A 56436-nucleotide genomic window follows, 5' to 3' on the forward strand; every position below is an offset into this window, starting at 1 on the left:
CGCGTCGCACTCCGGGCACCGGACGAGCAGATCGGCGGGTGCGGCGGCGATCCGGGCGATCTCACCGCGGTCCAGTTCGAGACGGCACGCGCCGCAGCGGCGGGCCTGCAGCAGTGCGGCGCCGATGCCGGACTTCTCGCGCTGCTTCTCGTAGAGCGTCACCAGTTCCGTAGGGAAGACGGCGAGCAGTGCCTCGCGGTCGCTGCGGCACCGCTGCTCGGCCACCTCGATGTCGGCGAGCGCCTCGTCGCGGGCCCGGACGGCGTCGCCGAGCTGGTCGTCGACCTGCGAGACCCGCGCACCGGCGTGGTCGTGGTCGGCCTTCGACGCCTCACGACGCTCCATGACCTCGAGCAGGTCGTCCTCGAGTGCCGCCTGGCGACGCTCGAGGCTGGTGAGCTCGTGCTGCAGTTCGGTGAGCTGCTTCGATCCCACCGAGCCGCTCTGGAGCATCGACCGGTCGCGGTCGGCGCGCATGCGCACGGCCTCGATCTCGCCCTCGAGCTTCCGGATGTCCCGGTCGAGGTCGTCGAGGATGATCTCGACGGCCACCGCGGCGTCCTTGCGCGCGTTGCGCTCGGTCTGCAGGCGGTCCACCTCCTGCTGTTCGGGCAGTGTCCGACGGCGATGCGCGAGGCGGTTCAGCTCTGCGTCCACGGCGGCGAGGGACAGCAGCTTGGCCTGCACGGTGGGTTCGACGTTCACTCGGGTGGTTCCTGCTTTCGATGGTGTGTCGGTGGACCGGGAGTCGGCGGCCACGCGGGACGTGTCGTAGCTGATTACCGTACCGCGCCCGCCGCGGTCGTCCAGGGATCGGTGCGCAACTCGCTGACCCGCGCCTGCCAGCCGTCCCGATCGGCGAACGCCCTATCGAGGACGTCGCGGGCCTGCGCGCACCACGGGTACTCGCTCGCCCAGTGCGCGACGTCCACCAGCGCGGGACCCCCGGCGCGCAGATGCTCGTCGGCGGGATGGTGCCGCAGGTCGGCGGTGACGTAGACGTCGACGCCCTGCGCGGTGGCGAGCCCGAGGAAAGAATCACCGGATCCGCCGCACACCGCCACGGTCCGCACCGACCGGTCGGGGTCGCCCGCACCGCGCACACCCCATTCGGTGGCCGGCAGCGCGGCGGCGACGTCAGCGGTGAACTGGCGCAACGTGCGGGTCTGCGGCAGCTCCCCCACCCGGCCGAGCCCGCGATCGCTCGGCAGGTCGGCGAGTTCGATGATGTCGAAGGCCGGTTCCTCGTACGGGTGCGCGTCGCGCAGGGCCGCGAGTACCGCCGCGCGCGACCGGCGCGGCGCGATGACCTCGATCCGGTCCTCGGGGACGCGTTCGAGGTCGCCGACCGAGCCGACGGCCGGGTCCGCGCCGTCGACCGGGCGGAACTGGCCGGTGCCCGTGGTCGACCAGCAGCATTCGCGGTAGTTGCCGAGGGCACCCGCGCCCGCTGCGAACAGTCCCGCGCGCACCGTGTCGGCGGCGTCGGACGGCACCATCACGACCCACTTGTCGGTCGCGGGTTCGGGCTTGGCCTCGAGCGGTCGCAGGATGGTCATGCCCAGCGCCCCGGCGAGGGCGTCCGAGACACCGGGGTTCGCACGGTCGGCGTTGGTGTGCGCGGTGAACAGAGCGCAGCCGCCGCGGATGAGGCGGTGGATCAGCGCGCCCTTGGGGGTGTGCGCGCCCACCGTGTCGACTCCGCGCAGCAGCAGCGGGTGGTGCACCAGCAGCAGTTGCGCGCCCCATTCGATCGCCTCGTCGACGACAGCCGCGGTCGCGTCGACGGCGAGCAGCACCTTGCGCACCGGCTCGTCGGGGTCGCCGGCGACGAGTCCCACCGAGTCCCAGCTCTCCGCCAGCGACGGCGGGTAGGCCGTCTCCAGAACGTCGATCACCTCACGCAGCGTCGCCGCCGTCACGTCCACCTCCAGCCGATCCGCTCTCTCCTACGCGCACGACCCTACGCGGCGGAAGACCGAACGAACGGGGAGAATGGCCCGGTGACCGTTCTTGCTGCCACCCAGCCGCTCGTGCTCCCTGCTCCCGTCGTCCTCTTCGATCTGGACGGCACGCTCACCGATTCCGCGACCGGGGTGATCAACGGGTTCCTCCACGCCGCCGAGACGACCGGTTTCGAGGCACCGGACGGCGAGCTGCAGTGGCTGCTCGGACCGCCCATGCGCGACACCCTGCAGAATCTCGGGCTCGACGAGGAGCAGGTCGCTGCGGGACTCGCGGCCTACCGGGACTACTACTCCGACACCGGCTGGGCGGAGAACGCCGTCTTCGACGGCATCGAAGCGGTGCTCGAGGCCGTCCGTGAGGCAGGTAGCCGCCTGGCGGTGGCGACGTCGAAGTCCCAGACGTTCGCCGAACGGATCCTCGACCACTTCGGTCTGACCGGATACTTCGAGTTCATCGGGGGTGCGAGCGACGACGGCGCCCGGCGGCACAAGTGGGAGGTCGTCGCGCACAGCCTCGCCGCTCTCGGGATCGATCCGCAGGATGCCGAGGCGGGCGGCACGACCGGTGTGGTGATGGTGGGCGACCGCGAGCACGACATCCACGGTGCGGGCCGGTTCGGCATCCCCACGGTCTTCGTCGAGTGGGGTTACGGGACCGAGACCGAGGGTCGTGCGGCGGCGCGGACGACCGCCTCGGTCGAGGAACTTCGGGAGGTACTCACGGGTGGACGCTGACGACCGCTTCCACGTGACCTTCGTGTGCACCGGCAACATCTGCCGGTCGCCGATGGCCGAGAAGATCTTCGCCGAGCACCTGGCGGCCGACCTCGTCGTCGCCATGACCACCACTCACGAGCGGGCGCTGGCGCAGCTCGGTGTCCCGTCCGATCGCCGTGTGCTGCTGCGTTCGTTCGATCCCGACGCCGACGACGATTCCGTGCCCGATCCGTACTACGGCTCTCTCGACGAGTTCGAGCAGGTCCGCGAGCAGATCGAAGCCGCCGTTCCGGGCCTGCTCGAGCGGGTGCGGCAGCAGTGAGACGCACCTCACCGGCTACCGTGGATCTGTGCGCCGATTGACATTTCTCCTACGCCCCGGCTGGTTGGTCCTGGCACTGGTGGTCGTCGGCTTCGCCTACGCGTGCTTCACGGTCCTCGCGCCGTGGCAGCTGGGTAAGAACACGAGCACCGAGGACCGCAACGGTCGCATCGCTGCGTCGATGGCACAGGATCCGGTTCCCGTCGGTGAACTACTGGGCGGCGACGGTCCGACCATCGAGGACGAGTGGCGCCGTGCGCTCGCGCAGGGCTCCTATCTGCCCGAGTCTGATGTGCTCGTGCGGTTGCGCAGCGTCGAGTCGCAGCCGGCCTACGAGGTGCTGACTCCGTTCGCACTCGATTCCGGCGGAACGATCCTCGTCAACCGCGGGTACGTGCGGCCGGTCCGCGGCAGCGAGATCCCCGAGATCCCGCCCGCGCCGTCCGGCCCCGTCACGCTCGACGCCCGCATCCGGATGTCCGAGGGAACGGTCGAGGACAAAGCCCCCTTCGTCGACGACGGCTACCAGCAGGTCTACTTCATCGACGCCCCGCAGGTCGCATCCGTCACTGGTCTTGATCTCGAGGACGTCTACCTGCAGCTCGACGCCGACCAGCCCGGCGGTCTCGGCGTGATCCCGCTCCCCCAGCTCGATTCGGGCCCGTACCTGTCGTACGGCCTGCAGTGGCTGGCGTTCGGGATCATGGCTCCGCTGGGTCTGGGCTATTTTGTGTGGGCCGAGCTGCGGGAGCGTAGGAAGTCCAAGGGTTCGCAAGACGGTGGTGACGCAGCCGAGGCCCCGGCGGAAGCGGCACCGCGCACCGCGAGCGAGAAGCTCGCCGATCGATACGGCCGGCCGCGGTGACCGAGCCGACCACCCTGCCCCGATTCGAGGAGCTCCCGATGTACGCGACCGTCGACGACTACCTGGCCGACAAGGATCCGGCCGCCGTCGATGTGTTCCGGCACGTGCGCGCCATGATCCTCGACCTCGGCGGCGACGTCACCGAGCACGTTCACGCGTCGGAGATCTCCTGGTCGCGGGGCCGTCCGTTCGCGGCGGCGTTCGTCTACGCCTCGCGTCTCGAGGTGGCTCTGGATCTGCCGCGGCGCATCCACCACGCGACGCTGCGTGAGGCGTTCCCGAAGAAGGGGACGGTGACGACGCACCGGCTGAGCGTCTCGTCGGTCGACGACCTCGACGACCACTTCGTGGAGTTGCTGAACGTCGCCTACCGCACCGCGGCGGAACCACGCGACTGACGTCTAGGGGATTTGTGTGGATCGGACCCCGCTAGACGGTGGCCGGATCCACCGGAATCGCTACATGTGATTGTGGGCGCGGAGGGTTTCGAACCCCCGACCGCTGGTGTGTAAAACCAGAGCTCTACCACTGAGCTACACGCCCGAAAGACGGCGGCAGGTGCCGCCGACTTCGCATCAGGACTTTAGCGCGGCGAGCGCTCTGGCCCAAGCTCCCTGGTCACGGGCCTCTCCGGGCTGGTTCTCCTCCGCGAACTGCACGATGCCGTCCTTGTCGATGACGAACGTGCCGCGGTTGGCGAAACCGAACTTCTCGTTGAACACACCGTAGGCCTGCGCGACCTCGCCGTGCGGCCAGAAGTCGGACAGCAGCGGGAAGGTGTATCCCTGCTCGGCTGCCCAGATCTTGTGGCTCGGCGACGGGCCGACCGACACCGCGAGGATGGCGGTGTCGTCGTTCTCGAAGGTGGGCAGGTCGTCGCGGACGGCGCACAGTTCGCCCTGGCAGACGCCGGTGAAGGCGAGGGGGTAGAAGACCAGGAGCACGTTCTTGCTGCCCCGAAAGCTCGACAGCGTCACCTCCTGGTTGTTCTGGTCCTTGAGAGTGAAATCGGGGGCTTCGGCGCCCACGGCGATCGGCATGCGTATGGATCCTTACGTTCCGGGAGCCGGTTCAGCGGCGGGGACGGCCGGCCTTGGGCTGGACGAGGCGGCTGCCGATCCAGTCACCGAGGTTGGTGGCCGTGGTCTGGGTGAGGCCGGCTGTGGCGGCCGACTCCGCGATCTCGCTGGGCTCGACGTGATCGGGGCGCCCGGTCTTGGGGGTGAGCACCCACACGACGCCCTCGTCGGCGAGGGGGCCGATCGCGTCCATGAGGGCGTCGACCAGGTCGCCGTCGCTGTCGCGCCACCACAGCAGCACGACGTCGACGACCTCGTCGGAATCCTCGTCGAGCAGCTCGGTACCGGTGACCTCTTCGATCGCAGCTCTCAACTCGTCGTCGGTGTCCTCGTCCCAACCGAGTTCCTGCACCACGTGGTCGTGAGTGATACCGAGCTTGGAGACATAGTTCTTGGCATCCGCCGCGGCGACCACGGTGGCTCCTCCTAAGGGTTGTGGTGCGCGAATCGGATCCGCGTACCGGCGTGACGATCAATTGGTCAAAGCGAACATCGTTGCGGGCCTCAACGCAACCCGAATCGCTGGGAAAAGCGGGAGAATCTTTCCAGAGGGACCCATTGCACCGCCTCGCACGGTGTCCGTTCCGTCCTGTTGGCCGGGCCACGGCGTGATCCTTCGTCGCGGATGGGGGAAGATGAGGGGTGCATCATGTTCAGATGTCGATTGCGTCGGCTCCCACAAGAGCCGGCCGACGGAGAGGGCGCTCCACCTACGCGCCCACCACGATGAGGAGCAGACGTTGACAGACCTGATCCACGGATCCGACTCCCGAGAAGGCGCCGCACCGGGCGCGTCGGGACCGGATTCCTCGGCCAAGCCGGCATCGACCAAGGACAACCGTGTCCGGGTGATCCGCGAGGGTGTGGCCTCCTATCTGCCGGACATCGATCCGGCGGAGACCGAAGAGTGGCTCGAGTCGTTCGACGGGATGCTCGAGGCCGCGGGCCCCACCCGCGCGCGCTACCTGCTGCTGCGCATGCTCGAGCGTGCCAACGAGCGCAAGGTCTCCCTTCCCGCCCTGACCTCCACCGACTACGTCAACACCATCCCCACCGAGAGCGAGCCGTGGTTCCCCGGTGACGAGGAGGTCGAGCGTCGCTTCCGGGCGTACATCCGGTGGAACGCGGCGATCATGGTCACCCGCGCGCAGCGCCCGGGTGTCGGCGTCGGTGGTCACATCTCCACCTACGCGTCGTCCGCCGCCCTGTACGAGGTCGGCTTCAACCACTTCTTCCGCGGCAAGGACCATCCCGGCGGCGGCGACCAGGTCTTCATCCAGGGCCACGCCTCCCCCGGTATCTACGCCCGAGCCTTCCTCGAGGGCCGCATCGGCACGGAGCAGCTCGACGGCTTCCGTCAGGAGCACAGCCACGCCTCGCTCGGCGGCGGCCTGCCCTCGTACCCGCACCCGCGCCTGCTCCCGACCTTCTGGGAGTTCCCGACCGTGTCCATGGGCCTGGGCCCGATGAACGCGATCTACCAGGCACGGTTCAATCACTACCTGCACGACCGGGGCATCAAGGACACCTCCGATCAGCACGTCTGGGCGTTCCTCGGCGACGGCGAGATGGACGAGCCGGAGTCGCGCGGTCTGGCGCACGTCGCGGCCACCGAGGGTCTCGACAACCTGACCTTCGTCGTCAACTGCAACCTGCAGCGTCTCGACGGCCCGGTGCGCGGCAACGGCAAGATCATCCAGGAGCTGGAGTCGTTCTTCCGCGGCTCCGGCTGGAACGTCATCAAGGTCGTGTGGGGCCGCGAGTGGGACGCCCTGCTGCACGCCGACAAGGACGGCGCACTGGTCAATCTCATGAACGCCACCCCCGACGGCGACTACCAGACCTACAAGGCCAACGACGGCGCGTTCGTGCGCGAGCACTTCTTCGGCCGCGACCCGCGGACGAAGGAACTGGTCAAGGACCTGTCCGACCAGCAGATCTGGAACCTCAAGCGCGGTGGCCACGACTACCGCAAGATCTACGCGGCCTACAAGGCGGCGATGGAGCACAAGGGTCAGCCGACGGTCATCCTCGCGCACACCATCAAGGGCTACACGCTCGGTAAGCACTTCGAGGGCCGCAACGCGACCCACCAGATGAAGAAGCTCACCCTCGAGGACCTCAAGTACTTCCGCGACATCCAGCGGATCCCGATCTCGGACGAAGAGCTCGAGAAGGATCCGAAGATGCCGCCGTACTACCACCCCGGCTTCGAGTCGCCCGAGATCCAGTACATGCTCGAGCGTCGCCGGGCCCTCGGCGGTTTCCTTCCGGAGCGCCGCACCACCGCGAAGCCGTTGGCGCTGCCCGCGGAGAAGACCTACGACGTCGTCCGCAAGGGTTCGGGCAAGCAGGAGGTCGCCACCACCATGGCGACGGTCCGTGTGCTCAAGGAACTGTTGCGCGACAAGGAGATCGGCAAGCGCATCGTGCCGATCATCCCGGACGAGGCCCGCACCTTCGGTATGGACTCGTGGTTCCCGTCGCTGAAGATCTACAACCGCAACGGTCAGCTGTACACCTCGGTCGACGCCGATCTGATGCTTGCCTACAAGGAGAGCGAAGTCGGGCAGATCCTGCACGAGGGCATCAACGAGGCCGGTTCGACGGCGTCGTTCACGGCGGTCGGGACGTCCTACGCAACGCAGGGCGAGCCGATGATCCCCGTGTACATCTTCTACTCGATGTTCGGTTTCCAGCGCACGGGCGACGGCCTGTGGGCGGCGGCCGACCAGATGGCACGCGGGTTCGCCCTCGGCGCGACGGCCGGTCGCACCACGCTGACCGGTGAGGGCCTGCAGCACGCCGACGGGCACTCGCTGCTGCTCGCGTCGACCAACCCGGCCGCGGTCACCTACGACCCGGCGTTCTCCTACGAGATCGCCCACATCTTCCGCGACGGTCTGCGGCGGATGTACGGCGGCACGGAGGGTGTCGACGGCTTCGGCGGTGAGGACGTCTTCTACTACATCACCATCTACAACGAGCCGTACTCGCAGCCGGCCGAGCCGGAGGATCTCGACGTCGAGGGCCTTCTCAAGGGCATCTACCTGTACAAGCGGGGACCGGAGTCGGGTCCGAAGGCGCAGATCCTGGTCTCGGGCGTGATGATGCCCGAGGCGCTGCGTGCGCAGAAGATGCTCGCCGACGAATGGGGAGTGTCCGCGGACGTCTGGTCCGTCACTTCGTGGGGCGAGCTGCGCCGCGACGGCGTCGAGTGCGACCGCCAGGCGCTGCTGAACCCCGGTGAGGAAGCCTCGGTGCCGTACGTCGCGTCGGTGCTCAACGACGCGGCGGGTCCGTTCGTCGCGGTGTCCGACTGGATGCGCGCGGTGCCCGATCAGATCCGCAAGTGGGTTCCGGGCGACTACACGGTGCTCGGCGCCGACGGCTTCGGCTTCTCCGACACCCGTGGCGCCGCCCGCCGCGTGTTCAACATCGACGCCGAGTCCACGGTGGTCGCGGTGCTCTCGGCACTCGGCCGCGAAGGCGCGATCGATCGTGAGAAGGCCGTCGAGGCGGCCCGCACCTACAAGATCGACGACGTGACGGCCGCCCCGGTCTCGATGGCGGATCCGGGCGTCGCCTGATCCGTCCGCCGGTCACGTCCGAGTGGCGTGACCGGCCGGCTCGCGGGCGCCGGGTACTTTCGTCCCATGGTCGACGAGCCGCAACCCCGCCGGACCGGGCAGGTACCGGGCGTTCACAGGGAACGCCCGGTACCGCCGTCCCGTCCCGAGCGGGCACCGCTGTCCGACGCGCTGCTCCGTCGGGTCAAGCAGTTCTCGGGGCGACTGTCCACCGAAGCGGTACACGTCATGCAGGAGCAGTTGCCCTTCTTCGCCGATCTCGACGCGTCGCAGCGGTCGACCGTGCAGCTGGTGATCCAGACGTCGGTGGTCGACTTCCTCGAGTGGGTGCGCAATCCCGACAGCGACCTGCGCTTCAGCCTCGACGCCTTCCAGATGATCCCGCAGGATCTCGCCCGGCGACTGACGCTGCGCCAGACGGTGGACATGGTCCGCGCGGCGATGGAGTTCTTCGAGCAGTGGCTGCCGGCCCTCGCCCGCAACGAGGAACAGCTCGTGGCGCTCACCGAGGCGATCCTGCGGTACGGGCGCGAGCTCGGTTTCGCTGCCGCGGCGGTGTACGCGGGGGCGGCCGAGTCGCGGGGCGCCTGGGACACGCGGCTCGAGGCCCTCGTCGTCGACGCCGTGGTGCGTGGGGACACCGGGCCCGACATGCAGTCGCGGGCCGCGACCCTCAACTGGGACGCGACCGCCCCGGCGACGGTGATAGTCGGTACTCCCCCGCCCGACCAGGGCGTCTCGGTGATCACCACCGTGCACACCGTCGCCCAGGAGCACGGTCGCGCGGCTCTCGCGGTGGTGCAGGGCGAACGCCTGGTGATGGTGGTCAGCGGTGAACTGCACGGGACGGTCGACGCGGCGGACTTCCGCTCCGAGTTGATGCGCGCGTTCTCCGACGATCCGGTGGTGATCGGTCCGACGACACCGACGCTGGCGACCGCACACGTCTCCGCCGTCGAAGCGCTCGCCGGCATGGAGGCGGTCGTGGGGTGGCCGGGGGCTCCCCGGCCGGTGCACGCCGCCGAGCTGTTGCCCGAACGTGCGCTGCTCGGTGATCCCGGCGCGATCGCCGCGCTCGAGGACTTCGTCGTCGCCCCGCTCGCAGCCGCCGGGCCGTCCCTCGCGGACACGCTGGACGCATACCTCGACAGTGGGGGCGCTGTCGAGACTTGCGCCCGGAAGCTGTTTGTTCATCCAAATACCGTGCGGTATCGATTGAAGCGGATCACAGAAGTAACGGGTCGGGATCCCACAAATCCTCGCGATGCGTACGTGCTTCGAATCGCTGCCACGGTAGGCCGCCTGGCACGAAGCCATAACGAATTGAGATCGCCTGCACCACCTGTCACACGATTCACAATTCGCGAATCGGACACGTAACGTCCCCGGCCTTTCCACCGATAGCGAGCACCGACGTGCAGATTTGTGGGAACCCTACAAATCGAGGGGCAACCTTTCATCGCTACCGACATCTCGCAGGCACCCGTTCGCGGTGTTCCCTGGTGATCGTGATTTCGCTGCTTGCCCCCGGCCAGGGGTCTCAGACACCCGGAATGCTCGCCCCGTGGCTCGAGCAGTCCGGAGCGCGCGACCGGATCGACCGGTGGTCGCAGACGGCGGGACTGGATCTCGCGCGTCTCGGCACCACTGCCACCGCCGAGGAGATCACCGACACCGCGGTGACCCAGCCGCTCGTGGTGGCCTCCGCCCTGCTCGCCTTCGAGGATCTCGACCGTCGCGGCCTCGTGCCCGCCGACACGATCGTCGCCGGCCACTCCGTCGGCGAACTCGCAGCGGCCGCCATCGCGGGTGTCATCAGCGCCGACGACGCCGTCGCCCTCGCCGCCGTCCGCGGAGCCGAGATGGCCCGCGCCTGCGCCCTCGAACCCACCGGAATGTCCGCCGTCCTCGGCGGCGCCGAGGACGAGGTGCTCGCGCGCCTCGCCGAGTTGGATCTGGCCCCCGCAAACATGAATGCGGCCGGTCAGATCGTCGCAGCCGGGCGCCTGAGTGCGCTCGAGGAACTCGCTGCGAACCCGCCCGAGAAGGCCCGCGTCCGCGCCCTGCCGGTCGCCGGTGCCTTCCACACCCGATTCATGGCACCCGCCCAGGACGCCGTGGCTGCCGCCGCGGCGAAGATCACACCATCGGATCCGACGCACACGCTGCTGTCGAACTACGACGGCAAGCCCGTCACCTCCGGAGCCGACGCCCTCGAACGTCTCGCAGCTCAGGTCACCCGGCCCGTCCGGTGGGACCTGTGCACCGCCTACCTGCGCGCGGCGCAGGTGAGCCGGATCGTCGAGCTTCCCCCCGCCGGCACGCTGGTGGGCATCGCCAAGCGCGAGATGCGCGGCACGCCCACCGTCGCCCTCAAGACCCCCGCGGAGATCTCCGCTCTGGCCGAAAGTCTTCAACTCGGTTAGGTTGCTGCGCGCGCCGTCGCACAGCACGGGCACCTCACCGGGACCTCCCCGGACCCCCGACCGGAAACATCCGGCCGGTTTCGAACGACATAGTCGACAGATCGAGAAGGGAGCCACATCGTGGCCGCCACCCAGGAAGAAATCATCGCCGGTCTCGCGGAGATCATCGAAGAGGTCACCGGCATCGAGCCCTCCGAGGTGACCGTCGACAAGTCCTTCGTCGACGACCTCGACATCGACTCGCTGTCCATGGTCGAGATCGCCGTCCAGACCGAGGACAAGTACGGCGTGAAGATCCCTGACGAGGATCTCGCCGGTCTGCGCACCGTCGGTGACGCCGTGAACTACATCCAGAAGCTCGAGGCCGCAGGCGTTCAGGCCACGAACGACAACGAATGAGTTCTGCTGTGACCTCCCCTTCTCCTCGGGCACTCCGCAACGTCGTCGTCACCAGCCTCGCGGCTACGACGTCGATCGCCGGCGACGTGGACGCCACCTGGAAAGCACTGCTGGCCGGTGAGAGCGGGATCGGCACCATCGACGGCGGATTCGTCGACGAGTTCGACCTCCCGGTGCGCATCGGCGGAACCCTGAAGGTCAGCCCCGACGAGGGACTGTCCCGGGTGGAACTCCGTCGCATGAGCTTCGTCGAGCGCCTCGCGCTCACCCTCGGGCGCACCGTCTGGCAGAACGCCGGCAGCCCCGAGGTCGACCAGGACCGTCTCGGTGTGGTCATCGGTACGGGCCTCGGTGGCGGCGAGTCGCTCATCGACGCCGTCGACAAGCTCCGTGCCGGCGGCTACCGCAAGGTCTCGCCCTTCGCGGTGCAGATGATCATGCCGAACGGACCGTCGGCCACCGTCGGGCTCGAACTCGGTGCTCGCGCAGGGGTCATCACCCCGGTCTCGGCGTGCTCGTCCGGATCCGAGGCGATCGCCAACGCGTTCCGCATGATCGCCTTCGGCGACGCCGACATCGTCGTCACCGGTGGTGTCGAGGGTCAGCTGGACGCGGTCGCCACCGCGGGCTTCGCGATGATGCGGGCGCTGAGCACCCGCAACGAGGACCCGAAGGGCGCCTCGCGTCCGTTCGACAAGGACCGCGACGGTTTCGTCTTCGGCGAGGCCGGCGCGCTGATGGTCCTCGAGAGCGAGGAGCACGCCAAGGCACGCGGAGCGACCATCCACGCTCGTATCCTCGGCGCCGGCATCACCTCCGACGGTTACCACATCGTCGCCCCCGATCCGGAAGGTACGGGAGCGGCTCGGGCCATGCGGCGAGCGATCGAGACCGCCGGGCTCACCAAGGCCGACATCGGGCACGTCAACGCGCACGCGACGGCCACCCCGATCGGCGACGTGGCCGAAGCCAAGGCCATCAACGCGGCCGTGGGCAACCACGCCGCGATCTACGCCCCCAAGTCCGCGCTCGGTCATTCGATCGGTGCGGTGGGTGCACTCGAAGCAGTACTCACGGTCCTGGCTCTGCGTGACGGGGTCATCCCGCCCACGCTGAATCTCGAGAACCAGGATCCAGAGATCGATCTCGACGTGGTCAAGGGCGAACCACGTTCCGGCCGGATCGATTTCGCGCTGAACAACTCGTTCGGTTTCGGTGGGCACAACGTGGCGCTCGCATTCGGTCGCGCCTGACCGTCGACGCCGCTGCGCCCCATGCGGTGGGGGCTCCACCCGGAGCCCCCACCGCAGCCCACCACCACCGCGTCTGCCCGAGGAGCACCCGATGACCATCCTGGATCCAGCCACCCCGCGTGAGACGACGGTGGACCCGAGAGATCCGTTGGCCCGTCTCGAGAAACTGTTCGACCCGGGCAGCCTGGAACTGCTGCACACCCGCGACAAGTCGGGCGTCCTCGCCGCCGTCGGCGAGGTCGACGGCATCCGCACCGTCGCATACTGCTCCGATGCCACCGTCATGGGCGGAGCCATGGGCGTCGAGGGATGCAAGCACATCGTCTCCGCCATCGACCACGCCATCGACCACGAGATCCCCGTGGTCGGCATCTTCCACTCCGGTGGCGCGCGTCTGGCCGAGGGCGTCGAAGCCCTCCACGCCGTCGGCCTGGTCTTCGAGGCCATGGTCCGCGCGTCCGGTCTGATCCCCCAGATCTCCGTCGTTCTCGGCTTCGCGGCCGGCGGTGCCGCCTACGGCCCGGCCCTGACCGACATCGTCATCATGGCCCCCGAGGGCCGTGTCTTCGTCACCGGACCGGACGTGGTCCGCAGCGTCACCGGTGAGCAGGTCGACATGGAGTCGCTCGGCGGCCCCGACACGCACACCAAGAAGTCCGGTGTCGCGCACATCGCCGCGCACGACGAGGCCGACGCCCTGCACCGGGCCCGCCGCCTGGTGTCGATGCTGGCCGATCAGGGCGAATTCGACGTCGTCGCAGCGACACTCGGCGACACCGACCTGCGGGCGCTGATGCCCGCGTCGCCGCGACGCGCATACGACGTGCGGCCGATCGTCCACCAGTTGCTCGACAACGTCGACGGCGAGCCCTCCTTCGAGGAACTGCAGGCCGGCTGGGCCCGCAGCATCGTCACCGGCTTCGGCCGTCTCGGCGGCCGCACGGTCGGGGTCATCGCCAACAACCCGCTGCGCCTCGGCGGCTGCCTCAACTCCGAGAGCGCCGAGAAGTCAGCGCGTTTCGTGCGGATGTGCAACGCCTTCGGTGTTCCGCTCGTCGTCATCGTCGACGTTCCCGGTTACCTTCCCGGTGTGAGCCAGGAGTGGGAGGGTGTCGTGCGACGCGGCGCCAAGTTGCTCCACGCGTTCGCCGAGGCGAAGGTTCCCCGTGTCACGCTGGTGACGCGCAAGATCTACGGCGGCGCGTACATCGCGATGAACTCCCGGGCGCTCGGGGCCACCGCCGTCTACGCGTGGCCGGAGTCCGAGGTGGCCGTGATGGGCGCGAAGGCCGCTGTGGGCATCCTCCACAAGAAGGCCCTCGCCGCGGCTCCCGAGGAAGAGCGTGAGGCGCTGCACGACCGTCTCGCCGCCGAACACGAGGCGATCGCCGGTGGCGTCGGTCGTGCGATGGCCATCGGTGTGGTCGACGAGATGATCGATCCCGCCACCACGCGCAGCACCCTGGCCGCCGCGCTCGCCGCCGCACCCGCGGTTCGCGGACGGCACAAGAATATTCCGCTCTGATCCGGACACAGCACGAGAACACCGGCACCGCTCCTCGGAGCGGTGCCGGTGTTCTCGTATCAGGAAGATGTGGGGTGCGTTCCGGTCGCGTCGCCGGGGCGGCGGACCGCGGTCAGCCGACGTCCCGGCGGAGCCACGTCACCTGCGCGCCTTCGTCGCCGCTGCGGTACGGCTCGAGCTCTTCGTCCCATGCCGTTCCGAGGGCGCGGTGCAGTTCGCTCGTGACATCGGCGGAGGACAGCATGGCGCGCAGACGCATCTCTCCGACGACGATGTCGCCGTTGGCGCTGGTGCACCCGCGCCACAGACCCAGTCGGGGGGCGTAGCTGAAACGTTCGCCGTCGACGCCCTCGCTGGGATTCTCGGTGATCTCGAAGCGGAGCATCGGCCACGACCGCAGCACGTCGGCCAGTCGCGCGGCCGTGCCCACGGGCCCGACCCAGTCGACGCAGGTGCGCAGCAGCCCCGGTGCGGCGGGCTGGCCCGTCCACGAGAGATCGGGCCGGCAGTCGAGGATGTCGGCCAGTGCCCATTCGATGTGCGGGCACACGGCCGCCGGTGAGGAGTGGACATAGATCACCCCCGCCGTGGCATCCGCGAATTGGTTGGATGCGCGCATACATTCACCTCCGGTTCGACCAGGACGTCTTCCCCAACGACCTTCGTCGATCAAGGCTTCTCCATGCAGGCTGCGTACAAGTGTGCCCGTGTGGCGTGTGTTTCGCCAGCGAACCAGAGAGGTTCATGTGAATTCGGTGATGATCGCGTCTCCGAGGGCAGGCCAGAGCGGTTTCGCCCAGTCTCCGAACGCACGATCAGTAAGTACCACAGCGGCGACGGAAATTTCGGGATCTACCCAAATGAAGGTGCCCGATTGACCGAAATGACCGAAAGTGCGCGGTGAATTACCGGTGGCGGTCCAATGCGGGTTCTTTTCGCCCCGGATCTCGAATCCGAGACCCCAGTCGTTGGGCTTGAACATCCCGTAGCCGGGCACGAGTCCGTTCAGACCCGGAAACTGCACGCTGGTCGCCTCGGTGAGGGTTTCGTGCGAGACCAGCACGGGGTCGAGCAGCTCGCGCGCGAACAGTGCGAGATCGGCGACCGACGACTGCGCCCCGTGACCCGCCGGCCCCGGCAGGGACGAGGACGGCATGCCGAGCGGCTCGAAGACCGCTTGCCGGAGGTATTCCGGGAACTCGATACCGGTTTCCGTCTCGACGAGTTCGGCGAGCACCTCGAAGCCCGCACTCGAGTAGATCCGCTTGCGTTCGGGTTCGGTCTGCACGGTGCGCTCACCGAACGCCAGACCGGAGGCGTGGGCGAGCAGGTGGCGCACCGTCGACCCCGCGGGGCCCGCGGGCTGGTCGAGCTCGATCGCGCCCTCCTCGACGGCCACCAGCGCGGCGTACGCCACGAGCGGCTTCGTCACGGATGCGAGTGGGAAGACCTCGTCGAGGTCTCCCCTGGACGCGACCGTTCCGCCGTCGCGGGTCACCACCGCGGCGGCGGAACGGTCGACAGGCCAGTCGCTGAGCAGATCGAGGCTGTGCACGCGATCAGCCTACGAGACGGCCCGGCGGGGTCACCGGTCGGTACCGGTCACCAGTCGGCTTCGGTGTAGCGGATGACGCCGCGGATGTTCCTGCCCTCGAGCATGTCCCGGTATCCGTCGTTGATCTGCTCGAGGGTGTAAGTGCGCGTGACCATGTCGGCCAGGTTCAGTTGACCGGACTTGTACAGGTCGAGCAGGTTGGGGATGTCCACCCGCGCGTTGCAGCCACCGAAGATGTTGCCCTTGAGGTCCTTCTGCAGCATCGAGAGCAGGAACGAGTTGAGCTTGACGTCCATGTCGGACATGTAGCCCATCGCCGTGACGACGCACCGGCCGCCCTTGGCCGTGAGTGTCAGTGCCGGATCGACCAGCTCGCCCTTCATCTCGCCCACGGTGATGATCGTCGAGTGGCACATGCGGCCCCACGTGATCTCCATGATGGGCACGATGGCCTCCTCGATGGAGGCGTAGGTGTGGGTGGCACCGAACTTGAGCGCCTGCTCCCGCTTCCACGGCTCCGGGTCGATCGCGAACACGTGGCGCGCACCCGAGGCGACGGCGCCCTGCAGAGCGCTCATGCCGACACCGCCGACGCCGATGATGGCGACCGAGTCGCCGGCCTTGACCTCGGCGATGTTCGTCGCCGAACCCCAGCCGGTGGGCACGCCGCAGCCGACCAGCGCCGCGAGCTCGAAGGGTACGTCCTTGTCGATCTTGACGACCTGGCTCTGGTTGACCGTCATGTACGGCGAGAAGGTGCCGAGGAGGCACATCGCGATCACGTTCTCGCCGCGGGCCTGAATGCGGTAGGTGCCGTCGGAGATCGCCTGGCCGCCGAGCAGTCCCGCCCCGAGGTCGCACAGATTCGAGTGCCCCGAGGAACAGGACGGACACCGTCCGCACGCAGGGATGAAGGACAGCACGACGTGGTCGCCCACCTCGAGACCCACCACACCCTCACCGACCTTGGTGATCACGCCCGAGCCCTCGTGACCACCCATGGCGGGGAAGGACGGCATCGGGGTTGCGCCCGTGACGATGTGATGGTCGGAATGGCACATGCCGGCGGCTTCCATGCGGATCTGCACTTCGCCCGCGACGGGATCGCCGAGGTCGATCTCCTCGACGGACCACGGTTCGTCGATGCCCCACAGCACTGCACCCTTGGTCTTCATCTGACTCGCCTTCCATCGCATTGCCGGTTGTGCACGTGACGATAGCCACAATCGCACAGAATTGGAACAGGTTCTACATACTTTCCCGGTCCGGTGGGACACCCGCGCTCGATACGGTGAGAGGCAGTCCCGCGGGTCACCACCGCCCGAGCGTCCGAGGAGATGCCGTGTCCGACAATCCGGAACTCACTTTCCACGGGGCGGCGAGAACCGTCACCGGTTCGTGCGCGACGGTCGAACTCGGCGACGCACGGATCCTGATCGACTGCGGACTGTTCCAGGGCTCCCGCAGCCTCGAGAACCTGAACGTCGCAGAGTTCGCGTTCCCCCCGGAGTCGGTCGACGCCGTGATCCTCACCCACGCCCACATCGACCATTGCGGCCTGCTCCCCAAGCTCGTCACCCGCGGCTTCGACGGCCCGATCTTCTGCACGGCCCCCACAGCGGAATTGCTCTCGTTCATGCTTGCCGACTCGGCTCGCATCCAGGAGTTCGAGGCCCAGCGCCGCAATCGGCGACGCGACCGCGCGAACCGCGCCGAATTCCACCCGATCTACATCGAGGAGGACGCCCGGCTCGCCGCCTCGCGCGCCCGGCCGATACCGCTCGAGGAGTGGTTCGAACCGGCGCCCGGTTTCCGGGTCCGCCTGTGGAATGCCGGACACATCCTGGGATCGGCCTCGGCGGAGATCGAGGCCGGCGGTGTGCGGATGTTGTTCTCGGGGGATCTGGGGCCGGAACAGAAGGCCTTCCACGCCGATCCGGAAGGTCCGACCGGACTCGACTACGTCGTCTGCGAATCCACCTACGGGGACCGCTCACGCCCTCGACTCACGATCGCCGAGCGCCGCGACCTCCTCGCCCGGGAGGTGAACGAGGCACTCGGGCGGGGCGGCAACCTGATCGTGCCGTCGTTCGCGCTCGAACGCACCCAGGAGTTGTTGCTCGACATCGGATATCTGCTCGATGACGAGCGTATTCCGGGGGTGCCGGTCTTCGTCGACTCCCCGCTGGCGATCCGCGCGACCGACGTCTTCGCCGCACATGCCGGAGAACTCGAGGATCTCGACGGCCGGAACGTCTTCCGCCATCCGGGCATCCGGTACACCACCGAGGCCGAGGAATCGATGCGGATCGACAGCTACGATCGCGCGATCATCATCGCGGCCTCCGGGATGTGCGAGGCGGGACGGGTTCGGCACCACCTGCGGAACAACCTCGCCCGCCCCGACTCGACGGTGCTCTTCGTCGGCTATCAGGCGCAAGGCACGCTCGGCAGGGTGATCCTCGAGGGTGCCTCGAAGGTCCGGATCTCGGGTGAGGACATCGATGTCGGGGCACGGATCCGGCGGATCGACAGCTACTCCGCGCACGCCGATCGCGGCGAGTTGGTGCAATGGGTCGGGCAACGCGCGCCGATCTCCGGTGCAGTCTTCCTCGACCACGGAGAACCCGATGCGCTCGCCGCCTTCACGGCGGCGCTGCACGACCTCGATGCCGGACTGAACGTGGTCGTCCCGGAGATCGGCGCCCGATACCGGCTCGTGGCGGGCGGTCCGCCCGAGCACATCGCCACGGTCGCACCCCCGGCGCCGGTGCACGTCGGCCGCGACTGGCAGAACGAGTACGCCGAGTTCGCTACCGGTCTGCGCGACCAGCTGCTCGAGATCGACGACCCGCGCACCCGGGAGCGCGCGATCGCTGCGATGCGGAAGGTGCTCGACGAATACCGCACGGGTGCCCAGACCCCGGAGGAGCACCGGCGCCACTCGAGGCCGGGCCGGCGCAAGCCTCCGCCCCGCCGGAGGCGCCGTTTCTGAGCGTGATCCTCATGTTCGACCGCGGCGAGGGCCGCCGCATCGGCATCGGACAACGGAGGACGAACCATGACGACGAAGGCGCTCGCGCCCGACGTATCCACGTGGCCGGCAGAGAACCCGCAGCTCATCGGCAGCCGCTGCGACGACTGCTCCGCGACCACATGGCCCACCCAGCCGCGTTGCCCCCCGGTGCAGCGGGGCGAACTTCTCGGAGCTGCTGCTGCCGCGTCGCGGCACGCTCGTGGCATGGACCACGCAGGGCTTCGTGCCGATCTGATCCGCACACATCCCATCGAGGAGTTCCCGACATCGTGAACGACGTTGCCATCATCGGGGTGGGCCTTCACCCGTTCGGTAGATTCGGCGCCAACCGGCATTCCCTTCACCAACGTGTTCAACACGTGCGCGACGTCCGCTTCACCGCCGATCCCGCCATGCTCGGTCTGCCCGCCTGGTACGCCGAGAACGGACAGTTCGTCACCACCAAGTTCTTCGGCATGAAGGCGAACCGCTACGCCATCGACCACAACATCTCGCACAAGACGCTCGCACGGGTCGCGGCGAAGAACTACCGCAACGGCGGCCTCAACCCGAATACCTTCCGCCGCATGGAGTTCAACATCGACGACATTCTGTCGTCGCCGATGCTCAACTACCCGCTCACGGCGAAGATGTTCTGCGCGCCGGACGAGGCTGCCGCAGCGGTGATCATGTGCCGCGGCGATCTGGTGTCGAAGCACACTACCGAAACGCCGGTCTACCTGCGCTCCAACGCGATTCGCACGCGCACCTACGGCGCGTACGAGGTCCGTGTGACGTGGGCGTCGGTCGAGGAGGACGTCTCCCCCACCGTCTACGCAGCCAAGGCCGCCTTCGAGGGCGTCGGCATCGGCCCCGAGGGCGTCGAGGGAGCCACCGAGATCGGCGGATCCCTCCCTGCGAACACCGACGGGTGGTCTCATCGTCAACGGTGAACCCGTCGACGTCTCCGGCATCCGCCAGGTCCACGAACTGGTGTTGCAGCTGCGCGGTCCGGCCGGAGAGCGGCAGATTCCGGGCGAGCCGAAGGTGGGCCTCGCCCAAGTCCACGGTGCCCCGGCACCGCAGCCGCATCGATCCTGTCACTCCGAGCACCACGTAACCGCACGAAAGTTCGGTCGCCGCACGAGATCCCGAGTGCGGTGGCCGAACTCGCCCCAGGGACACCGCGAGGCCGGAATCACAGCACCCCGAGGCACTTTTCGCAACCGGAGGAAGGTACTGTCCAGCTCAGCGGGTCGAACGCGGGGGACGACTCTCGGCATCACTTCGAGTCGAGGCGTTCATCCGTGCGTCGATCCGTCGTGTCCCGTCGTGGCTTCCGCAGCCTTGCGGTCGGTCTCGCAGGCCTCTCGTCGCTCGTGTTCGGCACCGCCACCGCGCACGCCGATCCCGAGCAACCCGACGCCGAGCCCGCCACCGCCTCCGTCGAGGGCGTCGACGAGGTGACCGACCAGCACTGGACGGTCCGCGTCTATTCCCCGGCCGTGGATACCGTGATCCCCCTGGACGTCCTGCGTCCGGCCGATCCGAGCGAGCCGCGGCCGGTCGTCTACGCCCTCGGCGGCGCGGGTGTCGGTGTGATCGACGGCACCGGGTGGATGGAGAGCAGCGACATCGCCGAGTTCTTCTCGGACAAGAATGTCAACGTGGTCATCTCCGCCACCGGCAACTTCAGCTACTTCACCGACTGGGATCTCGACGATCCGGTTCTCGGTCGCAACCAGTGGCAGACCTTCCTCCTCGAGGAACTGCCGCCCGTCGTCGACGAACTGCTCGACACCGACGGCAAGCAGTCGATCATCGGGATGTCCATGAGTGCCGGCTCCGCGCTGGACCTCGCGATCCGGAGGGGCGACCTGTACTCCGGCGTCGCATCCCTCAGCGGATGCGTGCGCACCAGTGATCCGGTCGGTCAGCTGTACGTGAGGCTCGTCGTCGAGCGCCGCGGCAAGGGCGACGTCGAGAGCATGTGGGGTCCGGCCGACGGGTCCGCGCTGGGCCGAGCACGACGTCTACCTCAATGCGGAAGGCTTGCGCGGCAAGGCCTTGTACCTGTCGAGCCGCAACGGTCTGCCCGGCACGTACGACGTCCCCGGTCAGGAACGCGCGGCGGGTGAATCGTTCGCCACGCAGATCGTCGCAGGCGGAGCGATCGAGGCCGCCACGAATGCCTGCACGCACCAGCTGGTGGACCGGCTCGAAGCGCTCGACATCCCGGTCACGGCCGAACTCGATGCCGACGGAACGCATTCGTGGGGTTACTGGGAGGACGACCCGCGCAAGGCGTGGCCGATCCTCGCCGAGTCGATGGGCGCTGAGGCCTGATCGCGAGGCTTCGCTCGCGGGGGGCCTGATCGCGAGGCTTCGCTCGCGGGGGGCCTGATCCCGAGGCGTCACTCGCCGGGGTCCAACCGGATCCGGGCGACCACCGAACGGTGATCCGCCCTGGGAAGGTCGTCGGAATCGAACGCGACGGCCGTCCCGTTCCCGACGAGGATGTGATCGATCGCCACCAGCGGCGGGCCGGGTTTGTCGGTCGGATAGGTACGCACCGCCCCCGCTCCCGCCTGCTCCGCGGCATCGGCGAAACGCCCCGAGAGCAACGCGCGGAACTGCGCATGGTCGTAGGTGGCGTTGAAATCGCCGCCCACGACTGCGGGGACGTCGGCCGGAGATCGATCGAGGATGTCCTGCAACCGCGACAGTTCGGCAGCCCAGTCCTGCGCATCGAACACCGGTGGGACCGGGTGGAACGCGTGGACCGCGACCGGTCCCGCCCCCGGTACGTCCGCTAGCGCAGAGAGTTGACGGAAGACGAATCCGTCGTGTTCGACGGTGTCCGACAGCGGAAATCGGCTCCAGATCCCCGTTCCCGACGCCAACTCTCCGGGGACGAGATACCGATGGGGCAGCAGCTCGTCGAGACCGGCACGGGTGAGTCCATCGACCCCCGCAGAGGTGAGTTCGTTCACCGTGAGCAGGTCGACGTCGCGGTCCCGGACCCGGGACACGACGACCTCGGGATCGGCACCCCTGTCGAACAGAATGTTCGCGTGCATCACGGTGATATCGGGACCCGCACCGGCCGCAGCCGTCGCGACGTGGAGAGGCGCCTGGGTCCAGACCGCAGTCGCAGCAATCGCACCCGCAACGAGGGCCCCGAATAGGCGTCGACGGACAGCCAAGGCGATCAGCCCGATCACCGCACCGGCCATCAGATACGACGCGCCGGACGCTGCGAGCACCAAGGGTTGGGCCGACCACCTACCGAAGTGGAGCGCGAGACCGACCGCGCCTGTCGCGGTTGCCGTCCACCCGAGAACGTCCGATCCGAGCCGGAGCCACTTCGCCGTCACCACGCCACACAACCATGCCGCAGGTCGCGTGCGCGAGGACCCGTCACCGATCGGAGCGGGAGGCGATCGCGGCGAGGTGCGTCGCGAGCCGGTCCGCGGCCGCCCGAAGTTCCGGTGGCTCGAGGACGACCGCCTCGAAACCCATTCGCGCGACGTGCATCACGACCCAGTCCGGGTCGTCCGCGCCGACGACGAGCACGCACCACCCGTCCTCGTCGTCCTCGACCCGCCCGACCTGCGGCGGCACCATGTCGCGCACCTGGTCGGCGTCCGCCCGCAGGCGGATCCGCGCGATGTACCGGTAGGGCGACTCCGTCACGGACCGCTGGACGTACGACACCGGATCGGGATGCTGCCGCGGCCGGAACCGCCAGGTCGTGAGGGACACGTCGCGCATCCGGTCGAGCCGGAAGGTGCGCCAGTCGTCGCGATCGACGTCCCATGCCATGAGGTACCAGCGCTGTCCGGCAGCGACCATCCGCACCGGTTCGACGGTGCGCTCGTCGTCCGCCTCCTGCCGGGTGGTGTACCGGAACCGCACACGGGTCGCGTCGCGGCACGCGCGGGCCAACGCCAGCAGCGTGTCGGCGTCGATCTCGGTGCCCGCGCCGACGACGGTCTCGGTGGCCCCGTAGATCGCCCGCACCTCCGCGCGCAGACGCGGCGGCATCACCTGATCGAGCTTTGCCAGTGCGCGGAGGGCCGCCTCGGCGGCACCGGCGATGGTGCTGCCCGACGCCAGTCGCAGCGACACCGCCGTGGCGATCGCTTCGTCGTCGTGCAGGAGCAGCGGCGGCAGTCTCGTGCCGGCACCGAGCTGATAACCACCGCCGACACCGGGGGTCGCGCGGACGGGATAGCCGAGGGCGCGCAGCCGATCGACGTCGCGGCGCACCGAGCGATCGGTCACGCCGAGTTCCGCAGCCAGTTCGTCAGCGGTCCACGAGGGGCGACTCTGCAACAGCGCAAGCACCCTCAGAACCCGTTCGGTGGTCGACTCGACGGTCACACGACGATAGTCGCACGGATCACGGACCGAAGCTGTCCGGAATATGCGCCAACCTGGAGCCATGACAGAACTCGACTGGAACCACCTACTGCGACAGCAACTCGACTATCCGGTTCGCCGTCGCCTCGACGGCCTCACCGACGACGAATACTTCTTCGAGCCCGCACTCGACTGCTGGAGTGTTCGGCCGCGCGGGACGGGCACCGCTCCCCTACTGGGAGGCGCCGGGGCGATGACCATCGATTTCGCGGTCCCCGAACCGGATCCGCCGCCCTTCACGACCATTGCGTGGCGGCTCGGGCATGTGATCGTCGGCGTGCTGGCGATGCGCAACGCGAGCCATTTCGGACGCACAGCCACCGACTACATGTCGTTCGAGTACGCAGCGACCGCGGACGAGGCCCTCGCCCAGCTCGATGCCGAACTCGCCACGTGGATTGCGGGCGTCGAGTCCCTCGGGGAAGACGGACTCGCCCGACCGTGCGGTGAAGCCGAAGGACCGTACGCCGAGTACCCGATGGGCGCGCTGGTCCTGCACATCCACCGCGAACTCATCCATCATCTGTCCGAGGTCTGTCTTCTGAGGGACCTCTACCTGCACACCCGTACCCGCGCCCGACAGGAGGCGAGCTGACATGGCCCGCGACATCCAGATCACGTTCGACTGCGCCGATCCCGCGGCTCTCGCGGACTTCTGGGCGGACGCCCTCGGCTACGAACTCCAGAAGCCGCCCGGCAATTTCGTGTCGTGGGACGACGCGCTCGACGCGATGGGGGTGCCACTCGAACGACGCAACGACGCGTCGGGCATCGTCGACCCGGACGAGGCAGGGCCCCGGCTGTTCTTCCAGAAGGTGCCCGAGGGCAAGCAGGCCAAGAACCGGATGCATCTGGACGTGCGTGCCGCGCCCGGACTCGACGGCGCCGAGCGCATGGCCGCCCTGGAAGCCGATGCCGAACGGCTCGTCGCACGCGGGGCCACGCGCCTGGAGCGTCACGACCCGGCGCCGCCGTTCGGGGCCGGCCACATCGTCATGGCCGACCCCGAGGGCAACGAATTCTGCCTCGACTGAGACTTCGCATGGTCAGGCCGGTTCCGAGACCCAGTGGACGAGTTGCCAGATGATCCCGTTCGGATCGGCGAACTGGCAGTACCGTTCACCCCACGGCTCGGTCTCCGGCTTGGTCACGACCGTCGCACCGGCTTCCGCGATGCGCGCGAACTCGGTGTCGACGTCGTCGACGACGAAGGCGATGAGCATGCCCTGACCGGCCGGGCCGGCGACGGATTCCGGCTTGAAGGTCGACAGCCCGGTACGCAGGAACACGATGTTGAATCCTGCGTCCGGGTGAGTCAACGAGACGAATCCGTCCGCCGACATCTCCTCGGTGAAACCGAAGTGCCGGATCGCGAAATCTGCCGATGCGGCAGTGTCGGCGACGTTGAGCGACAGTGCTGTGGACTTGATTTTCATAGGACCTCCCTCAGAGCAGAAACCTTGTACGGCGTATAGAGTACTCCCGAGAGCGAGTTCTCGGGAGGCATTTATGGCGCGCGATCTGATCGACCTGCTGTGGCGCGAGCATCCCGACGCGCCGACCGGTGGTTCCCGCGGGCCGAAAGCCAAGATCACCACCACATCCGCGGTGGACGCTGCGGTAACCGTCGCCGACGCGGTGGGCCTCGACGCGGTGACGATCCGTCGCCTCGCGACCGATCTGGGCGTCTCCGCCATGGCCCTCTACACCCATGTCGGTTCGCGCGACGACCTCCTCGTCCTCATGGTCGATCGGGTCCACGCCCGGCAACCCCGGCCGCCCTACGAGTCCCCGTCGTGGCGGGATCGGGTACGGCAGGTCGCCGAATCCGAACTCGAGCACTACGCCGCACACTGGTGGCTGCTGGACGTCGACGATCAGCGCACGGCCCTCGGCCCCGGCACGATCGCGAAGTACGACCACGAACTCCACGCCTTCGACGGCACGCCCCTCGGCGACATCGATCGCGACGCCGCGCTCACGTTCGTCGCGGACTTCGTGCGGGGTGCGGCCCGAGCCCGACGACCTGATCCGCACGCCGCCGACATGGGCGAGGCCTGGGCGCGATGGAACGAGCGACTCGCGCACTATCTCGGTGACGACCATCCCCTCGCACAGCGGGTGGGAGCGGCGGCCGGAGCAGAGATGAACGCCGCCTACAGCCCGCACCACGCATGGGAGTTCGGGCTGCAGCGCGTCCTCGACGGGCTCGAACCGCTCGTCTCGAATGGCGGGGTGCGACCCACCGGGGAATGATTTCCCCGAAGGTTCGTACGAGAGATTCGAGGATTTCATGAAGCGATTCGCCGCGGGCGTGCTCGGTTGTGCCGCAATCGCCTTCGCAGTGCCGGCCACGGCGTACGCAGATCCCGGCACACCTACGCTCCCCACGGAGGACTACTCCGGGTGCCGCTTCGCGTCGATCTCCGCGGAATGCCGCTGGGAAACGCTCCTCGCCAGCTTGGCCGGCCTGTTACCGACCGGATCCGCGGAGGCCGGACCCACCATCCGGTAGAAGCCGTCACGACTTGGGTGGATCCGCCCCCGCTTTCCGGGGTCGGATCCACCCGAATCGCATCACCTCTCGCGCACCTCTTCGAGCCTGCGGATCAACGTCGCCGCGTCGAACGGGCCGGTGTGCCGGGCGAGGTCCGATCCGGTGGCGCCGAGGTAGAAGGTGGGCGTTCCGAAGACGTCGCTGGTCTCGGCGTCGAGATCGTCGTCCTCGACACGGTGACGGTACCGCCCCAGACGAAGGTCCTCGTCGAACCTGTCCATATCGAGACCCAACTGCTGGGCGTGTTCGTAGATCTCGTCGCGGGACAGAGCGTCGCTGTGGGCGAACAGGTGGTCGTGCATGTCCCAGAATCGTCCCTGCGCCGCCGCAGCCTCGGCCGCTTCGGCGGCGAACCGGGCGTGCGGGTGGTGTTCATCGAGGGGAAGGTGCCGGAAGACGTACCGCAGGTCGTCGCCGAAGTGCTCGCGCACGTCGCGGATGCTGCCGGTGGCCTTGCTGCAGAACGGGCACTCGAAGTCTCCGTACTCGACGAGTGTGAGCGGAGCGTCGACCGGTCCCCGTATGTGGTCACGGTTCGGATCCACCGGACGCAGCAGCACGAGCCCGGCAGATCCCTGCGGCGGATTCAGGCGGTCGGACAGCCGGAACAAAGCCCAGCCCAGCGCCGTGGCGAGAACAGCCGCGAGAAGGACGCCGATTCGGGCGTCGTTGGCCGCTTCGGGAGATTCGATCGCCAGATCCACGATGAACAGTGAGATCGTGAACCCGATGCCGGCGAGCGCGGCACCCCCACCGACGTGCGAGAGGGTGAGTCCCGGCGGCAGGCTGCCCGGACGCAGGCTCGAGAAGACGGCAGTGGCCGCGGTGATGCCCACGAGTTTGCCCACCACGAGACCGAGGACGACGCCCCACGTGATCGGCGACCGGATCGCAGTGCCGACGGTCTCGGCGGAGATCACCACACCCACGTTGGCGAGGGCGAAGATCGGCACGACGAGGAACGCCGTGTACGGCTGGTAGAACCGTAGCAGCCGCTCGTTCACGGACACCGCGCGGAGCACCCCGAGTTGCGCGGCGCGCGCGTAGTCGGAGTTGGGCGACTGGCGGAACGCCCGCGTGAGTTCGCCGGCGCGCTCCACCTCGCTGCGGCGCGGCGGATAGACGGGAAGGATCAACGCGATCAGTACACCGGCGAGGGTCGGGTGCACACCGGATTCGTAGAACGCCACCCACGTCCCTGCCGCGACGACGAAGTAGACGACGCCCCGCCACACCTCGAGCCGGCGGAACTGCAGGATCAGCAACAGTCCGATCGCGGCAGGTATCAGGTAGACCGGCTGCAGATCGTCGGTGTAGACGAAGGCGATGATGGCGAGGGCGCCGATGTCGTCGGCCACGGCCAGCGTGAGGATGAACACGCGCAGGCGGGCCGGGCAGCGGGGTCCGACCAGCGCGAGCGCACCGAGCACGAAGGCGGTGTCGGTGGACACGACCACACCCCACGCTCCTGCGGCCTCCCCGCTGGGGTTGATCAGCAGAAACAGTCCCGCAGGTAGCGCGAGCCCCGCGATTGCCGCCACGAGCGGGACCGCGGCGCGCGTCCGGTCGGTGAGCTCTCCCATGGTGAGCTCGCGTTTGACCTCGAGGCCGACGACGAAGAAGAACAGCGTCATGACTGCGTCGTTGACCCAGTGCTCGAGGTCGAGATCGATGCCGTAGTCGCCGATGCTGATGCTGAGAGGTGTGTGCCAGAACGCCTCGTACGAGTCGCCGAGGTTGGCCCAGACCAGAGCGATCAGGGTCGCCGCGAGTACGACGCCTGCCGCGAGCGTGTCGTCGTCCGTGCCGTCGCGGACCCCTGCCAGGAGATCGGACGCCCGGCGGAGCGTCGTCGGTTTCTCGTCGACCGTCATGTGCTCCCTCGTTCCACGGTCCGCTTCGAGCAACGTCGGTGCCGGTGAGTACGCCGACGAAACCGCACAACGCCGGACCCCGGGACGATTATTTCCGGAACCGACCATTCGGAACTGCATTGTCCGAACACAACAATGCAACCGGTTCCGCCGTCCAGGAGGCGGAATGCACCCCTCCGACTACCGACCTCGTCCGAAACTAGACCGAATCGTTGTGCCAACAACCGATTTCGGCGGTTCGACAGCCCGACCGTTACATTCCGCCGCTTCGTGTCACCTCCACGGACGATAGCCCTGCGCGTCCGCGCCGGGTATCGTCACGATCCACCGAAGCGTCGGTTCCGAATAACCCTCGGCGAGAACAACTTTCCTAAGTTCTCTTACGGAGAGGAGGTGGATCCGTTGCTGCACAGGGGAACGATCCGAAGAACCCGATGGATGTTGATCACCGCACTGGGAGCAGGGGTGCTCGTCGCGGCGACGACACATCAGCCCGTCTCTGGGGACGGGACCGACCCGACGGTCGCGCATGTCCGGTCGTCACACTCCTCGGTCCCGGCGTGTGCGCCGCCGGACGGCGCGCCCGCCTGGCGTCCGGACGAGCTCGGCGACCACGCGGATCCACCGGCTGCGATCGGAGCGGTGGCGAACGGACGGATCGGAGGCGTCTTCCATCCGTCCACCACGGTTCGACTGGTCGGCCTGGACGTGTGCGAGCAGTACATCGACCGCAGCATCGTCACGACGAGCGAGGGTTGGTTCCTGTTCACCGGTCTCATGCCGGGTCGCTACACGCTGTTGGGAGACGACGGAACGGTGCTCACCGAGGTCGAGGTCTCCGCCGAGTCATCGGATCACTCCGGACTGGTGCCGGCCCCTGGTTAGGCCGTCAGCACGAGGAGGTAGCCGCCGCCGGCCGACTCGATCCTGGTGTCGAACCGCACTCCTGGCTCGAGGCGCGACAAGCGGTCGAGGAGCCATTCGGAGGCGTCCTCCGCGTCCGACTTCTCGGGACACCGGGCAACGGCGACGCGACCACCCTTGCGGGTGAGCTGCTCGACGACGCCGATGATGGGCGCCGGGTCGACGACGAAGAGCCGGTCGGACCACGGCACGACGGGTTTGACGGCACCCTTCTTGGTGTTGCAGGCGCGGTGCGCGAGTCGCTCGACTCCGCCCTTTCCCTTGCCACCCTTCTTGGCGGTGTTGATGCTGTCGATGCTGGGACCGCGCGGGTCGTTGACCGACATGTCGGGGTCCACGGGCTCGTCGCACAACCAGCAACGCCACGCCTCGTGCTCACCGACTTCTCGAAGGGTGCTCATGGGGTCGAACGCTACCGTTCCGACAAGCAGGAACATCTCGCGGCCATGAGCGAAGGATGTGGGGCGGGCGGGGCTCGAACCCGCGACCAGCGGATTATGAGTCCGCGGCTCTAACCGACTGAGCTACCGCCCCGTCGCGACGACATGCGTCGCACAGTGCCGCACTGCTCGCACGGCGCGATCGAATGCTACCCGGACACAGCGGGCAACACTCTACCGGGTACGAAGTAACAGAGATCACATCGGTGAATGTTCTGCCGCATAGGCACCCCCGGATACACAGAATCCTCCCACCCGTGACGGGTGGGAGGATTCTGTAGGCGCTCCCCCGGCTGGACTCGAACCAGCAACCGTTCGATTAACAGTCGAATGCTCTGCCAATTGAGCTACAGGGGATTGTCCTGCGGTGCTCCGCGGTTTCCCCCGGTGCGTGAAAAACCATAGCGTCCCACCCGCCGCAGCACCAAATCGCCTGCTTGTGGGCATGCTGCGGGGTCATCGGGCAGGATGGGGACGACGCAGTCACAGGTGGAAGGACAACACATTGATGGGTTTGCTGGTCGGGGTCGCTGCGGGATACGTACTCGGCACCCGAGCGGGTCGCGCGAGGTACGAACAGATCAGCAAGACGGCCAAGGCGGTGGCCGCGAGCCCCGTCACGAAGAAGGCGATCGAGGTGGGCCGGCAGAAGCTCGCCGACTCGCTCAGTCCTCAGCCCAAGCTCGAGCCGATGAAGCCCATCGACGAGACGACCACGATCATGATCCCGCGGGACCAGTTGAAGAAGTAGACGGTCAGCCGGCCAGGCCGTCACCGATGGCCTGGTCGAGCAGGCTCCGCCGGTACTGTTCGAGCGCCATGAGGTCGCCGAGCAGGGCGTGGAACTCCTCGGACTCGGTGGCCGGGGAAATCCGCTGCAGTTTGGACTTCAGTTCGGCCACCTGCTCGCCGACCCAGACCTCCTGCAGCCGGGCCAGCACGCCACCGATGTAGCGCGGCAGCCGGTCCTCTTCGGCGGGGACGGGTTCGACGGCGAGTTCCATCACGAGCGAGTGCGCGACGGGATCGGTCGCTGCCCTGCCGACGGCGTCGACCCACTCGGCTCCCCCGAGGCCCGCTGCGGTTCCGCCGGCGTCGGCGACGGCCTGCCGCACGGCCGCGTAAGCAGGGTCGGTGAAGGTCTCCGGCGGCAGGGAGTCGAAGACGGTCCCGGCGATACCCGGATACTGCAGCGCGGCCTTCAGCGCGTCGCGCTGCGGCCACAGCGTCGGATCATTCGGCCGAGGGCGGCGCAGGGCCGACACGGACTGCGCCGTGGCCGTCGCGGGCCGCGCCTTGGCTTCCGGTGCACGAACTCCTCGCCGTGCCTCCTCCTGCACACGCCGACGCACGGTGGGGATGTCGTCCCATCCCGTCCAGTGCGCGAGTTGCACCGCGTAGTTGTCGCGGATCGTGCGGTCCTTGATGCGGCCCACAACGGGGACACATCGGCGCAGGGCCTCGACGCGACCTTCGACGGTGTCGAGGTCGTGTTCGGCGAGAATCGATTTCACGACGAACTCGAACATCGGGGTGCGGCGGGCCACGAGGTCGCGCACCGCACCGTCGCCCGACTGCTGCCGCAACTCGCACGGGTCCATGCCCTTGGGGGCGATCGCGACGTAGGTCTTCGCGGCGGTTTTCTGATCGCCCTCGAACGCCTTCATCGCCGCCGCGCGACCGGCGTCGTCGCCGTCGAAGGTGTAGATGACCTCCCCGCGGAAGAAGCTGTCGTCCATGAGCAGGCGACGCAGCAGCGCGAGATGTTCGTCACCGAAGGCGGTGCCGCACGCGGCGACCGCGGTCTTCACGCCGGCCAGGTGCATGGCCATGACGTCGGTGTATCCCTCGACGATCACGGCCTGATGCGACTTGGCGATCTCGCGCTTGGCGAGGTCGAGGCCGAACAACACCTGGGACTTCTTGTACAGCACCGTTTCCGGTGTGTTCATGTACTTGGCGGTGATCTGGTCGTCGTCGTACAGACGGCGGGCACCGAAGCCGATGACGTCGCCCGCGAGATTGCGGATGGGCCACAGCAGTCGACGGTGGAAGCGGTCGATCGGACCGCGGCGTCCCTGCCGGGACAGTCCTGCGGCCTCGAGTTCGGAGAATTCGAATCCCCGGCCGAGGAGGTGCTTGGTGAGCGCGTCCCAGCCGGCGGGTGCGTAGCCGCAGCCGAACGTCTCGGCGGCTGCCTGGTCGAAGTTGCGTTCGGTCAGGTAGTCGCGGGCGGCCTGGGCGTCGGGCGCGCGCAGTTGCTCGGCGTAGAACTGCTGGGCGGCCGCGTTCGCCGCGACCAGCCGGGCACGCGTGCCCCGGTCGCGTTGGACGGACGGACCGCCGCCTTCGTAGTTCAGCGTGTAGCCGACACGCTCGGCGAGCTGCTCGACGGCTTCGACGAAGCTGACGTGTTCGATCTTCTGCAGGAACGAGTAGACGTCGCCGCCCTCACCGCAGCCGAAGCAGTGGTAGTGCCCGTGATTGGGCCGCACGTGGAAAGACGGGGACTTCTCGTCGTGGAAGGGACACAGGCCCTTGAGCGAGTCGGCGCCTCCGCGCTTGAGTGCGACGTACTCGCCGACGATGTCCTCGATGCGCACGCGGTCGCGAATGGCCGCGATGTCTCTGTCTGAAATACGGCCGGCCACGAGACGAGTCTAAGCCGCCGGGCAGACTGCCCGGCACGACGGTCCGGCGCAACCCACACCCGCGAGCGCGTAAGCGCGTCCCTCCGGACAGATGCACGGCGCCGGACTCGTGCTTGTGTCCGCGAAGGGCGCAAACGTCGGTGTCAGCCCCAGCTCGCCTGCGCGGCGAGGCTGTCCCGGTCGATCCGTTCGAGGCGCGATTCGGTGCACGACGCGATCTGATCGACCACGACCCGTACCTTCGCAGCATCGTCGGGCGCGGCCTTCCAGGCGGCGACGAAGAACGGGTCGAGACCGACCGGCGCGGTGCGCAGTAGCCACTCGGCGACGCGGTGGATGCGTTCGCGTTGCGATTCCTGGCGGGTGCGGTGGGCGCGGTCGGACATGACGAACTGCAGCGCCATCGTCTTGAGCAACGCGACCTCCGAGACCACGATCGGCGGGACCACGAGGTCGGCGTCGTACCGGGTGACGCGTCGGCCTTCCGTCGCCTCCCGGGTCCCGAGGATCGCTGCGTTGGCGAAGCGGCCCACCAGCTCGCTGGTCAGCTTCTTGAGCGCGACCGAGCAGGCGAGGGTGCCGTCGAAGGTGCCGACGGCGCGGACCACCGGCATGGAGGACAACCGCTTCGCCGCCTCGGTGAGCTCGGCCGGGTCGAGACCCGAGAATTCGCGCATGCCCACCTCGATGAGTCCGGCGACATCGTCGGGATCGTCGAGCATCCGCAGGTCGATGCGACCGTCGATCACACCGTCCTCGAGGTCGTGCACCGAGTACGCGACGTCGTCGGACCAGTCCATGATCTGCGCCTCGAGGCACTTGCGGCGCTCGGGTGCGCCTTCGCGGATCCAGTGGAGGATCTCGGCGTCGTCGTCGTACGAGCCGAACTTCGCGCCCGGGCGCGGACGCGTCCAGGGGTACTTGAGCGTCGCGTCGAGCGAGGCGCGGGTGAGGTTGAGACCGGCGCTCGAGCCGTCCGGATAGAGGATCTTCGGTTCGAGGCAGGTGAGGATGCGCAGGTTCTGCGCGTTGCCTTCGAATCCGCCGCAGGACTCCGCGACCGCGTCGAGTGCCCGCTCGCCGTTGTGCCCGTAGGGCGGGTGCCCGATATCGTGGGCGAGGCCGGCCAGGTCGACGAGATCGGGGTCGGCGCCGAGCCCTTCGCCGATGCTGCGGCCGATCTGCGCGACCTCCATCGAGTGCGTCAGACGGGTGCGCGGGGTGTCGCCGTCACGGGGGCCGACGACCTGTGTCTTGTCGGCCAGGCGGCGCAGGGCCGCGCAGTGCTGCACGCGCGCACGGTCGCGTGCGAAGGCGGTCCGCTCGGACGCCGCTCCCTCGGACCCGGCGAGCGCCGAGGTCTTGCGCGGCTCTGCGACGCGCCGTTCGAGATCGTGTTCGCTGTAGCCCTGCATCACACTGCCTTCCGTCACCGAAGACCCTACGTTCCGCCTCACTGCTGCGCCGTGTACGGGAAATCGGCGGAGAAGTGGGTGATCTGGTACCAGATCAACGCGCCGGTCTCGCGGGCGATGCCGTGCAGCTGCGACTCGCGGGTGAACACCGCCGGACCCTGGCGGGTGGGAGCGGTCCAGGCGTCGAGACCGGCGTCGCGCGCCATGGTCCGGGTACGCAACGAATGCCACGGGTCGCTGACGAGCACGACCGACGACAGGCCCAGCTCCGACATCTCGCGGCTGACGGCCTCGACGCTGAGCAGTGTGTCCGAGCCCTCTTCGACGGCGACGATCGACTCGGCGGGCACCCCGCGCGAGACGAGATAGTTCTTGCCCGCCGCGGCCTCGGTGAACAGGTCGCCCTCCTGCTTGCCGCCGACGGTGACGATCCGCGGCGACACTCCCGCTTCGTAGAGCTTGAGGGCCTGCTCGAGGCGGGCCTCGAAAACCGACGACGGTGTGCCCGAATACTGCGCGGCCCCGAGCACGACGATGGCGTCGGCGGGGGTGCGGTCGTCGATCCGCGCGACCTGCCACACCCGCAGCGCCGTACCGCCGACGACGAGGACGGCGGCGAGCAGCACCCCGATGATCAGTCGCCGGAGCCAGCGCGCGATGCGCGCGCCGACCCCGAGGTCGTCCCCGGTGTACGTCGCGGTGGTGCCGGTGCGGCGGGATGCGGTGCTCACCCCCTGATTCTGCCAGCGAACGAGAACGCGTCGACCGGACGACGCGCCGACCCCGTCCTCACCTCGCAACCACTAGATTCGATTCCATGGCACACGTATCGGCCGCACCGCTCCGGCGACCTGCAGCACCGCTCCGGCGACCTGCACGGTCCGCGCTCGCATTCGTCCCCGCCCTGCTGGCAGTGACCGCGTGGCTGCTCCTTCCCGCGGCGGCATCCGCGGAGCCACCCTCGCGGCTCCCCCAGCCGATCACCGACACCGCGGGCGTGCTCGACGACGCCGACGTCACACGCATCCAGGAAGCGACGAACACCCTCTACGACGAGCACGGCCTGCAGTTGTGGGTGACCTACGTGTCGAGCTTCGACGGACGCGACTACAACAGTTGGGCGCAGGCCACCGCGGAGGCAAGCAATTTCGGTCCCGACACCGCGCTGCTGGCGGTGGCGACCGACGACCGCGAGTTCGCGCTGTGGACACCGACGGGTTCGGAGATCTCCGAGAGCGAGCGCGACCGGATCAGCTCGTCCGGCGTCGTGCCGGCCCTGCGCAACAGCGATTGGGCGGGCGCCGCCGTGGGCGCGGCCGACGGGTTGAGCAACGCCCTTACGCCGTCGGCTGCTCCGGTGACGACGCTGCTCGTCGGCGGCGGTGTCATCGCGGCCGGTGGTGCCGGGCTCTACGCCTACAACCGGCGGTCGAAGAGGAAGCGCGCCGACGCCGGTGCCGCGCAGGCCGCGCAGGTCGATCCGGCCGACACGACCGCTCTGCGCGGTCTGCCGGTCGAGGGTCTAGACCAGTATGCACAGACCCTCCTGGTGGACACCGACAACGCGGTGCGGTCCAGCGCCGAAGCGCTCGAGCTCGCCCGGGGTGAATTCGGGGACTCCGCGGTGGCTCCTTTCGACCGCGCACACCGGCAGGCACAGGTCGCGTTGGCGAACGCCTTCGAGATCCGTCAGCGCCTCGACGACGACATCCCCGAGACGCCCGAACAGCAGCGCGACATGCTCGTGCAACTCGTCTCCTCGTGCGGGCAGGCGAACCGCGAACTCGATGCGCAGGTCGAGGCGTTCGACAAGATGCGCAACCTGCTGCTCGATGCCCCGGCCCGTCTGGACGGCCTCACGCAGCGCGCGATCGCGCTGCAGGCCCGCATCCCCGAGGCCGAGCGGATTCTGGGGCAGCTGCACTCGGAGTTCCCGGCGGGCGCCCTGACTCCGGTGGTCGACAACGTCTCGCTGGCGCGGGAGGAGATCTCGTTCGCCGAGAACGCGATCGACCAGGGACGCACGGCGGTGGCGCGACCGGTCGGTGAGCAGGGCGACGCCGTGCGCGCGATCCGCGAGGCCGAACGCGCACTGGGGCATGCCGCGACGCTGCTCGACGCGCTCGACCATGCGGCGGAGGACATCCGGCGCGCGATCGCGACGCTTCCCGCCGCGGTGGAGGACGCCGAACAGGGTGTCGCCGACGCGAAGCAACTCCTCGACGCGGGCGGCCCGGAGCTCGTCGACGCCCTGAAGGCCGTGCAGGAAGCCCTCGACCACGCCCGGGCCGAGCAGCACACCGACCCGCTGGGCAGTTTCACGCGGGTCGTCGAGGCCGATGCGCGTCTCGACGAGTTGCGTGCCCGGACGCGGCAGGCGAAGCAGCAAGCCGAGGAGATGCGGCGCCGCCTCGAACAGGATCTGAGCGCAGCGCAAGCGCAGGTCACCGCCGCGGCCGACTTCATCGGGACCCGCCGCGGCGTCGTGGGCGCCCAGGCACGCACCCGCCTGTCGGAGGCGCAGCGGCACCTGCAGGCCGCGCAGCAGGCAGCCGAGTCCGATCCGGCGGCCGCCATCCAGTACGCGCGGTCCGCCGCGTCGCTGGCCGCGCAGGCACTGCGCAGCGCCCAGAACGACATGCAGCGCTGGAACAACCAGCACCGTCCGCCCCGCGGTGGTTCGTCGGACGGCAACGTCGCCGGTGCCGTGCTCGGCGGCATCCTCATCAACAGCGTGCTCAACAGCGGCCGCGGCGGTGGCTTCGGTGGCGGTTTCGGTGGGGGCGGTTTCGGGGGCGGCGGCTTCGGCGGATCGAGTGGAGGACGCTTCTAGACCGGACGCTACCCCCACTACGAACTCATGAGACGCCTCGGAACGGTCGACGTCGCGCTGACACCGACCGACACGGACACGGTCTCATGGTTCTTCCGCAGCCCGCTCTACAAGCACTTCGGGTTGCTCACCGAATACGAGGGCACCTTCACCCACCAGGGTCGCAGCGTCACGGCCGACGGTCTGTGCTCGTTCGAGTACGGGGCGATACCGAGCCCGTATCTGATGCGGTCCACTCCTCTGCCGCCCGCGGCGAAGGCTCCGCTCGACCATTTCGTCTACCAGATCGTCGATCTCGACGCCGACACGCAGATCCTGTTGAGCCGCTACGCGATCGGTGACCGACCGTTCATGACGACGGCGATCCTGCGTACCCGCAGCGGTGCGGAACCCGCTGCCGGGACGTGGATTTCGAGATGGTTGAACTGCGCGACCAGTCCGAGCCGACTCCCTACGGCATCCCGATGCAGGTGCCGCGCCGGACCCGGTTCCTGGTGAAGGACACCCGCGGTCGTCCCTGGTTGGATTTCGAAGGGATCATGGACACCCCCTTCACCTACGGGCTGAGCACCGGATTCGTCACCGGTTTCGCATGGTCGGCGATCTGGCGGGGTGAGGAGATCTCCGGCCGCAGATATTTCGAGTACATCGATCGGCGCTCGACGAGGTGACCGCTACGAGCACCCGGCTACGAAGCGACAGATGCCCTCCGGTCCGTCGGGACCGGAGGGCATCTGCGTCGATCGGATCGGTCAGCAGCCGATCAGGCGCTGCGCGAGGTAGCCCTCGACCTGGTCGAGGCTCACACGCTCCTGCGCCATGGTGTCGCGCTCACGGATCGTGACGGCCTGGTCCTCGAGGGTGTCGAAGTCGACTGTGATGCAGAACGGGGTGCCGATCTCGTCCTGGCGACGGTAGCGGCGGCCGATGGCGCCGGCGTCGTCGAACTCGATGTTCCAGTTCTGGCGCAGCTTCGCGGCGAGGTCCTTGGCCTTCGGGCTCAGGTCGGCGTTGCGGCTGAGCGGCAGCACGGCGGCCTTGACCGGCGCGAGACGACGGTCGAGGCGCAGCACGGTGCGCTTGTCGACGCCACCCTTGGCGTTGGGTGCCTCGTCCTCGGTGTAGGCGTCGACGAGGAAGGCCATGAGCGAACGGGTCAGGCCGGCCGCCGGCTCGATCACGTAGGGCGTGTAGCGCTCATTGGTGGCCTGATCGAAGAAGCTCAGGTCGGTGCCGGAGTGCTTCGAGTGCGTCGACAGGTCGAAGTCGGTGCGGTTCGCGACGCCCTCGAGCTCACCCCATTCGCTGCCCTGGAAGTGGAAGCGGTACTCGATGTCGACGGTGCGCTTCGAGTAGTGCGACAGCTTCTCGAGCGGGTGCTCGTAGAGGCGCAGGTTGTCCTTGTTGATGCCCAGATCGGTGTACCAGTTCATCCGGTAGTCGATCCAGTACTGGTGCCACTGCTCGTCTTCGCCGGGCTTGACGAAGAACTCCATCTCCATCTGCTCGAACTCGCGGGTGCGGAAGATGAAGTTGCCGGGCGTGATCTCGTTGCGGAAGCTCTTGCCGATCTGGCCGATGCCGAAGGGCGGCTTCTTGCGCGAGGTGGTGAGCACGTTCGCGAAGTTCACGAAGATGCCCTGCGCCGTCTCGGGGCGCAGGTAGTGCAGGCCTTCCTCGCTCTCGATCGGGCCGAGGAAGGTCTTGAGCATCATGTTGAAGTCGCGGGGCTCGGTCCACTGGCCCTTGGTGCCGCAGTCCGGGCAGACGATCTCGGTCATCGGCACGGCGTCGGGGTCGTCGAGCTTGTTCTTCTCGGCGTAGGCCTCCTGCAGGTGGTCCTGCCGGTGACGCTTGTGACAGCTCAGGCACTCGACGAGCGGGTCGTTGAAGACACCGACGTGGCCGGAGGCGACCCAGACCTGACGCGGCAGGATCACGGACGAGTCGAGGCCGACGACGTCCTCGCGGCTGGTGACCATGTTGCGCCACCACTGCTTCTTGATGTTGTCCTTGAGCTCCACGCCGAGCGGCCCGTAATCCCACGCGGACCTGGTGCCGCCGTAGATCTCACCGCAGGGATAGACCAGGCCCCGGCGCTTGGCGAGGTTGGCGACGGTATCGATCTTGGATTTGGGTGCCACTCGGTTTCTCCATCTTCGATGCGGGTTTTCGCAGCATGCGTCGATCTGTAAGCCTATCGCTCCTCGTTCGCAGCTCGAATTCGCGCCGGTTGACATGCACAACCGTGCATATCAAAATGGAATCGATTTGCAATAAGGCCCGCCGACCGGCGGCCGCCCCTGCCCCGAGGAGCCCCGTGAGCATCGACGCCGATCCACGCGAGTGCAGCACGGGCGAGCGCGCCCGCGGCCCGATCGGCAGCGACGCCCTGCCGTCCCCGGTCGATGTCTCCCCCGGCGCCCTGATCGCGGCCGGTGAGCTGCTGCGCGCACTGTCGGCACCCGTCCGCATCTCGATCGTGCTCGAACTGCGCGAGTCGGCCCGCTGCGTGCACGAACTCGTCGGCGCCCTCGGCGTCACCCAGCCGCTCATCAGCCAGCATCTCCGCGTGCTCAAGACCGCCGGCGTCGTGCGCGGCGAACGCTCGGGACGCGAAGTGCTCTACCACCTGGCCGACGACCATCTCGCCCGCATCGTCGTCGACGCCGTCGCTCACGCCCAGGAAGGACGATCGCAGTGACCTCCGCCCGCAAACCTCTCGTGGGGGTCCGCTCGACCCGTCAACGCAGCGCCATCGTCGACCTGCTCGACAACACCGAGGAGTTCCGGTCCGCCCAGGACCTGCACGACGAGCTGCGCAAGCGCGGCGAGGGCATCGGCCTGACGACCGTCTACCGCACCCTGCAGTCGCTCGCCGAGGTCGGCAGCGTCGACGTGCTGCGCACCGACAGCGGCGAGTCGTTGTTCCGGCGGTGTTCCTCCGGGCACCACCACCATCTCGTGTGCCGCCACTGCGGCTTCACGGTCGAGGTGGACGGCCCGGAGGTCGAACGCTGGTCGCACGAGGTGGCCGAGTCGAACGGCTTCGTCGACGTCAGCCACACCGTGGAGATCTTCGGCAACTGCCGCGAGTGCGCCCTCGCTCAGGGCTGAACCGACGGCCCGCGGCCGTCAGCCGCAATCGCAGTCATCACAACCGCAGCCGTCGGCGAGCAGGTTCTCCTCGCCGTCCTCGGCCTCACCGTCGAAGACCGACGCTTCTCCGCCGAGACGCTGCGCCAATGCGCGTGCCTGCTCGACGACCGGCACGAGCGACGCGACGGCCCGCACGAGATGGATCGGGACGAGCGGCGACGCCGCGACCCGCAGTTCGACGGTGACTCGGTCCTTGTCGAGGACGAACTTGACTTCGGGGAACTCGACCTGCAGGTCGCCGAGGACCTCGGCGGCGCGGGTGCGGCCCGTGATGCCCTCGACCAGGTAGGTGGTGAGCAGCACGAAGCCGCCCTCGGCGTCGACCGTCGCGTAGGTGAGCACGTCGTCGATCCAGATCGGGATCTCGCCGTCCTCGTCGGGCTCGGGCGCTTCCTCGAGAATCTCGGACAGTGTCTCCACCACAGCGGCGCGCAGCATGTCGTCGTCCTCGGTGGGGATCGCGACGGCGTGCGTCCCGTCGGCGGCGACGACCTCCTCGGTGGTGGTCTCGGCGTCGATGTCGGTGGTGGTCACGAATTCTCCTTGGGATCGGGGGTGCCGGCCACGGCGCCACGCGCGTCGGCGGCACCGTCGAGCACGAGCAACAGCATGGTGGTCAGCGCCGTGTCGTCGAGCCCGGTCGCGGGGAACGAGTACCGCAGCACGACGTCGGCGTCGGTCTCGCGTTCGATGAGGTGGACCGAGCCGAACTGCAGGGCGTCGGCGGCGGCCGCGACCCGACCGCGCACGGCGTCGTCGAGCGGAAGATCCCACGCGAGCACTCCGGTGACGGAGACCACGTCGAGTCCTTCGGTGAGCGTGACGACCTGCAGCGCGAAGGGCACGGCGCCGTAGTCGAATCCGAACGAGCCGTCGCCGTCGGCGGCGGACGACGGGGTGCGGACGTCGACGAAGGGCGTCAGCGCGCCCGCGATCCGCTCGCGCAGCGAGGTCACTTCACACCACCGAACCGCCGGTCGCGGGAGGCGTATTCGACGCACGCCGCCCACAGATCGCGCCGGTCGAAATCGGGGAACATCGTGTCCTGGAAGACGAGTTCGGCGTAGGCCGACTGCCACAGCAGGAAGTTCGAGGTGCGCTGCTCGCCCGAGGGCCGCAGGAACAGGTCGACGTCGGGCATGTCGGGCTCGTCGAGATACCGCGCGATCGTCGACTCCGTGATCCGTTCGGGATCGAGTTCCCCTGCCGCGACCCGGCGGGCGATCTCCCGTGCGGCGTCGGCGATCTCGGCGCGACCGCCGTAGTTGACGCACATCGTGAGAGTCATGACGTCGTTGTCCTTCGTCAGTTCCTCGGCGATCTCGAGTTCCTTGATCACGCTGCGCCACAGGCGGGGACGGCGACCGGCCCACCGGACGCGCACCCCCATCTCGTGCATCTCGTCGCGGCGGCGGCGGATCACGTCGCGGTTGAAGCCCATGAGGAAGCGGACCTCGTCGGGGCTGCGCTTCCAGTTCTCGGTGGAGAAGGCGTAGGCCGAGAGCCACTCGACGCCCATCTCGATACATCCGCACACCGTGTCCATCAGCACGGCCTCGCCGCGTTCGTGGCCGGCGGTGCGCGGCAGACCGCGCTCCTGCGCCCAGCGACCGTTGCCGTCCATCACGAGCGCCACGTGCTGGGGGATCAGCTCGGGTTGCAGCACGGGAGGTCGCGCGCCCGACGGATGCGGGTCGGGCGGCCGGATCACCCGCTCAGGCGATGGGGGCGTGGTACGTCGTCGAATCACGGTCCCCATCCTGCCGGACACCCCGGGCGACGTCATCAACCCGGTTCCCCGTCGCAGGTTCGGTGCGACCGCGCTCGACGAGGGGCAGCGAACGCAGTTGCCGTTCGAGATGCCACTGCAGGTGCGCGGCGACGAGCCCGCTGGCCTGGCGACGCACCGCTGTGTCGGCGGCCTCGGTGTCGGCCCAGCGTCCGTGGTTGAGCGCGTCGAGCAGCGCCAACACACCCGGGGCCGGGGTGGCCGCCCCCGGCGGACGGCAGTGCACGCACACCGCACCACCGGCGGCGACGTGGAAGGCGGTGTGCGGGCCGGGACGGTCGCAGCGCGCGCAGTGGGTGATCGCCGGCGCCCATCCCGCGTAGGCCATGGCCCGCAGCAGATAGGCGTCGAGTACGAGTTCGGGTGGCCGGGTGCGGTCGCACACCGCGCGGAGGGCGCCGACGGTGAGTGCGTGCAGGCGCGGCACGGGCGCGCGTTCCTCACCGGCGAGGCGTTCGGCGGTCTCGAGGATCGCGCACGCGGTGGTGTAGCGGGGGTAGTCGTCGACGATACCCACCGCGAAGGCGTCGAGGGTCTGCACCTGGGTGATGACGTCGAGACTGCGGCCCGGGTGGAGCTGGACGTCGATGTGGGCGAACGGTTCGAGCCGTGCGCCGAACTTGGAGCGTGTCCGGCGCACGCCCTTCGCGACGGCCCGCACGAGACCGTGCCGACGCGTCAGCAGGGTGACGATACGGTCGGCCTCGCCCAGCTTGTGCTGGCGCAGCACCACCGCGTTGTCCCGATAAAGCCTCACTCCCCGAGTCTGTCATGTCGCGGTGACACGGGACGGTCCACGAAGGGACTCGACACCCAGAACGGGAACGCGTTATTGTTCGTTCGAACGAACGGGGGAACGAATGGACGCTCGAACCGACCTGCGCGACCTGAAGGCGACCGTCGAGGCACTCGACCGCGGCGAGACCACCTCCACGGACCTCGTCCGTGCGAGCCTCGACCGGATCGACGAATCGCAACCGCACCTGAACGCCTTCCGCGTCGTGCGCCGCACCACCGCACTCGACGAGGCCCGCGAGGCCGACCGGCGCCGCGCGAACGGCGAACGCCTCCCCCTGCTGGGTGTCCCCATCGCGATCAAGGACGACACCGACATCGTCGGCGAGACGACGATGTTCGGCTGCGCCGGCACCTTCGCCCCGAAGGACACCGACGCCGAGGTGGTGCGTCGCCTGCGGGCCGCCGGCGCGGTGATCGTCGGCAAGACCCACTCCCCCGAACTCGGCCAGTGGCCGCTCACCGGCGGCGACGCCTTCGGGCACACCCGCAGCGCGTGGTCGCGCGACCACACCCCCGGCGGCTCGTCGGGTGGCAGCGCCGCGGCCGTCGCGGCGGGACTCGTGCCGGCCGCCCTGGGATCCGACGGCGCCGGATCGGTCCGCATCCCCGCCTCGTGGTCCAATCTCGTCGGCATCAAGCCCCAACGCGGCCGGATCTCCATGTGGCCCGACGCCGAATCCTTCAACGGACTCACCACGCACGGCCCACTCGCCCGCACGGTCGCCGACGCGGCCCTGCTCCTCGACGTCGTGTCCGGGAACCACCCCGGCGACCGGCACGCGTGCGCGCCGCTGACCGTCTCCGACGCCGTGGGACGAGATCCCGGCAGACTGAACATCGCTCTGTCGCTGAAGATCCCGTTCACCGCGACACCCACCAGCCTCGACGCCCGCGTCCGCACCCGCATCGCCGCACTCGCCGCGGTACTGCGCGATCTCGGCCACGAGGTGACGCTCGCCGATCCCGACTACGGAATGACGTTCGGTCTCACCTTCCTCCCTCGATCCATGGCCGGTATCGAGGATTGGTTGTACCGCCTGCCCGACCCGTCCCTCGCCGACGTGCGCACCCGCGCCAACGCCCGCACCGGCCGGTTCCTGCACGGTTATCCGTTGCGGGCGGCGCGCGCGGTCGAACCGCGACTGCACCGTCGGGTCGGCCGCATCTTCGACCGGTTCGACGTCGTACTCGCCCCCACCACTGCCACACCGCCGCTGCCGGTGACGGCGATCGACGGCATCGGCGGCTGGGCGACCGACAAGGTCATCACCGGCGCATGCCCCTACGCGTGGCCGTGGAACGTGCTGGGCTGGCCCGCGATCAACGTCCCCGCGGGTTTCACCGAGGAGCGACTGCCGGTGGGTGCCCAACTGCTCGGCCCGGCGAACTCCGAACCGCTGCTGGTGTCCCTCGCCTCCCAACTCGAATCGGTGCTGCGCTGGCACGAACACACCCCGGAGCGATGGTGGTGACCACGCGCGACGACGCCCGCTCGCGGATCGTCCACGCCACCCTGTATCTCGTCGGCACCGACGGGGTCGCCGGGGTGACGAACCGGCGCATCGCGGCGCGCGCCGAAGTGTCGCTCGGTTCGATCACCTACCATTTCCCCACCCAGGCCGACCTGCTGCGCGCCGCGCTCGAGTTCTTCGTCGACGAGGAGACCGAGCGGCTGCGAGAACTCGCCGAGCAGTATCGATCCCGGGCCCTGTCGCTGACGGAGGCCGCCGAACTCACCGAACGCGTCGCCCACGACCTGACCTTCACGGCCGAACGCATCGCCCCCTTCGAGCTCTATGTGCAGGCGGCGCGCGACGAGGAACTGCGGCGGGTCGCCGAACGCTGCTGGCGTGCCTACGACGCGTTGACTGCCTCCGTCCTTTCCGCGCTGGGAGTGCCGGATCCGGAGACGATCGCCCCGACGGTCGTCGCGACCATCACCGGGCTGCAACTGCGCCGCCTGTCGACGGGTACGGAGCCGGATCTGTCGGAGGCCGTTCTGCTGCTGCACGGCGCGGCGGCCACGCGTCGCTGAGTTCCCTTCGGTCACCGGCCCCGGCGTGACGACGCGTTCACATCCGCGTCCGCGACGAAACACCACCGTCACGAATTATGCCGTGTGCACAATTCTTTCGCGTCGCGAGTGGTTCGTCGGCCGATTGCCGAGCCCTGTCCGACTCTTCGAGATCGACATGTTCCGACCGACGACGGCGGTGCCGCCCATCGATGCTCGCGGCGATGCTGCACCATCGGCGCCGACGAACTCATGGTGCGTCCCTTCGGGCGCTGGATGATCAACGGCCGTATCGCCTACGTCGTGCTGTTCGTCGTCACCTATCTGCTGTCGTTGTTCTTCTGCCCACACCTGCTCTCGCGATCATCGGTGCCGTGCTGCTCCCGGCGGCGATCAAGGCCGGGCTGCCGCCGCTCGGCCTTGATCGCCCTCGCGATTTCCGGACAGGGCGTGGCCCTCGAACATTGCGCCACCCATTTCGTCGACGGCTTGGTCCACGCGTTCAAGGCCATGGGAATCATCCTGCCGGTGGCCGGATTCGTGTACCCCGGCATCCCCGACTACTCCGGTTCGATCCTGGGACTCGAGGACGGCACCGGGCCGGCCTTCCTGTTCGACGCCGTCGAGAGCATCCAGACCCGCATTCCCGACAACGGTCTCTTCGCCGCGTTCAGCATGATCCTGATCGGTATGCTCATCGGTCTGGACGGCTCCGGCTGGGCCGGTCTGCCGCTTACCGGTGGTATCGTCGCCGCGCTCGCCCCGCAGGCCGGAACGGACACCGCAACGCTTGCCGCCCTTGCGCAGAACGCCGCGACCTGGACCGGCGGCGGCACCCGCGTCATCTGGTCGTCGCTGATCGTGGTCGCGGGCTTCTGCCGCGTCCCGGTCGGAGATCTCGTGCGACGACTCGCGATCCCGGTGGTGAGCGGATTGCTCGTCGCCGCTGTCGCCGCTTCGACGTCTCCGCCGCCGTCGCCATGACACCGCGGCCGGCGGAACTGATCGACCGCTTCAGCGCGTTCGTCGGCACCGACCTACCTCGCGTCGATGTGGGTCGCCCGGCCGATCACCGCGTCCACCCCGTAGGGCTCGGCGTCAGAATCCCAGACGGCCCAGCTGTTTGGGGTCTCGCTGCCAGTCCTTCGCGACCTTCACGTGCAGGTCGAGGTAGATCTTCACGCCGAGGAGCTTCTCGATCTGGGTGCGTGCGGCGGTGCCCACTTCGCGCAGCCGCGCGCCCCCCTTGCCGATGACGATGCCCTTCTGGCTCGGCCGTTCGACGTAGAGCAGGGCGTGCACGTCGAGCATCTCGCCCTGCTTCTCGGTGCGACCCTCGCGTTCGGTGATCTCCTCGATCACGACGGCGAGCGAGTGGGGCAGCTCGTCGCCGAGACCTTCGAGGGCGGCCTCGCGGATGAGCTCGGCCATCAGGGTCTCTTCCGGCTCGTCGGTGAGCTCGCCGTCGGGATAGAAGGCCGGTCCGGGTTCCATGTGCGAGACGAGGACGTCGACGAGGACCTCGACCTGCTCACCCGAGGCCGCGGAGACCGGCACGACCTCGCAGTTCTCGCCGAGGAGCTTCGACACGGCGAGCAACTGCGCGGCGACCTGCTGTTTGCCCACCTTGTCGATCTTCGTGACAATGCCGATGACCGGGGTCTTCGGCGCCATGTGGCGCACCTGCTCGAGGATCCAGCGGTCGCCGGGGCCGATCTTCTCGTCGGCGGGGAAGCACATGCCGATCGCGTCGACCTCGGAGTAGGTGTCCTGCACCAGGTCGTTGAGCCGCTGGCCGAGCAGGGTGCGCGGGCGGTGCAGTCCCGGGGTGTCCACGAGGATGAGCTGGGCGTTGTCGCGGTGGACGATGCCGCGGATGGTGTGGCGGGTGGTCTGCGGGCGCGACGAGGTGATCGCGATCTTGCTGCCGACGAGCGCATTCGTGAGCGTCGACTTCCCGGTGTTGGGCCGGCCGACGAAACAGATGAAGCCGGAACGGAAGTCGGTGTCGGTCATGCATGCTCCTCGGTGGTGGCCGTATCGGTATCGGTGGGTTCTTCTTCGGGGCTGACGCGCTGCACGAAGACGGTGCTCACACGCACCCGCCCGCGGACGTCCGGTCCGCCCTCGCCGCGGAGCAGCAGGCCGTGGGTCCGTACCTCCGCACCCGGCAGAGGAACTCGGCCGAGTTCGTAGCCGAGGAGTCCGCCGACGGTGTCGACCTCGTCGTCCTCGATGTCGATGTCGAACAGTTCGCCGAGGTCCTCGACGGGAAGTCGCGCGGAAACGCGGTAGGTGTCGTCGCCGAGTTCCTCGACGTCGGGGATCTCCCCGGTGTCGTACTCGTCGGCGATCTCGCCGACGATCTCCTCGATGACGTCCTCGATCGTCACGAGACCGGCGATGCCGCCGTATTCGTCGACGAGGATCGCCATGTGGTTGCGGTCGCGCTGCATGTCGGCGAGCAGATCGTCGAGGCGCTTCGAATCCGGCACGAAGACCGCCGGTCGCATGACGTCGGCGACGGAGACGCTGCGTCCGCCGTCGCGGTGGTAGTAGGTCTGCTGGACGAGATCCTTGAGGTAGACGACACCGCGGATGTCGTCGACGTTCTCACCGATCACCGGGATCCGCGAGTGCCCGCTGCGGACGGCGAGCGAGGTGGCCTGACCGGCCGTCTTGGTCTCCTCGATCCACACCATCTCGGGGCGTGGAACCATGATCTCGCGAGCGGTGGTGTCGCCGAAGTCGAACACCGACTGGATCATCCGGCGTTCCTCGTCGGCCACGACCCCGCTCTCCTGAGCGAGATCGACCAGTTCGCGCAGCTCGATCTCGTTGGAGAACGGGCCGTTCCTGAAACCGCGACCGGGTGTGACCGCATTGCCTACGCTGATGAGGATTCGGCTGATCGGACCGAGCAGGACACCGAGTACCCGCAGCGGTCCGGTGGCGGCGAGCGCGATCGGGTACGCGTGCTGGCGTCCGAGCGTGCGCGGGCTGACCCCGATCACGACGTAGTCGACGATCACCATCACCGCAGCGCCCACGACGAGCGCCCATGTGCGGTCGAGCACGGCGAGCAACGCACCGACGAGCACGACGGTGGCGGTGATCTCGCAGAGGATGCGCAGCAGCACCGTCAGATTGACGTAGCGGGGCCGATCGTCGAGCAGACCGAGCAGGCGGCGCGCACTGGGGCGGCCCTCCTTCGCGAGTTCCTCGGCGCGCGCCGCGGATACGGTGTTGAGCGCGGAATCGACGGCGGCGAACAGGCCGCCGAGCACCACCAGGACGACCGCCAGGACGACGAGGGGCACGGTACTCACGCGATCGTCACTCCCTCGATCGGTGCCGTCCGATCACGATGGCTCGCACTGTCGCCGCTCATGATTCGGGGGTGTCGACGAAACCGGCCTTGCCCAGCAACTTCCGGTCGCGGGCGGCGAGCCGCGCCTCGTGCTCGGCGCGGCGGATCTCCTCGTACCACTCGGCGAGGAGCTGGTTCTGCAGGCCGAACATCTCCTTCTCCTCCTCCGGTTCGGCGTGGTCGTAGCCGAGGAGGTGGAGCATGCCGTGCACGGTGAGCAGGGCGAGTTCGTGGGCCACCGGGTGACCGGCCTTCGCCGCCTGGTCGGCGGCGAACTGCGGACACAGCACGATGTCGCCGAGCATCGACGGTCCCGGTTCGGGAGCGTCCGGACGCCCCCCGGGCTCGAGTTCGTCCATGGGGAACGACATCACGTCGGTGGGGCCGGGAAGGTCCATCCACCGCACGTGCAGATCGGCCATGGTGTCGAGGTCCACGAGCACCATCGACAACTCCGCCGCCGGATGCACATCCATCCGGGCGATCACGAAACGGGCGACGTCGAGGAGTTCCTCCTCCGAGACGTCCATTCCCGATTCGTTCGAGATCTCGATGCTCATGACTGGAGTTCCTTCTGCACGACGGTATTCGGTTGATCTACAAGGGTGTTCATCGACGCTGCACCCGCTGCGCGCGACGTTGAGCACGGTTGCCGGGGATCCCGTCGCCGTCGCGGGTGGCCTCGAAACGGCTGTAGGCGTCGACGATGTCGGAGACGAGCCGGTGCCGCACGACGTCGCTGCTGTCGAGTCGCGCGATGTGGATGTCGTCGATGCCGTCGAGGATCTCGGTGGCGGCGGCGAGACCCGAACGGGCGCCGCCGGGCAGGTCGATCTGCGTGATGTCGCCCGTCACGACGATCTTGGAATTGAAGCCCAGACGCGTGAGGAACATCTTCATCTGTTCGGCGGTGGTGTTCTGCGCCTCGTCGAGGATGATGAACGCATCGTTCAGGGTGCGGCCACGCATGTACGCCAGGGGTGCGACCTCGATGACCCCGGCCTGCATGAGCTTCGGGATCGCCTCGGGATCCATCATGTCGTGCAGCGCGTCGTGCAGTGGACGCAGATACGGGTCGATCTTCTCGTGCAGGGTGCCCGGCAGGAAGCCGAGCCGCTCCCCTGCCTCGACGGCGGGACGCGTGAGGATGATGCGGTTGACCTGCTTGGTCTGCAGCGCCTGCACGGCCTTTGCCATGGCGAGATAGGTCTTGCCCGTACCAGCCGGTCCGACACCGAAAACGATGGTGTGGGCATCGATCGCGTCGACGTACCGCTTCTGGTTCAGGGTCTTGGGCCGGATCGTCTTCCCGCGCCGCGACAGAATGTCGAGGCTGAGCACGTCGGCCGGCGACTCGGAGAGCCCCTGGGTGAGCATGCCCACGGTGCGACGCACGGCGTCGGGCGCGAGCGATTGTCCGCGACGGACGATGGTGACGAGTTCGGCGAGCGCACGTTCCGCGAGGGCGACGTCGGCGGGCGCTCCGGTCAGCGTGACGGTGTTGCCCCGCACGTGGATGTCCGCCGCCAGGAGGGCTTCGAGGGCGATCAGATTCTCGTCCGCGGCTCCGAGCAGGGGCGCTGCGGCCTCCGAGGGGAGGTCGAGGCTCGATTTGACCGTGGTCGGCTCGAATTCGGGGGGCTCGTGGGGTCGGTCTGGTTCACTCACGTGGACGGTACGTCCTGCTTTCGGTTCGGCTCCTGCACGACGGTCGTCGTGTTCGTGCCAGTCTAGCGCCGGACGAAGCGCACCCTCCCGCAACAGGGAGTTTCAGCGGGGTTGGATTCCGCCTTCACCAGAACCCGCCTCCGCGAGCCACCGCCGTGCCTCGGCGAGGATCCCGGGTGCCCGGTGGGGTGAGACCCCACCGAGCACGAGATTGCCCAGGACGATCGTGTCGCCCGAGTCGTCCACCAGCCCGAGATTGGCCTGCTCGAGTGTGGCCATCGTCAGGCCCTCCATCATCCCTACGAGCACGGGCGCCGGGAGGTAGTCGGAGAGCTGGCTCTGCGCGAGGCCGCGTTCGACGTGCCCGAGGACACGTGAGCGCACCGGGGAGACCAGCTCGGCGATGCGCTGCTCTCCCATCTCCTTGCGGGCGAAGGAGAGCAGCACGCGGTAGCGGTCGCCGATGGGCCAGGTCCGCAACGCCACGACCGCGAGCGCGACCGCGGGATCGTCCGGCTCGGGGTGGTCGAGAGCCTCGGCGAGTGCGGTCGAGGCGTCGTCGACGATCCCCTCGACGAGGGCTTCCCGGTTGGGGAAGTGCGCATAGACGGTGCGGCGGACGACACCCGCGGCTTTGGCGACATCGTCCATGCTCGCGTCGGAGTCGGCCGCAAAGCACATCACCGCAGCGTCGAGTATGCGCATGCGGTTCGCATTGAATCGGGTTCGCGGTCGTGTGACCGAGTTCTCCACGTTCTCGCCCTCTTCCGCTGACTGTGATCTGTCTTTCATTTTAGTTGCACACGGATGTGCAGCTGCGTAACTTGCACACCACCGTGTAGATCGGGGCTCAGGTCCCGGCCCGTGTCGCACCCGAGGAGAGCCCATGCCCACTGCCGTGACCCTCGCAGGAGGGACCGCAGCGAAGGAACCCTACCGGCTGCGCTGGGCCGGACTGGCGGTGCTGTGCCTGAGCCTGCTCATCGTCGTGATGGCCAACACCTCGCTCATCGTCGCCGCACCCGGCATGCTGCGCGAACTGCAGCTCACCAGCGCCGACATGCAGTGGATCATCGACGGCTACACCGTCCCCTATGCCGCACTGATGCTGCTGTTCGGCGTGCTCGGCGATCGATACGGACGACGTCGCGCGTTGCTGGCGGGCCTGGTCGTCTTTGCCGCCGGCGCGGTCTACGGATCGTTCGCCGACAGCGCCGGCGACGTGATCGTCGCGCGCATCGTCATGGGGGTGGGCGCCGCCGTGATCATGCCTGCGACACTGTCGCTGCTCGTCGCGATGTTCCCCGTGCACGAGCGTGCCCGCGCGATCGCAGCCTGGGCCGCCACGTCCGGACTCGCCATTGCGCTCGGTCCCCTGCTCGCCGGATGGCTCCTCGAATCGAACTCGTGGGGTTCGACCTTCCTCATCAACGTGCCGATCGCGGCATTCGCCGCGATCGCGGCCCTGATCCTCGTGCCGGCCTCGAAGGCGGACGATCTCACCCGCACCGACTGGGTCGGCGGCGCCCTGTCGGTCGCTGCTCTCGGCGGAATCGTCTACGCGATCATCGAGGGGTTCCACTTCGGTTGGGGCACCGGGGTGATCGCCACCTCGATCGGCTCGGTGATCGCCGCGGTGCTCTTCGTGGTGTGGGAACTTCGCCACCCCCGGCCGTTGCTGGACGTGCGTCGGGTCGCGGACCGGACCGTCGGCGGTGCGTGCGTGTCGGTGTTACTGCTCTTCCTCGTCGCCTTCGGCGCCATCTACTTCGTCGCGCAGCAGTTCCAGTTCGTGCTCGGTTACGGCCCGCTCGAGACCGGTCTGCGTCTGCTTCCCCTCGCGGTGACGGTCTCGCTCGGCGCGGCGCTGAGCGGCCGGCTCGCGCCCCGACTCGGTGCGCGGGTCCTCGTGGGCACGGGCATGGTCGCCGCTGCGGCAGGCATCCTCACCTTGACCGTCACGGCCGGCGCCTCCGGCTTCACGCCCTTTCTGATCTCGTTGTTGCTGCTCGGATTGGGCATCGGCCTGGCCACATCCCCGTCCACCGACCTGATCATGGGCGGCTTCCCCGACTCGGACCTCGGAGCGGCGGGCGGGTTGAACGACACCGCAGTGGAATTCGGCGGGTCGCTGGGCATCGCCGTGCTCGGCTCGATCCTCGCGACCACCTATCACCGCGAGATCTCCGGGTTCCTCGACGGATTGCCGTTGGCGGACCTGACAGGTCCGATGGCCGATCAGGCCGCGATGGCGATCGAGGCGGCCGGCGATTCGGTGGGCGGTGCGGCGATCGTCGCGGAGGAACTCGCGGCGAACCCATTCGCGGCGTCGTACGCACAACCGCTGCTCGACGCGTCGTCCGCAGCGTTCGCCGAGGCGATCTCGTCCGCGAGCCTCGTCGCCGGCATCGTCCTGCTCATCGGCGCCGCGGCGGTCACCGCGCTACTCCCCCGCGGACTCCACACCCGCACCGGCAGCGAGGCCGAGATCGGCCACTGACCGGACGGTGAGCAGGTCGAGCGATCGCGCCCAGGCCCGGGTGCTCCGGTCCAGGAAGGCGACGTGATCCTCACCGTCGAACAGTTCCAGCGACACCGGATCTCCTGCCGCGTCGGCCGCGTCGACGTAACGGTGCGCGACACTCACCGACACCTGCTCGTCGGCGGTGCCGTGCAGCACCGCGACCGGCACACCGATCGGCGGCCGGTGCGTCGGCGAGGCCGACCGATAACACTCGGGTGCCTCCGCGTAGGACGCACCGAAGAGCGCCTCGAACGCCTCCACGCGACGACCGCGCTCCCCGGCGGTGACGAGGTCGAGCGCACCCGCCTGCGAAACCACGAATTCCGGTCGCACCGACGTGCTCTCACCCGCGAGCCACACCGCCAGCTGGCCTCCCGCAGAGTGACCGACGAGCCGCACACGGTCGAGATCGACCTCGACACCGCCGCGCTGCGCGTGCGGAACGACCTCGGTGAAGATCGTCTCGTACGCCGCGACCACATCGGCGGACATCTCGTCCCACGCGCCACCGGCCTCGAGACGGCGGTACTCGACGTTCCACGCCACCACACCGCGACGCGCGAGTTCCACGGACAGCGCCGTACCGAGGGTGAGCTGGTAGCGGCCGTGCCACGAACCGCCGTGAACGACCATGACGGCGGGAACGGGCCCCGTCACCGTCGCGGGGTCGGGTAGGAAGACGTGCCCGAACTGCTGCGAGTGGGTGCCGTAGGCGATCTTCGTACGAGCCAAGAGAGGAAATTCCTTCGATACGTATGGTCGGGACCCGCAAGCGATCCCGCAGCACAGAGAATCGGGACCCGCAAGCGATCCCTAGTGCAGGGGCCTGGTACGCCACCGGTCGGTCAACACACCGATCGCGCCGAGTGCGACGGCCGCGGCGGTCGAGGTGCGCAGCACCGTGGGGCCGAGACCGACGGCCACCGCGCCCGCGTCGACGAGGGCCTCGACCTCCGCGTCGTCGAGTCCGCCTTCGGGACCGACGATCAGCGTCAGCGAATCGACGTCGCGCACGGGCAGATCGGCGAAGGGGATCGTGGCGGATTCGTGGAGCACCGCGACGACGTCGCCGCGCTCGACGGCCGAGCGGACCCGTGCGACGACCTCGGGTGTGCGGTGCAACCCGGCCACCGTCGGCACGTGCGCGCGCCGCGACTGCTTCGCCGCGGACGTCGCGACCGCCTGCCACTTGGCAACACCCTTGTCCGCCTTGGCATCCCACCGGGCGACACAGCGCACCGACTGCCACGGTACGAACTCGTCGGCGCCGGCCTCGGTGGCCAGTTCGACGGCGAGTTCGGACCGGTCGGACTTCGGCAGCGCCTGCACGACGGTCACGCTCGGACGCGGCGGGTCGACAACGCGACGACCGAGCACGAGCGCTTCGAGCCGGTCCTTCGCGACCGCCGTGACCTCGACGTCGGCGACCTCACCGGCGCCGTCGGACAACACGAGCCGCTCGCCTACCGCGATACGGCGCACCGTCGCGGCGTGCCGGCCCTCCTTGCCGTCGAGCACGGCCGTCCGCCCCTCGTCGGGCAGCGGGTCGAGGTAGAACAGTGTCGCGGCCACCCGAGCGACCTAACGGGCGCTGAACGCGTCGCGCAGGCGCGAGAACAGGCCGCCGGTGTTCTGCGAACCCGTGGTCACGACCTCGACATGCTCCCGGTCGCTGTGCCGGCGCAGGTCCTCGAGCAGCTTCGTCTGCTTGTGATCGAGCTTGCTCGGCACCACGACCTCGAGATGCGCGTGCAGGTCGCCGCGCGTACCCGAGCGCAGCTTCGGCATGCCGTGGCCGCGCAGCACCGAGACCGAACCGGGCTGGGTGCCGGGATCGATGGTGATCTCGGTGGGGCCGTCGAGGATGGTCTCGATCGTCACCTTGGTGCCGAGCGCAGCGTCGACCATGGGCACGCGGATGGTGCAGTGCAGGTCGTCGCCGTCGCGCACGAAAACCTCGTGCTGCTGTTCGAGCACCTCGACGTAGAGATCGCCGGCAGGACCGCCGCCGGGGCCGACCTCGCCCTGGGCCGCGAGGCGGATGCGCATCCCGTTGCCGACGCCGGCGGGCACCTTGACGGTGACCTCGCGGCGGGCGCGCACGCGGCCGTCACCACCGCACTTGCGGCAGGGATCCGGGATCGTCTCGCCGACACCGCGGCAGGTGGGGCACGGGCGGGACGTCATGACCTGGCCGAGGAAGGAACGCTGGACGGACTGAACCTCACCGGCGCCACCGCAGGTCTCGCAGCGCACGGGCTTCGAATCGCCGTGGGTGCCGGAACCGGTGCACGCGTCGCACAGGATCGCGGTGTCGACCGTGACCGTCTTGGTGACGCCGCGAGCGCATTCCTCGAGGGTCAGGCGGGTGCGGAGCAGCGAGTCGGCGCCGGGCTGGACGCGGCCGCGCGGACCGCGGGAACCGCCGGCCCCACCACCGAAGAACGCCTCGAAGACATCACCGAGGCCGCCACCGAAGCCGGCGCCGCCGAAGCCGCCCGCACCGCCGCCACCGGGTTCGAGCGGGTCGCCGCCGAGGTCGACGATGCGTCGCTTCTCGGGATCCGACAGCACCTCGTAGGCGGCCGAGATCTCCTGGAAACGCTTCTGCGCCGACTCGTCGGGGTTCACATCCGGGTGGTGCTCGCGCGCCAACTTGCGGTACGCCCGTTTGATCTCCTGGTCGGTCGCGTTCTTGGACACGCCGAGCGTCCCGTAGTAGTCCCGTGCCACGTTTGGTTCTCGTCCTTACGTCGTTCTACAGAGCAAAAATGGACGGTGCTCAGCGTTCGCCGAGCACCTCACCGATATATCTCGCAACGGTGGCGACCGATGCGATGGTTCCCGGATAGTCCATCCGGGTGGGGCCGAGCACTCCCAGACCACCGAAGACCGTACCCGCGGCCCCGTAGCCGGTGGACACGACCGAGGTGGTGCGCATCTCCTCGAACTGGGTCTCCTCACCGATGCGGACGGTGACCCGGCCTGCGTCCTGGCTGGACGCGAGCAGTTTGAGCACCACGACCTGCTCCTCGAGGGCTTCGAGGACCGTACGCAACGAGCCCGGAAGCATGCCGTGGCCGTCGAAGTCGGCGGCGTTGCGGGTGAGATTGGCGGTGCCGCCGAGCACGAGACGCTCCTCGGGGTGCTCGACGAGGGTCTCCACCAACACGGTGGTGCACCGGATGAGCGCGTCGCGCAGATCGTCCGGTGCGTTGTCGGCGAGCTCGGTCACTGCGACGGAGGCCGCGGCGAGCCGCTTGCCGGTCAATGCCCCGCCGAGCAGCTCACGCAACCGCGACAGGCCGTCCTCGTCGATCACGTCGCCGAGTTCGACGATGCGCTGATCGACGCGGCCCGAGTCGGTGATGAGCACGAGCAGCAGCCGCGCCGGTGTCAGCCCGACCACCTCGAGATGTCGCACGGACGACGCGGAGAGCGTCGGGTACTGCACGACCGCGACCTGGCGGGTGAGCTGCGCGAGCAACCGCACCGCGCGGCGCAGCACGTCGTCGAGGTCGACGCCCGATTCGAGGAACTGCAGGATTGCGCGGCGCTCGGCCGACGAGAGCGGTTTGACCTCCGCGATCCTGTCGACGAACTGGCGGTAGCCCTTGTCGGTGGGCACGCGTCCCGAGCTCGTGTGGGTCTGTGTGATGTATCCCTCTGCTTCGAGCACAGCCATGTCGTTGCGGACCGTGGCGCTGGACACTCCGAGATTGTGCCGGTCGACGAGAGTCTTGGAGCCGATCGGCTCCTTGGTGGACACGTAATCCGCCACGATGGCGCGCAAGACCGTGAATCTCCGCTCCTCGGTACTCGACAACCCGCCACCTCCGTTTCCGCCGCCTGCAGGACTGCACCTCTCGGGGCCGTACCCTGTCAGTCTAATCGCGCGACGACCTCGAAGGTGTCGGGCACGTGTGCGATACCACCCCGAACCGGAAGCGACGCCTTCGGCGCGTCCCCCGTAATGTGTTCACATGATCTTCAAGGGCGTCCGGGACGGCAAGCCGTATCCCGATCACGGACTGTCTCTGCGCGACTGGTCGAGGATTCCGCCCCGCCAGGTGCGCCTCGACGAGATCGTCACGACGACGAAGGTGCTCGAACTCGACCGGCTGTTGTCGGAGGACTCGACGTTCTACGGCGATCTGTTCCCACACGCCGTCCAGTGGCAGGGCGTGCTGTACCTCGAGGACGGACTCCACCGTGCCGTGCAGTCTGCGCTGCGGAACCGGACGGTGCTGCACGTGCGTGTCTTCGAGTACGACGTGCTGATTCCCGGTGGCGTGCCCGACCCGGGCGCCGAGGTTCGGGGCCCGTCGCCCGCATAGCCCGATCAGGGGTGGATACCGTGGAGCCCCGCGATGTGTCGAGTGTGATCGTCACCCTCACGTTCGTCACCGTCGACGGCCGGACCGAGTCGGATAAGTACTAGGTGTCGGTGGTCGAGAACCGTGGGCGGCTGTCGGTCTACGACTCGGAGCGCATCGGAGCAGCATGACGCGACCGGTCGGTCGGAGCAGCATGACGCGACCGGACGGTCAGTCGTCCGCGCCGAGCAGGATGGTGCGGACCACCGCGTCGGCGAGCAGCCGGCCCCGGTCGGTCAGCACGAGCTGATCGTCGCGCTCCACGGCGAGCCCGTCGGCGACCACCGTCTCTGCTGCCTCGCGCTCACCGTCGTCGAGCTCCGACAACGGCAGGCCCGTGCGCAGCCGGACGGTGAGCATGACGAGTTCGGTGTGCCGGTCCTCGGCCGTGAGGTGTTCGCTGCCCCCGACGGGCAGGACTCCGTCGGCGAGGGTCGACGCGTAACGGGCGGGATGCTTGACGTTCCACCAGCGCACGCCACCGACGTGGCTGTGCGCGCCCGGCCCGGCGCCCCACCAGTCGCCGCCGTCCCAGTAACCGAGGTTGTGGGCGCAGCGCGCCGACGGATCATCGGCCTTCGCCCAGTTGGACACCTCGTACCAGGTCATCCCGGCGTCGGCGAGTCGCGCGTCGACCCGCTCGTACCGCGATGCGAGCACGTCGTCGTCCGGAGCCGGCAGCTCGCCGCGACGGACACGGCGAGCGAGGGCGGTGCCGTCCTCGACGATGAGCGCGTACGCCGAGACGTGGTCGACCCCCGCTTCGAGCACGGCGTCGAGGGAGGCGTCGAGGTCGGCGTCGCGCTCGCCGGGAGTACCGTAGATCAGATCGAGGTTGATGTGGCCGAAACCGGCCGCGCGCGCTTCCTTCGCCGCCGCGACGGGACGCCCGGGTGTGTGGGTGC

General features: G+C 68.5%; 58 protein-coding genes, 3 tRNA genes and 3 pseudogenes (2 of these 64 cut by a window edge). 31 read left to right on the forward strand and 33 right to left on the reverse strand.

From position 1 onward, the window contains the following. Both K3M35_RS07315 and K3M35_RS07320 read right to left on the reverse strand, forming a co-directional pair. Positions 1 to 705: the 5' portion of a zinc ribbon domain-containing protein gene (locus K3M35_RS07315; protein WP_006554428.1), read on the reverse strand. 33 nt of this gene lie to the left of the window's left edge; only the first 705 of its 738 coding nucleotides appear in the window; its start codon is at positions 703 to 705; its stop codon lies off the left edge, out of view. Between the two features lie 74 nt (positions 706 to 779). Beyond that, the gene (locus K3M35_RS07320) at positions 780 to 1928 is read right to left on the reverse strand and encodes a Nif3-like dinuclear metal center hexameric protein (protein ID WP_374107753.1); all 1149 of its coding nucleotides are present in this window, start codon (positions 1926 to 1928) and stop codon (positions 780 to 782) included. A 75-nt stretch (positions 1929 to 2003) separates the two neighbouring features. On the opposite strand from K3M35_RS07320, the gene K3M35_RS07325 reads away from it, so the two are divergent. From K3M35_RS07325 to K3M35_RS07340, 4 genes are read left to right on the forward strand one after another with little or no spacing between them, the layout of a single operon-like run. Then, positions 2004 to 2702, forward strand: coding sequence for an HAD hydrolase-like protein (locus K3M35_RS07325; protein ID WP_220666211.1), 699 nt, complete (start codon positions 2004 to 2006; stop codon positions 2700 to 2702). Next, positions 2692 to 3006 (forward strand): hypothetical protein, encoded by a 315-nt coding sequence (locus K3M35_RS07330; RefSeq protein WP_220666212.1) that lies wholly within the window; start codon positions 2692 to 2694, stop codon positions 3004 to 3006. Before K3M35_RS07325 ends, K3M35_RS07330 begins: the two co-directional genes overlap by 11 nt. 28 nt (positions 3007 to 3034) lie before the next feature. Next, positions 3035 to 3871 carry an SURF1 family protein gene (locus K3M35_RS07335; protein ID WP_183079228.1) on the forward strand — a complete coding sequence of 279 codons (837 nt, stop codon included), beginning with the start codon at positions 3035 to 3037 and terminating at the stop codon, positions 3869 to 3871. Continuing rightward, positions 3868 to 4269, forward strand: a complete 402-nt coding sequence (locus K3M35_RS07340) for a DUF5655 domain-containing protein (RefSeq protein ID WP_081263469.1) — start codon at positions 3868 to 3870, stop codon at positions 4267 to 4269. Before K3M35_RS07335 ends, K3M35_RS07340 begins: the two co-directional genes overlap by 4 nt. Positions 4270 to 4342: 73 nt before the next feature. On the opposite strand, the gene K3M35_RS07345 is transcribed toward K3M35_RS07340, so the two are convergent. The 3 genes from K3M35_RS07345 to K3M35_RS07355 form a co-directional block, all read right to left on the reverse strand. Further along, positions 4343 to 4414, reverse strand: a tRNA-Val gene (locus K3M35_RS07345). A gap of 32 nt (positions 4415 to 4446) precedes the next feature. Beyond that, positions 4447 to 4911, reverse strand: a complete 465-nt coding sequence (locus tag K3M35_RS07350) for a peroxiredoxin (protein ID WP_006554436.1) — start codon at positions 4909 to 4911, stop codon at positions 4447 to 4449. Between the two features lie 31 nt (positions 4912 to 4942). Further along, positions 4943 to 5365, reverse strand: a complete 423-nt coding sequence (locus K3M35_RS07355) for a DUF3052 domain-containing protein (protein WP_006554437.1) — start codon at positions 5363 to 5365, stop codon at positions 4943 to 4945. Positions 5366 to 5690: 325 nt separating this feature from the next. On the opposite strand from K3M35_RS07355, the gene aceE reads away from it, so the two are divergent. The 6 genes from aceE to K3M35_RS07385 all read left to right on the forward strand — a co-directional run bounded on the left by aceE (position 5691) and on the right by K3M35_RS07385 (position 14143). Beyond that, positions 5691 to 8540: a pyruvate dehydrogenase (acetyl-transferring), homodimeric type gene (gene aceE / locus K3M35_RS07360; protein ID WP_033097778.1), complete on the forward strand. Its 2850-nt coding sequence runs from the start codon at positions 5691 to 5693 to the stop codon at positions 8538 to 8540. Positions 8541 to 8606: 66 nt separating this feature from the next. Then, on the forward strand, positions 8607 to 9920 hold the full coding sequence (locus tag K3M35_RS07365; protein ID WP_259443691.1) for a CdaR family transcriptional regulator: 1314 nt from the start codon (positions 8607 to 8609) through the stop codon (positions 9918 to 9920). A gap of 128 nt (positions 9921 to 10048) precedes the next feature. After that, positions 10049 to 10966 carry an ACP S-malonyltransferase gene (locus K3M35_RS07370; protein WP_024101330.1) on the forward strand — a complete coding sequence of 306 codons (918 nt, stop codon included), beginning with the start codon at positions 10049 to 10051 and terminating at the stop codon, positions 10964 to 10966. A gap of 120 nt (positions 10967 to 11086) precedes the next feature. Further along, on the forward strand, positions 11087 to 11365 hold the full coding sequence (gene acpM / locus K3M35_RS07375) for a meromycolate extension acyl carrier protein AcpM (RefSeq protein WP_006554441.1): 279 nt from the start codon (positions 11087 to 11089) through the stop codon (positions 11363 to 11365). Then, positions 11362 to 12618 (forward strand): KasA/KasB family beta-ketoacyl-ACP synthase, encoded by a 1257-nt coding sequence (locus K3M35_RS07380; RefSeq protein ID WP_162836414.1) that lies wholly within the window; start codon positions 11362 to 11364, stop codon positions 12616 to 12618. Before acpM ends, K3M35_RS07380 begins: the two co-directional genes overlap by 4 nt. A gap of 91 nt (positions 12619 to 12709) precedes the next feature. After that, on the forward strand, positions 12710 to 14143 hold the full coding sequence (locus K3M35_RS07385; protein ID WP_220666213.1) for an acyl-CoA carboxylase subunit beta: 1434 nt from the start codon (positions 12710 to 12712) through the stop codon (positions 14141 to 14143). 112 nt (positions 14144 to 14255) lie between these two features. On the opposite strand, the gene K3M35_RS07390 is transcribed toward K3M35_RS07385, so the two are convergent. The 3 genes from K3M35_RS07390 to K3M35_RS07400 form a co-directional block, all read right to left on the reverse strand. Continuing rightward, positions 14256 to 14762, reverse strand: a complete 507-nt coding sequence (locus tag K3M35_RS07390; RefSeq protein ID WP_006554444.1) for a DUF3145 domain-containing protein — start codon at positions 14760 to 14762, stop codon at positions 14256 to 14258. A gap of 123 nt (positions 14763 to 14885) precedes the next feature. Continuing rightward, the gene (locus K3M35_RS07395) at positions 14886 to 15698 is read right to left on the reverse strand and encodes a serine hydrolase (RefSeq protein WP_220666214.1); all 813 of its coding nucleotides are present in this window, start codon (positions 15696 to 15698) and stop codon (positions 14886 to 14888) included. A gap of 47 nt (positions 15699 to 15745) precedes the next feature. After that, on the reverse strand, positions 15746 to 16873 hold the full coding sequence (locus tag K3M35_RS07400; protein WP_019289833.1) for an NDMA-dependent alcohol dehydrogenase: 1128 nt from the start codon (positions 16871 to 16873) through the stop codon (positions 15746 to 15748). A gap of 167 nt (positions 16874 to 17040) precedes the next feature. On the opposite strand from K3M35_RS07400, the gene K3M35_RS07405 reads away from it, so the two are divergent. The 5 genes and pseudogenes from K3M35_RS07405 to K3M35_RS26090 all read left to right on the forward strand — a co-directional run bounded on the left by K3M35_RS07405 (position 17041) and on the right by K3M35_RS26090 (position 21060). Further along, positions 17041 to 18693, forward strand: coding sequence for an MBL fold metallo-hydrolase (locus tag K3M35_RS07405; protein ID WP_220666215.1), 1653 nt, complete (start codon positions 17041 to 17043; stop codon positions 18691 to 18693). A gap of 66 nt (positions 18694 to 18759) precedes the next feature. Continuing rightward, positions 18760 to 18964, forward strand: a pseudogene (locus K3M35_RS07410) (Zn-ribbon domain-containing OB-fold protein); the annotation flags it as partial. Between the two features lie 40 nt (positions 18965 to 19004). Beyond that, positions 19005 to 19820 (forward strand): annotated as a pseudogene (locus K3M35_RS07415) (thiolase family protein); the annotation flags it as partial. A gap of 201 nt (positions 19821 to 20021) precedes the next feature. Next, positions 20022 to 20852 carry an alpha/beta hydrolase-fold protein gene (locus tag K3M35_RS26085; RefSeq protein ID WP_308257067.1) on the forward strand — a complete coding sequence of 277 codons (831 nt, stop codon included), beginning with the start codon at positions 20022 to 20024 and terminating at the stop codon, positions 20850 to 20852. Beyond that, the gene (locus K3M35_RS26090) at positions 20782 to 21060 is read left to right on the forward strand and encodes a hypothetical protein (protein ID WP_230810182.1); all 279 of its coding nucleotides are present in this window, start codon (positions 20782 to 20784) and stop codon (positions 21058 to 21060) included. Before K3M35_RS26085 ends, K3M35_RS26090 begins: the two co-directional genes overlap by 71 nt. A gap of 68 nt (positions 21061 to 21128) precedes the next feature. Here the strand turns inward: K3M35_RS26090 and K3M35_RS07425 are convergent, their stop codons facing one another. After that, positions 21129 to 22094, reverse strand: a complete 966-nt coding sequence (locus K3M35_RS07425) for an endonuclease/exonuclease/phosphatase family protein (protein WP_024101336.1) — start codon at positions 22092 to 22094, stop codon at positions 21129 to 21131. 40 nt (positions 22095 to 22134) lie between these two features. Next, positions 22135 to 23100: a YafY family protein gene (locus K3M35_RS07430; protein WP_006554452.1), complete on the reverse strand. Its 966-nt coding sequence runs from the start codon at positions 23098 to 23100 to the stop codon at positions 22135 to 22137. A gap of 61 nt (positions 23101 to 23161) precedes the next feature. On the opposite strand from K3M35_RS07430, the gene K3M35_RS07435 reads away from it, so the two are divergent. Together K3M35_RS07435 and K3M35_RS07440 are read left to right on the forward strand one after the other, a co-directional pair. Continuing rightward, positions 23162 to 23734, forward strand: a complete 573-nt coding sequence (locus tag K3M35_RS07435; RefSeq protein ID WP_138843632.1) for a DinB family protein — start codon at positions 23162 to 23164, stop codon at positions 23732 to 23734. A gap of 1 nt (position 23735) precedes the next feature. Beyond that, complete coding sequence (locus K3M35_RS07440; RefSeq protein WP_220666216.1) at positions 23736 to 24173, forward strand: VOC family protein; 438 nt, start codon at positions 23736 to 23738, stop codon at positions 24171 to 24173. 12 nt (positions 24174 to 24185) lie between these two features. Here K3M35_RS07440 and K3M35_RS07445 read toward each other — a convergent pair whose 3' ends face one another. After that, the gene (locus K3M35_RS07445) at positions 24186 to 24575 is read right to left on the reverse strand and encodes a VOC family protein (protein ID WP_006554455.1); all 390 of its coding nucleotides are present in this window, start codon (positions 24573 to 24575) and stop codon (positions 24186 to 24188) included. A gap of 73 nt (positions 24576 to 24648) precedes the next feature. Between K3M35_RS07445 and K3M35_RS07450 the strand changes: the two genes are divergently transcribed. Both K3M35_RS07450 and K3M35_RS07455 read left to right on the forward strand, forming a co-directional pair. Continuing rightward, the gene (locus tag K3M35_RS07450; RefSeq protein WP_006554456.1) at positions 24649 to 25395 is read left to right on the forward strand and encodes a TetR/AcrR family transcriptional regulator; all 747 of its coding nucleotides are present in this window, start codon (positions 24649 to 24651) and stop codon (positions 25393 to 25395) included. 37 nt (positions 25396 to 25432) lie between these two features. Then, the gene (locus K3M35_RS07455) at positions 25433 to 25654 is read left to right on the forward strand and encodes a hypothetical protein (RefSeq protein WP_039958679.1); all 222 of its coding nucleotides are present in this window, start codon (positions 25433 to 25435) and stop codon (positions 25652 to 25654) included. 62 nt (positions 25655 to 25716) lie between these two features. Here K3M35_RS07455 and nhaA read toward each other — a convergent pair whose 3' ends face one another. Beyond that, complete coding sequence (gene nhaA / locus K3M35_RS07460) at positions 25717 to 27570, reverse strand: Na+/H+ antiporter NhaA (protein ID WP_220666217.1); 1854 nt, start codon at positions 27568 to 27570, stop codon at positions 25717 to 25719. A 438-nt stretch (positions 27571 to 28008) separates the two neighbouring features. Here nhaA and K3M35_RS07465 point away from each other — a divergent pair, with 438 nt between their 5' ends. Continuing rightward, entirely contained in the window at positions 28009 to 28455 is a 447-nt protein-coding gene (locus tag K3M35_RS07465) for a hypothetical protein (protein WP_220666218.1), read from the forward strand. Here the strand turns inward: K3M35_RS07465 and K3M35_RS07470 are convergent. The 3 genes from K3M35_RS07470 to K3M35_RS07480 form a co-directional block, all read right to left on the reverse strand. Beyond that, positions 28452 to 28832 carry a hypothetical protein gene (locus tag K3M35_RS07470; RefSeq protein WP_082937701.1) on the reverse strand — a complete coding sequence of 127 codons (381 nt, stop codon included), beginning with the start codon at positions 28830 to 28832 and terminating at the stop codon, positions 28452 to 28454. The two genes, K3M35_RS07465 and K3M35_RS07470, sit on opposite strands and share 4 nt — an antisense overlap. 122 nt (positions 28833 to 28954) lie before the next feature. Next, positions 28955 to 29028 (reverse strand) — tRNA-Ile (locus K3M35_RS07475). Between the two features lie 190 nt (positions 29029 to 29218). Beyond that, positions 29219 to 29291, reverse strand: a tRNA-Asn gene (locus K3M35_RS07480). Between the two features lie 148 nt (positions 29292 to 29439). Between K3M35_RS07480 and K3M35_RS07485 the strand changes: the two genes are divergently transcribed. Further along, positions 29440 to 29685 (forward strand): hypothetical protein, encoded by a 246-nt coding sequence (locus K3M35_RS07485; protein ID WP_024101344.1) that lies wholly within the window; start codon positions 29440 to 29442, stop codon positions 29683 to 29685. A gap of 4 nt (positions 29686 to 29689) precedes the next feature. Here the strand turns inward: K3M35_RS07485 and dnaG are convergent, their stop codons facing one another. The 3 genes from dnaG to K3M35_RS07500 form a co-directional block, all read right to left on the reverse strand. Next, positions 29690 to 31585, reverse strand: coding sequence for a DNA primase (gene dnaG, locus K3M35_RS07490; RefSeq protein ID WP_220666219.1), 1896 nt, complete (start codon positions 31583 to 31585; stop codon positions 29690 to 29692). 143 nt (positions 31586 to 31728) lie between these two features. Further along, positions 31729 to 33000: a deoxyguanosinetriphosphate triphosphohydrolase gene (locus tag K3M35_RS07495; RefSeq protein ID WP_037215996.1), complete on the reverse strand. Its 1272-nt coding sequence runs from the start codon at positions 32998 to 33000 to the stop codon at positions 31729 to 31731. Positions 33001 to 33038: 38 nt separating this feature from the next. Further along, on the reverse strand, positions 33039 to 33731 hold the full coding sequence (locus tag K3M35_RS07500; RefSeq protein WP_006554464.1) for a YdcF family protein: 693 nt from the start codon (positions 33729 to 33731) through the stop codon (positions 33039 to 33041). 86 nt (positions 33732 to 33817) lie between these two features. Here K3M35_RS07500 and K3M35_RS07505 point away from each other — a divergent pair, with 86 nt between their 5' ends. From K3M35_RS07505 to K3M35_RS07515, 3 genes and pseudogenes are all read left to right on the forward strand, one after another. Further along, positions 33818 to 35833: a YgcG family protein gene (locus K3M35_RS07505; protein ID WP_220666220.1), complete on the forward strand. Its 2016-nt coding sequence runs from the start codon at positions 33818 to 33820 to the stop codon at positions 35831 to 35833. Between the two features lie 15 nt (positions 35834 to 35848). Beyond that, positions 35849 to 36331, forward strand: a pseudogene (locus K3M35_RS07510) (DUF6670 family protein); the annotation flags it as partial. After that, the gene (locus tag K3M35_RS07515) at positions 36250 to 36504 is read left to right on the forward strand and encodes a DUF6670 family protein (protein ID WP_152640943.1); all 255 of its coding nucleotides are present in this window, start codon (positions 36250 to 36252) and stop codon (positions 36502 to 36504) included. The pseudogene K3M35_RS07510 and the gene K3M35_RS07515, both read left to right, overlap by 82 nt. Before the next feature lie 81 nt (positions 36505 to 36585). Here the strand turns inward: K3M35_RS07515 and K3M35_RS07520 are convergent, their stop codons facing one another. After that, positions 36586 to 37977, reverse strand: coding sequence for a glycine--tRNA ligase (locus tag K3M35_RS07520; protein ID WP_006554466.1), 1392 nt, complete (start codon positions 37975 to 37977; stop codon positions 36586 to 36588). A 176-nt stretch (positions 37978 to 38153) separates the two neighbouring features. Between K3M35_RS07520 and K3M35_RS07525 the strand changes: the two genes are divergently transcribed. Together K3M35_RS07525 and K3M35_RS07530 are read left to right on the forward strand one after the other, a co-directional pair. Further along, complete coding sequence (locus K3M35_RS07525) at positions 38154 to 38537, forward strand: helix-turn-helix transcriptional regulator (protein ID WP_006554467.1); 384 nt, start codon at positions 38154 to 38156, stop codon at positions 38535 to 38537. Then, positions 38534 to 38950: a Fur family transcriptional regulator gene (locus tag K3M35_RS07530; protein WP_006554468.1), complete on the forward strand. Its 417-nt coding sequence runs from the start codon at positions 38534 to 38536 to the stop codon at positions 38948 to 38950. Before K3M35_RS07525 ends, K3M35_RS07530 begins: the two co-directional genes overlap by 4 nt. Positions 38951 to 38968: 18 nt before the next feature. On the opposite strand, the gene K3M35_RS07535 is transcribed toward K3M35_RS07530, so the two are convergent. The 4 genes from K3M35_RS07535 to recO are packed head-to-tail and all read right to left on the reverse strand — an operon-like array spanning position 38969 to position 41538. Continuing rightward, on the reverse strand, positions 38969 to 39526 hold the full coding sequence (locus tag K3M35_RS07535) for a hypothetical protein (RefSeq protein WP_033097768.1): 558 nt from the start codon (positions 39524 to 39526) through the stop codon (positions 38969 to 38971). Next, a complete protein-coding gene (locus K3M35_RS07540) occupies positions 39523 to 39948 on the reverse strand; it encodes a hypothetical protein (RefSeq protein WP_006554470.1) in 426 nt (141 codons plus the stop codon). The genes K3M35_RS07535 and K3M35_RS07540 overlap by 4 nt, the downstream gene beginning before the upstream one ends. Beyond that, positions 39945 to 40751: an isoprenyl transferase gene (locus K3M35_RS07545; RefSeq protein WP_050993415.1), complete on the reverse strand. Its 807-nt coding sequence runs from the start codon at positions 40749 to 40751 to the stop codon at positions 39945 to 39947. The genes K3M35_RS07540 and K3M35_RS07545 overlap by 4 nt, the downstream gene beginning before the upstream one ends. Continuing rightward, entirely contained in the window at positions 40708 to 41538 is an 831-nt protein-coding gene (gene recO, locus K3M35_RS07550; RefSeq protein WP_072740431.1) for a DNA repair protein RecO, read from the reverse strand. Before recO ends, K3M35_RS07545 begins: the two co-directional genes overlap by 44 nt. Positions 41539 to 41641: 103 nt before the next feature. Here recO and K3M35_RS07555 point away from each other — a divergent pair, with 103 nt between their 5' ends. The 3 genes from K3M35_RS07555 (at position 41642) to K3M35_RS26095 (ending at position 44577) form a co-directional block, all read left to right on the forward strand. Continuing rightward, a complete protein-coding gene (locus tag K3M35_RS07555; protein WP_006554473.1) occupies positions 41642 to 43051 on the forward strand; it encodes an amidase in 1410 nt (469 codons plus the stop codon). Continuing rightward, complete coding sequence (locus tag K3M35_RS07560) at positions 43042 to 43614, forward strand: TetR/AcrR family transcriptional regulator (protein WP_220666222.1); 573 nt, start codon at positions 43042 to 43044, stop codon at positions 43612 to 43614. The genes K3M35_RS07555 and K3M35_RS07560 overlap by 10 nt, the downstream gene beginning before the upstream one ends. A gap of 231 nt (positions 43615 to 43845) precedes the next feature. Continuing rightward, positions 43846 to 44577 (forward strand): hypothetical protein, encoded by a 732-nt coding sequence (locus tag K3M35_RS26095; protein ID WP_259443693.1) that lies wholly within the window; start codon positions 43846 to 43848, stop codon positions 44575 to 44577. 114 nt (positions 44578 to 44691) lie between these two features. On the opposite strand, the gene era is transcribed toward K3M35_RS26095, so the two are convergent. From era to K3M35_RS07590, 5 genes are all read right to left on the reverse strand, one after another. After that, on the reverse strand, positions 44692 to 45609 hold the full coding sequence (gene era, locus K3M35_RS07570; RefSeq protein ID WP_024101353.1) for a GTPase Era: 918 nt from the start codon (positions 45607 to 45609) through the stop codon (positions 44692 to 44694). Beyond that, a complete protein-coding gene (locus K3M35_RS07575; RefSeq protein ID WP_006554477.1) occupies positions 45606 to 46922 on the reverse strand; it encodes a hemolysin family protein in 1317 nt (438 codons plus the stop codon). Before K3M35_RS07575 ends, era begins: the two co-directional genes overlap by 4 nt. Positions 46923 to 46980: 58 nt before the next feature. Next, entirely contained in the window at positions 46981 to 47523 is a 543-nt protein-coding gene (gene ybeY / locus K3M35_RS07580; RefSeq protein ID WP_006554478.1) for an rRNA maturation RNase YbeY, read from the reverse strand. Between the two features lie 49 nt (positions 47524 to 47572). Beyond that, positions 47573 to 48631 (reverse strand): PhoH family protein, encoded by a 1059-nt coding sequence (locus K3M35_RS07585; RefSeq protein WP_006554479.1) that lies wholly within the window; start codon positions 48629 to 48631, stop codon positions 47573 to 47575. 102 nt (positions 48632 to 48733) lie between these two features. Next, entirely contained in the window at positions 48734 to 49336 is a 603-nt protein-coding gene (locus tag K3M35_RS07590) for a TetR/AcrR family transcriptional regulator (RefSeq protein WP_220666223.1), read from the reverse strand. Positions 49337 to 49517: 181 nt separating this feature from the next. Here K3M35_RS07590 and K3M35_RS07595 point away from each other — a divergent pair, with 181 nt between their 5' ends. Continuing rightward, positions 49518 to 51131: an MFS transporter gene (locus tag K3M35_RS07595; protein WP_019288345.1), complete on the forward strand. Its 1614-nt coding sequence runs from the start codon at positions 49518 to 49520 to the stop codon at positions 51129 to 51131. On the opposite strand, the gene K3M35_RS07600 is transcribed toward K3M35_RS07595, so the two are convergent. From K3M35_RS07600 to hrcA, 4 genes are all read right to left on the reverse strand, one after another. Next, the gene (locus K3M35_RS07600) at positions 51075 to 51887 is read right to left on the reverse strand and encodes a S9 family peptidase (protein WP_220666224.1); all 813 of its coding nucleotides are present in this window, start codon (positions 51885 to 51887) and stop codon (positions 51075 to 51077) included. The two genes, K3M35_RS07595 and K3M35_RS07600, sit on opposite strands and share 57 nt — an antisense overlap. 81 nt (positions 51888 to 51968) lie before the next feature. After that, a complete protein-coding gene (locus K3M35_RS07605) occupies positions 51969 to 52727 on the reverse strand; it encodes a 16S rRNA (uracil(1498)-N(3))-methyltransferase (protein ID WP_033097762.1) in 759 nt (252 codons plus the stop codon). A 9-nt stretch (positions 52728 to 52736) separates the two neighbouring features. Then, positions 52737 to 53888, reverse strand: a complete 1152-nt coding sequence (dnaJ, locus tag K3M35_RS07610; RefSeq protein WP_006554483.1) for a molecular chaperone DnaJ — start codon at positions 53886 to 53888, stop codon at positions 52737 to 52739. Between the two features lie 49 nt (positions 53889 to 53937). After that, positions 53938 to 54981: a heat-inducible transcriptional repressor HrcA gene (hrcA, locus tag K3M35_RS07615; protein WP_006554484.1), complete on the reverse strand. Its 1044-nt coding sequence runs from the start codon at positions 54979 to 54981 to the stop codon at positions 53938 to 53940. 157 nt (positions 54982 to 55138) lie between these two features. Here hrcA and K3M35_RS07620 point away from each other — a divergent pair, with 157 nt between their 5' ends. Beyond that, a complete protein-coding gene (locus K3M35_RS07620) occupies positions 55139 to 55492 on the forward strand; it encodes a type II toxin-antitoxin system VapB family antitoxin (protein WP_006554485.1) in 354 nt (117 codons plus the stop codon). A gap of 210 nt (positions 55493 to 55702) precedes the next feature. Here the strand turns inward: K3M35_RS07620 and hemW are convergent, their stop codons facing one another. Next, a protein-coding gene (hemW, locus tag K3M35_RS07625; RefSeq protein WP_208635833.1) for a radical SAM family heme chaperone HemW crosses the window boundary here: on the reverse strand, positions 55703 to 56436 show its 3' portion. It continues 490 nt past the right edge of the window; 734 of the gene's 1224 nt are visible here — the last part of the coding sequence; its start codon lies beyond the right edge, outside the window — the gene reads right to left on this strand; the stop codon is at positions 55703 to 55705.

The organism is Rhodococcus sp. DMU2021 (genome assembly GCF_019641445.1).
In the GTDB taxonomy this organism is placed as follows: domain Bacteria; phylum Actinomycetota; class Actinomycetes; order Mycobacteriales; family Mycobacteriaceae; genus Rhodococcus; species Rhodococcus pyridinivorans.

What these genes read in the sequence shown, in the direction of transcription:
- K3M35_RS07450 (WP_006554456.1), top strand. Translation starts at nt 24,649, where the DNA reads ATGGCGCGCGATCTGATCGACCTGCTGTGGCGCGAGCATCCCGACGCG.
- K3M35_RS07495 (WP_037215996.1), bottom strand. Translation starts at nt 33,000, where the DNA reads ATGCAGGGCTACAGCGAACACGATCTCGAACGGCGCGTCGCAGAGCCG.
- K3M35_RS07385 (WP_220666213.1), top strand. Translation starts at nt 12,710, where the DNA reads ATGACCATCCTGGATCCAGCCACCCCGCGTGAGACGACGGTGGACCCG.
- K3M35_RS07620 (WP_006554485.1), top strand. Translation starts at nt 55,139, where the DNA reads ATGATCTTCAAGGGCGTCCGGGACGGCAAGCCGTATCCCGATCACGGA.
- K3M35_RS07435 (WP_138843632.1), top strand. Translation starts at nt 23,162, where the DNA reads ATGACAGAACTCGACTGGAACCACCTACTGCGACAGCAACTCGACTAT.
- K3M35_RS07465 (WP_220666218.1), top strand. Translation starts at nt 28,009, where the DNA reads ATGTTGATCACCGCACTGGGAGCAGGGGTGCTCGTCGCGGCGACGACA.
- K3M35_RS07505 (WP_220666220.1), top strand. Translation starts at nt 33,818, where the DNA reads ATGGCACACGTATCGGCCGCACCGCTCCGGCGACCTGCAGCACCGCTC.
- era (WP_024101353.1), bottom strand. Translation starts at nt 45,609, where the DNA reads ATGACCGACACCGACTTCCGTTCCGGCTTCATCTGTTTCGTCGGCCGG.
- K3M35_RS07365 (WP_259443691.1), top strand. Translation starts at nt 8,607, where the DNA reads ATGGTCGACGAGCCGCAACCCCGCCGGACCGGGCAGGTACCGGGCGTT.
- K3M35_RS07555 (WP_006554473.1), top strand. Translation starts at nt 41,642, where the DNA reads ATGGACGCTCGAACCGACCTGCGCGACCTGAAGGCGACCGTCGAGGCA.
- K3M35_RS07455 (WP_039958679.1), top strand. Translation starts at nt 25,433, where the DNA reads ATGAAGCGATTCGCCGCGGGCGTGCTCGGTTGTGCCGCAATCGCCTTC.
- K3M35_RS07440 (WP_220666216.1), top strand. Translation starts at nt 23,736, where the DNA reads ATGGCCCGCGACATCCAGATCACGTTCGACTGCGCCGATCCCGCGGCT.
- K3M35_RS07515 (WP_152640943.1), top strand. Translation starts at nt 36,250, where the DNA reads ATGGTTGAACTGCGCGACCAGTCCGAGCCGACTCCCTACGGCATCCCG.
- K3M35_RS07400 (WP_019289833.1), bottom strand. Translation starts at nt 16,873, where the DNA reads ATGAAGACCAAGGGTGCAGTGCTGTGGGGCATCGACGAACCGTGGTCC.
- K3M35_RS07390 (WP_006554444.1), bottom strand. Translation starts at nt 14,762, where the DNA reads ATGCGCGCATCCAACCAATTCGCGGATGCCACGGCGGGGGTGATCTAT.
- K3M35_RS26095 (WP_259443693.1), top strand. Translation starts at nt 43,846, where the DNA reads ATGGTGCGTCCCTTCGGGCGCTGGATGATCAACGGCCGTATCGCCTAC.
- nhaA (WP_220666217.1), bottom strand. Translation starts at nt 27,570, where the DNA reads ATGACGGTCGACGAGAAACCGACGACGCTCCGCCGGGCGTCCGATCTC.
- K3M35_RS07560 (WP_220666222.1), top strand. Translation starts at nt 43,042, where the DNA reads ATGGTGGTGACCACGCGCGACGACGCCCGCTCGCGGATCGTCCACGCC.
- K3M35_RS07350 (WP_006554436.1), bottom strand. Translation starts at nt 4,911, where the DNA reads ATGCCGATCGCCGTGGGCGCCGAAGCCCCCGATTTCACTCTCAAGGAC.
- K3M35_RS07380 (WP_162836414.1), top strand. Translation starts at nt 11,362, where the DNA reads ATGAGTTCTGCTGTGACCTCCCCTTCTCCTCGGGCACTCCGCAACGTC.
- K3M35_RS07545 (WP_050993415.1), bottom strand. Translation starts at nt 40,751, where the DNA reads ATGGGGACCGTGATTCGACGACGTACCACGCCCCCATCGCCTGAGCGG.
- ybeY (WP_006554478.1), bottom strand. Translation starts at nt 47,523, where the DNA reads ATGAGCATCGAGATCTCGAACGAATCGGGAATGGACGTCTCGGAGGAG.
- K3M35_RS07595 (WP_019288345.1), top strand. Translation starts at nt 49,518, where the DNA reads ATGCCCACTGCCGTGACCCTCGCAGGAGGGACCGCAGCGAAGGAACCC.
- K3M35_RS07590 (WP_220666223.1), bottom strand. Translation starts at nt 49,336, where the DNA reads ATGCGCATACTCGACGCTGCGGTGATGTGCTTTGCGGCCGACTCCGAC.
- K3M35_RS07445 (WP_006554455.1), bottom strand. Translation starts at nt 24,575, where the DNA reads ATGAAAATCAAGTCCACAGCACTGTCGCTCAACGTCGCCGACACTGCC.